The 57671-nt window shown below is 37.7% G+C and carries 50 protein-coding genes and 8 pseudogenes (2 of these 58 running past the window's edge); 7 read left to right on the top strand and 51 right to left on the bottom strand.

The features are described from left to right. The 7 genes from STRINF_RS07625 to rfbD form a co-directional block, all read right to left on the bottom strand. Positions 1 to 432, bottom strand: partial view of a YbhB/YbcL family Raf kinase inhibitor-like protein gene (locus tag STRINF_RS07625; protein WP_006532510.1) — the 5' portion only. 69 nt of this gene lie to the left of the window's left edge; only the first 432 of its 501 coding nucleotides appear in the window; its start codon is at positions 430 to 432; its stop codon lies beyond the left edge, outside the window. Between the two features lie 74 nt (positions 433 to 506). After that, a complete protein-coding gene (gene pyrE / locus STRINF_RS07620) occupies positions 507 to 1136 on the bottom strand; it encodes an orotate phosphoribosyltransferase (RefSeq protein ID WP_006532509.1) in 630 nt (209 codons plus the stop codon). Between the two features lie 53 nt (positions 1137 to 1189). Continuing rightward, on the bottom strand, positions 1190 to 1882 hold the full coding sequence (gene pyrF / locus STRINF_RS07615) for an orotidine-5'-phosphate decarboxylase (protein ID WP_006532508.1): 693 nt from the start codon (positions 1880 to 1882) through the stop codon (positions 1190 to 1192). Positions 1883 to 2099: 217 nt separating this feature from the next. Further along, positions 2100 to 3044: a dihydroorotate dehydrogenase gene (locus STRINF_RS07610; protein ID WP_006532507.1), complete on the bottom strand. Its 945-nt coding sequence runs from the start codon at positions 3042 to 3044 to the stop codon at positions 2100 to 2102. A gap of 12 nt (positions 3045 to 3056) precedes the next feature. Continuing rightward, the gene (locus STRINF_RS07605) at positions 3057 to 3863 is read right to left on the bottom strand and encodes a dihydroorotate dehydrogenase electron transfer subunit (protein WP_006532506.1); all 807 of its coding nucleotides are present in this window, start codon (positions 3861 to 3863) and stop codon (positions 3057 to 3059) included. 417 nt (positions 3864 to 4280) lie between these two features. Further along, on the bottom strand, positions 4281 to 5846 hold the full coding sequence (locus tag STRINF_RS10900; RefSeq protein WP_043878415.1) for a hypothetical protein: 1566 nt from the start codon (positions 5844 to 5846) through the stop codon (positions 4281 to 4283). Between the two features lie 187 nt (positions 5847 to 6033). Further along, positions 6034 to 6888, bottom strand: coding sequence for a dTDP-4-dehydrorhamnose reductase (gene rfbD, locus STRINF_RS07595; RefSeq protein WP_006532503.1), 855 nt, complete (start codon positions 6886 to 6888; stop codon positions 6034 to 6036). 248 nt (positions 6889 to 7136) lie between these two features. Here rfbD and STRINF_RS10020 point away from each other — a divergent pair. Continuing rightward, positions 7137 to 7574 (top strand): annotated as a pseudogene (locus STRINF_RS10020) (transposase); the annotation flags it as partial. A gap of 141 nt (positions 7575 to 7715) precedes the next feature. Here STRINF_RS10020 and STRINF_RS07590 read toward each other — a convergent pair. The 16 genes and pseudogenes from STRINF_RS07590 to cpsA form a co-directional block, all read right to left on the bottom strand. Then, positions 7716 to 9194, bottom strand: coding sequence for an oligosaccharide flippase family protein (locus STRINF_RS07590; protein WP_223903562.1), 1479 nt, complete (start codon positions 9192 to 9194; stop codon positions 7716 to 7718). Positions 9195 to 9219: 25 nt separating this feature from the next. Then, positions 9220 to 9603 (bottom strand): glycosyltransferase, encoded by a 384-nt coding sequence (locus STRINF_RS07585; protein WP_043878414.1) that lies wholly within the window; start codon positions 9601 to 9603, stop codon positions 9220 to 9222. 23 nt (positions 9604 to 9626) lie between these two features. Further along, entirely contained in the window at positions 9627 to 10559 is a 933-nt protein-coding gene (locus tag STRINF_RS07580) for a glycosyltransferase family 92 protein (RefSeq protein WP_006532500.1), read from the bottom strand. Then, complete coding sequence (locus STRINF_RS07575) at positions 10559 to 11701, bottom strand: glycosyltransferase family 4 protein (protein WP_006532499.1); 1143 nt, start codon at positions 11699 to 11701, stop codon at positions 10559 to 10561. The genes STRINF_RS07580 and STRINF_RS07575 overlap by 1 nt, the downstream gene beginning before the upstream one ends. 6 nt (positions 11702 to 11707) lie before the next feature. Further along, positions 11708 to 12988: a capsular biosynthesis protein CpsS gene (locus tag STRINF_RS07570; RefSeq protein ID WP_043878423.1), complete on the bottom strand. Its 1281-nt coding sequence runs from the start codon at positions 12986 to 12988 to the stop codon at positions 11708 to 11710. Positions 12989 to 12990: 2 nt separating this feature from the next. Then, a complete protein-coding gene (locus STRINF_RS07565; protein WP_052294210.1) occupies positions 12991 to 13830 on the bottom strand; it encodes a glycosyltransferase family 2 protein in 840 nt (279 codons plus the stop codon). Between the two features lie 96 nt (positions 13831 to 13926). Next, positions 13927 to 14769: a glycosyltransferase family 2 protein gene (locus tag STRINF_RS07560; protein ID WP_006532496.1), complete on the bottom strand. Its 843-nt coding sequence runs from the start codon at positions 14767 to 14769 to the stop codon at positions 13927 to 13929. 16 nt (positions 14770 to 14785) lie between these two features. After that, positions 14786 to 14908 (bottom strand): annotated as a pseudogene (locus STRINF_RS10830) (dTDP-4-dehydrorhamnose 3,5-epimerase); the annotation flags it as partial. A gap of 243 nt (positions 14909 to 15151) precedes the next feature. Beyond that, entirely contained in the window at positions 15152 to 16237 is a 1086-nt protein-coding gene (locus STRINF_RS07550; RefSeq protein ID WP_043878413.1) for a glycosyltransferase, read from the bottom strand. Between the two features lie 729 nt (positions 16238 to 16966). Continuing rightward, positions 16967 to 17272, bottom strand: a pseudogene (locus STRINF_RS07545) (NAD-binding protein); the annotation flags it as partial. A gap of 21 nt (positions 17273 to 17293) precedes the next feature. Continuing rightward, entirely contained in the window at positions 17294 to 18115 is an 822-nt protein-coding gene (locus STRINF_RS10895; protein WP_006532491.1) for a DUF1972 domain-containing protein, read from the bottom strand. 32 nt (positions 18116 to 18147) lie between these two features. Beyond that, complete coding sequence (locus tag STRINF_RS07535; RefSeq protein WP_006532490.1) at positions 18148 to 19524, bottom strand: sugar transferase; 1377 nt, start codon at positions 19522 to 19524, stop codon at positions 18148 to 18150. A 38-nt stretch (positions 19525 to 19562) separates the two neighbouring features. Next, positions 19563 to 20303 carry a tyrosine-protein kinase gene (locus STRINF_RS07530; protein ID WP_006532489.1) on the bottom strand — a complete coding sequence of 247 codons (741 nt, stop codon included), beginning with the start codon at positions 20301 to 20303 and terminating at the stop codon, positions 19563 to 19565. Between the two features lie 14 nt (positions 20304 to 20317). Continuing rightward, positions 20318 to 21007, bottom strand: coding sequence for a Wzz/FepE/Etk N-terminal domain-containing protein (locus STRINF_RS07525; protein ID WP_006532488.1), 690 nt, complete (start codon positions 21005 to 21007; stop codon positions 20318 to 20320). Positions 21008 to 21015: 8 nt separating this feature from the next. After that, positions 21016 to 21747: a capsular polysaccharide biosynthesis protein Cps4B gene (gene cps4B, locus STRINF_RS07520; protein WP_006532487.1), complete on the bottom strand. Its 732-nt coding sequence runs from the start codon at positions 21745 to 21747 to the stop codon at positions 21016 to 21018. A gap of 5 nt (positions 21748 to 21752) precedes the next feature. After that, positions 21753 to 23279, bottom strand: a complete 1527-nt coding sequence (gene cpsA / locus STRINF_RS07515) for an LCP family glycopolymer transferase CpsA (protein WP_043878412.1) — start codon at positions 23277 to 23279, stop codon at positions 21753 to 21755. A 449-nt stretch (positions 23280 to 23728) separates the two neighbouring features. Here cpsA and STRINF_RS07510 point away from each other — a divergent pair, with 449 nt between their 5' ends. Then, a complete protein-coding gene (locus tag STRINF_RS07510) occupies positions 23729 to 24637 on the top strand; it encodes a LysR family transcriptional regulator (protein ID WP_006532485.1) in 909 nt (302 codons plus the stop codon). Positions 24638 to 24673: 36 nt separating this feature from the next. Here the strand turns inward: STRINF_RS07510 and STRINF_RS07505 are convergent, their stop codons facing one another. The 7 genes from STRINF_RS07505 to rpiA form a co-directional block, all read right to left on the bottom strand. Then, positions 24674 to 25444: a hypothetical protein gene (locus STRINF_RS07505; protein WP_006532484.1), complete on the bottom strand. Its 771-nt coding sequence runs from the start codon at positions 25442 to 25444 to the stop codon at positions 24674 to 24676. Beyond that, positions 25444 to 26151: a purine-nucleoside phosphorylase gene (deoD, locus tag STRINF_RS07500; RefSeq protein WP_006532483.1), complete on the bottom strand. Its 708-nt coding sequence runs from the start codon at positions 26149 to 26151 to the stop codon at positions 25444 to 25446. Before deoD ends, STRINF_RS07505 begins: the two co-directional genes overlap by 1 nt. Beyond that, entirely contained in the window at positions 26108 to 27400 is a 1293-nt protein-coding gene (locus STRINF_RS07495; RefSeq protein WP_006532482.1) for a chloride channel protein, read from the bottom strand. Before STRINF_RS07495 ends, deoD begins: the two co-directional genes overlap by 44 nt. After that, entirely contained in the window at positions 27384 to 28088 is a 705-nt protein-coding gene (locus STRINF_RS07490; RefSeq protein ID WP_006532481.1) for a glutamine amidotransferase-related protein, read from the bottom strand. The genes STRINF_RS07495 and STRINF_RS07490 overlap by 17 nt, the downstream gene beginning before the upstream one ends. Before the next feature lie 37 nt (positions 28089 to 28125). Next, a complete protein-coding gene (locus STRINF_RS07485) occupies positions 28126 to 28938 on the bottom strand; it encodes a purine-nucleoside phosphorylase (RefSeq protein ID WP_006532480.1) in 813 nt (270 codons plus the stop codon). A 10-nt stretch (positions 28939 to 28948) separates the two neighbouring features. Then, positions 28949 to 30160: a phosphopentomutase gene (locus tag STRINF_RS07480; RefSeq protein WP_006532479.1), complete on the bottom strand. Its 1212-nt coding sequence runs from the start codon at positions 30158 to 30160 to the stop codon at positions 28949 to 28951. Positions 30161 to 30318: 158 nt separating this feature from the next. Further along, positions 30319 to 30999, bottom strand: a complete 681-nt coding sequence (gene rpiA, locus STRINF_RS07475; RefSeq protein WP_263421629.1) for a ribose-5-phosphate isomerase RpiA — start codon at positions 30997 to 30999, stop codon at positions 30319 to 30321. 183 nt (positions 31000 to 31182) lie between these two features. Between rpiA and STRINF_RS07470 the strand changes: the two genes are divergently transcribed. Continuing rightward, positions 31183 to 32082 carry an Abi family protein gene (locus STRINF_RS07470; RefSeq protein ID WP_006532477.1) on the top strand — a complete coding sequence of 300 codons (900 nt, stop codon included), beginning with the start codon at positions 31183 to 31185 and terminating at the stop codon, positions 32080 to 32082. Positions 32083 to 32291: 209 nt separating this feature from the next. Continuing rightward, on the top strand, positions 32292 to 33665 hold the full coding sequence (gene mnmE, locus STRINF_RS07465) for a tRNA uridine-5-carboxymethylaminomethyl(34) synthesis GTPase MnmE (RefSeq protein ID WP_006532476.1): 1374 nt from the start codon (positions 32292 to 32294) through the stop codon (positions 33663 to 33665). 36 nt (positions 33666 to 33701) lie between these two features. On the opposite strand, the gene STRINF_RS07460 is transcribed toward mnmE, so the two are convergent. The 9 genes and pseudogenes from STRINF_RS07460 to STRINF_RS07420 all read right to left on the bottom strand — a co-directional run bounded on the left by STRINF_RS07460 (position 33702) and on the right by STRINF_RS07420 (position 44302). After that, positions 33702 to 34286: a uracil-DNA glycosylase family protein gene (locus tag STRINF_RS07460; protein ID WP_006532475.1), complete on the bottom strand. Its 585-nt coding sequence runs from the start codon at positions 34284 to 34286 to the stop codon at positions 33702 to 33704. A 69-nt stretch (positions 34287 to 34355) separates the two neighbouring features. After that, on the bottom strand, positions 34356 to 35762 hold the full coding sequence (gene pepV / locus STRINF_RS07455) for a dipeptidase PepV (protein ID WP_006532474.1): 1407 nt from the start codon (positions 35760 to 35762) through the stop codon (positions 34356 to 34358). Positions 35763 to 35924: 162 nt separating this feature from the next. Next, on the bottom strand, positions 35925 to 36527 hold the full coding sequence (locus STRINF_RS07450; RefSeq protein ID WP_006532473.1) for a nitroreductase family protein: 603 nt from the start codon (positions 36525 to 36527) through the stop codon (positions 35925 to 35927). A 142-nt stretch (positions 36528 to 36669) separates the two neighbouring features. Next, complete coding sequence (locus STRINF_RS07445; protein ID WP_043878411.1) at positions 36670 to 38388, bottom strand: hypothetical protein; 1719 nt, start codon at positions 38386 to 38388, stop codon at positions 36670 to 36672. 114 nt (positions 38389 to 38502) lie between these two features. Continuing rightward, positions 38503 to 39458: pseudogene (locus STRINF_RS07440) on the bottom strand (ketopantoate reductase family protein). 24 nt (positions 39459 to 39482) lie between these two features. Beyond that, complete coding sequence (locus STRINF_RS07435; protein WP_006532470.1) at positions 39483 to 39845, bottom strand: ACT domain-containing protein; 363 nt, start codon at positions 39843 to 39845, stop codon at positions 39483 to 39485. Beyond that, entirely contained in the window at positions 39832 to 41628 is a 1797-nt protein-coding gene (uvrC, locus tag STRINF_RS07430; RefSeq protein ID WP_006532469.1) for an excinuclease ABC subunit UvrC, read from the bottom strand. Before uvrC ends, STRINF_RS07435 begins: the two co-directional genes overlap by 14 nt. A 119-nt stretch (positions 41629 to 41747) precedes the next feature. Continuing rightward, a complete protein-coding gene (locus STRINF_RS07425; RefSeq protein ID WP_043878409.1) occupies positions 41748 to 43124 on the bottom strand; it encodes an NAD-dependent succinate-semialdehyde dehydrogenase in 1377 nt (458 codons plus the stop codon). 151 nt (positions 43125 to 43275) lie between these two features. Further along, positions 43276 to 44302: pseudogene (locus STRINF_RS07420) on the bottom strand (YeiH family protein). 106 nt (positions 44303 to 44408) lie between these two features. Between STRINF_RS07420 and STRINF_RS07415 the strand changes: the two are divergent. Further along, positions 44409 to 45275 carry a LysR family transcriptional regulator gene (locus STRINF_RS07415; protein WP_006532465.1) on the top strand — a complete coding sequence of 289 codons (867 nt, stop codon included), beginning with the start codon at positions 44409 to 44411 and terminating at the stop codon, positions 45273 to 45275. Positions 45276 to 45354: 79 nt separating this feature from the next. After that, positions 45355 to 46026, top strand: coding sequence for a Crp/Fnr family transcriptional regulator (locus STRINF_RS07410; RefSeq protein ID WP_043878408.1), 672 nt, complete (start codon positions 45355 to 45357; stop codon positions 46024 to 46026). Between the two features lie 38 nt (positions 46027 to 46064). Here STRINF_RS07410 and pynA read toward each other — a convergent pair whose 3' ends face one another. The 11 genes and pseudogenes from pynA to STRINF_RS10825 form a co-directional block, all read right to left on the bottom strand. Next, the gene (gene pynA, locus STRINF_RS07405) at positions 46065 to 46751 is read right to left on the bottom strand and encodes a pyrimidine 5'-nucleotidase PynA (protein WP_043878407.1); all 687 of its coding nucleotides are present in this window, start codon (positions 46749 to 46751) and stop codon (positions 46065 to 46067) included. A 10-nt stretch (positions 46752 to 46761) separates the two neighbouring features. Beyond that, positions 46762 to 47091 carry a potassium channel family protein gene (locus STRINF_RS07400; RefSeq protein WP_003064430.1) on the bottom strand — a complete coding sequence of 110 codons (330 nt, stop codon included), beginning with the start codon at positions 47089 to 47091 and terminating at the stop codon, positions 46762 to 46764. Positions 47092 to 47173: 82 nt separating this feature from the next. Then, positions 47174 to 47857 (bottom strand): ABC transporter ATP-binding protein, encoded by a 684-nt coding sequence (locus STRINF_RS07395; protein WP_006532461.1) that lies wholly within the window; start codon positions 47855 to 47857, stop codon positions 47174 to 47176. Positions 47858 to 47866: 9 nt separating this feature from the next. After that, positions 47867 to 48919: an ABC transporter permease gene (locus STRINF_RS07390; RefSeq protein WP_006532460.1), complete on the bottom strand. Its 1053-nt coding sequence runs from the start codon at positions 48917 to 48919 to the stop codon at positions 47867 to 47869. A gap of 152 nt (positions 48920 to 49071) precedes the next feature. Further along, positions 49072 to 49572, bottom strand: coding sequence for a YkgJ family cysteine cluster protein (locus STRINF_RS07385; RefSeq protein WP_043878406.1), 501 nt, complete (start codon positions 49570 to 49572; stop codon positions 49072 to 49074). An 80-nt stretch (positions 49573 to 49652) separates the two neighbouring features. Continuing rightward, on the bottom strand, positions 49653 to 50510 hold the full coding sequence (locus tag STRINF_RS07380; RefSeq protein ID WP_043878405.1) for a hypothetical protein: 858 nt from the start codon (positions 50508 to 50510) through the stop codon (positions 49653 to 49655). A 53-nt stretch (positions 50511 to 50563) separates the two neighbouring features. Further along, positions 50564 to 50923 (bottom strand): annotated as a pseudogene (gene nmlR / locus STRINF_RS07375) (stress response transcriptional regulator NmlR). Between the two features lie 102 nt (positions 50924 to 51025). After that, positions 51026 to 52207: an Mbeg1-like protein gene (locus STRINF_RS07370; RefSeq protein ID WP_006532456.1), complete on the bottom strand. Its 1182-nt coding sequence runs from the start codon at positions 52205 to 52207 to the stop codon at positions 51026 to 51028. 77 nt (positions 52208 to 52284) lie between these two features. Continuing rightward, on the bottom strand, positions 52285 to 55074 hold the full coding sequence (locus STRINF_RS07365) for a cation-translocating P-type ATPase (RefSeq protein WP_043878404.1): 2790 nt from the start codon (positions 55072 to 55074) through the stop codon (positions 52285 to 52287). Positions 55075 to 55210: 136 nt separating this feature from the next. Then, positions 55211 to 55738 carry a hypothetical protein gene (locus STRINF_RS07360; protein WP_006532454.1) on the bottom strand — a complete coding sequence of 176 codons (528 nt, stop codon included), beginning with the start codon at positions 55736 to 55738 and terminating at the stop codon, positions 55211 to 55213. 28 nt (positions 55739 to 55766) lie between these two features. Continuing rightward, positions 55767 to 56914, bottom strand: a pseudogene (locus tag STRINF_RS10825) (MFS transporter). A 229-nt stretch (positions 56915 to 57143) separates the two neighbouring features. Here STRINF_RS10825 and STRINF_RS07340 point away from each other — a divergent pair. Next, positions 57144 to 57443, top strand: coding sequence for an ArsR/SmtB family transcription factor (locus STRINF_RS07340; RefSeq protein ID WP_006532450.1), 300 nt, complete (start codon positions 57144 to 57146; stop codon positions 57441 to 57443). Between the two features lie 103 nt (positions 57444 to 57546). Here STRINF_RS07340 and STRINF_RS07335 read toward each other — a convergent pair. Next, positions 57547 to 57671 (bottom strand): annotated as a pseudogene (locus STRINF_RS07335) (hypothetical protein); its annotated part runs 64 nt beyond the window's last position; the annotation flags it as partial.

Below are 57671 nucleotides of genomic sequence, written 5' to 3'. Positions count from 1 at the left end.
ATTCATGTAAAAACCATTTTCAAGTGGCAATTCACAATCCAAAGCATAGACCGTAAGGGTATAAACATGGTCTTTATCCGGTGGATATGGTCCCATATAACCATCATAAATATCTGAGTTATCCTCATTTAAAAACTTGCTAACCAAGCTATTTTTACCATGTGTATGTTTAACATCCAAACGAGAGAAATCTTCAGGAACAGCTGTTATATCTGCTGGCACATTAGCCACTACCCAGTGAATGTAAGCAAAGCCACAAACTGGGATAGAATCATAGTCGACAAAGGTCCAAGCAAATGTCTTTGTTCCTTTGGGAGCATCCTCAATCGTAAAAGGAAAAGAAATCACAGCGTTTCCTCTCACTTGAACACTAGCCCCTTTAGCATAGGTATCTGGTAAAACATTATCTTTAAATGGTGATGATAGTTTCATTATAACCCCTTTCCATGTTTAAACCAAGAAGGCCACCAAAGTTTTTTCACCTTAGTAGCCAAATACTAACTCAATTAGTCACGCCAAGTTTCTTGATTTTCTTTGAACTTACGTAACAATGTCAAATCATCAGCAGTGATGTAACCTTGCACTTTAGCCACTTTGATAAGCTCTGTGTAGTTAGAAAGTGTTACAAGTTTTACACCTGCTTTTTCAAAGTTTTCAGTTGCTTTTGGCAATTCATAAGTGAAGATGGCTACCACACCGATAACATCAGCACCTTCACGTTCTGCAGCCGCAACAGCTTCAAGGACTGAACCGCCAGTAGAGATAAGGTCTTCAACGACAACCATTTTTTGACCTTTTCTTACACGACCTTCGATTTGATTTCCAGCACCGTGATCTTTTGGTTTGCTACGAATGTAAGCAAATGGAAGATTCATCTTGTCAGCGATAATAGCACCATGTGGGATACCAGCTGTTGCAGTTCCGGCAATCACTTCAACTTCTGGAAATTCTTCTTTGATTTTGTCAACAAACCCATTTTCAATCAAAGTACGTGTTTCTGGGTAAGACAAAGTCACACGGTTATCTGTGTAGATTGGTGATTTGATTCCAGATGCCCATGTAAATGGATCATTTGGTTTTAAGTAAACTGCTTGAATATCAAGCAAATCTGATGCAATTTGTGATGCTAAAGTCATTTTATTCCTCTTTTCTAAACTCAAAAATCAATTTTCACTTTAGTATTAAAATACTAAGCGTTCCATTCGCCGTAAATCGCTTTGTAAGCTGCCACTGGATCTTCAGCTTTAGTAATTGGTCGTCCAACAACGATATAACTTGATCCGATAGCTGATGCTTGACTTGGCGTCATGACGCGTTTTTGGTCACCAACCGAAGCTCCTGCTGGGCGAATACCTGGTGTCAAACAAACAAAATCATCTGACGTTGCCTCTTTGATAACAGCAACCTCGCAAGCCGAGCAGACAACGCCATCAAGACCAGCTTCTTCAGCTTTTTTCGCATAATGAAGCACAGAATCAACCAAACTTGTCTGGATATTTTGATCTTCTTTCATTTGCTCTTCTGATGTTGATGTTAACTGTGTTACCGCAATTAATTTTGGACCTTGTCCAAGCCCTTCACGCGCCGCTTTCATCATCTCAACACCACCAGCTGCGTGAACATTAGTCATGTCAACACCAAGATTTGAAAGCACACGCATTGCAGATTTAACCGTATTCGGAATGTCATGCAATTTCAAATCTAGGAAGACTGAGTGTCCAAGAGATTTCACATAACGAACAATCTCTGGCCCTTCAGCATAATAAAGTTCCATACCAATCTTGACATAGAGCTTCTCATCTGCAGGAAACAAAGCAAGAAATGATTTTACATCATCAAATGATGGAAAATCAAGAGCAATAATCGGACGACTTTCGTGCATTTTTTCTCCTTTTTCTATAAAGAAAACCCCGCCCGAGGGCGAGGTTACACGAAAAGCAGGGTAGCAAACACCCCATTATCAAAGATTATATCTTCTTTTTTTCACGAACCTTTCTCGCCTCTCTGGACTCAATTAAAGGTTATTCAGTTGTTAATAGTATATCTTTTTTTACAATCAAAGTCAAAAATTTACTGACTTTTTAATCAAATAGCAGAGCTTATTTGCCACGTAATTCTTGACGAACTTCGCGACGTAAAGTCTCGAGATCTGTGATGCTATATTGGTCCATGACTTCTGGCAAACGATCGATGATATTTGGACAAGCGTAAGGATCTGCAAAGTTTGCTGTTCCAACACCGATAGCTGACGCACCAGCGATCATCATCTCAATAGCCGCTTCTGCCGAATCAACACCACCCATACCAATAATTGGCAAATCAGAACTTTGCGCTACTTGACGAATAAGCTTAAGAGCTACTGGAAAGACCGCTGGACCGCTCATGCCTCCAGTACCATTGGCAATGATTGGTTTACGTGTTTTCAAATCAAATCGCATACCAACCAAGGTATTAATCATGGTAAATCCTGTCGCACCGGCTTCTTCAACAGCCTTAGCAACTGTCGTAATGTCAGTGACGCTTGGTGTTAACTTGACATAGACTGGCACATCTGAGTTCTCTACACTGGCTTTAACAGCAGCGTAAGCCAATTCTGGTACCTGACCAATCAAAAGGCCATGATTACCGTGGTCAACATTCGGACAAGAGATGTTAAGCTCAATTGCTTTGACATTTGGTGCTTTTGAAATCTTTTCTGACACATAAGCGTATTCGTCATTTGAGAATCCTGCAACATTAGCAATGATTGGCAATTCTGGGAAATGCTCAGCTAACCAAGGAAGTTTTTCTGACAAGACCACGTCAACACCAGGATTTTGCAGACCAATGGCATTTAGCATGCCTGATGGTGTTTCTGCCACACGAGGTGTCGGATTACCAAAACGCGCATCCTTGGTCGTTGCCTTAATCATGATTGAGCCAAGTTTATCCAAATCATAGTATTTGGCATATTCTTGTCCAAAACCAAAACATCCTGACGCTGGGATAATCGGATTTTTTAAATCAAGCCCTGGAAGTTTGACCGCTAAACGATTTTCTGACATGATTTTGCCTCCTTACAAAATGATTTGACCAGTTTCAAAGACTGGACCATCTTCACACACGCGCTTGTTGGCTGCTTCTTTAGCATTTCGCAAATGTACTACGCAAGCGTAGCAAGCTCCCATGCCACAAGCCATACGTGATTCCATTGACAAATAAGCATGTGGGTGATTTTCAAATTTCTTATCCACATATTTTAGCATGCCAGGCGCACCACATGAATAAATGGCATCAAACGACTGCTTTTCAACCAAATCATCAACAACCGTTGATACATATCCTTTAGTTCCATATGATCCATCATCTGTTGTCACATAAACCTTACCGTAAGCTGACAATTCCTCTTCTAGAATTACAGCATCTTTAGTCGCAAAGCCAAGCACAGAAACGACTTCAACACCCTTAGCAGCAAGCTGCTTAGCTGTTTCAACCAAAGGCGGAACACCAATACCCCCACCAATGAGAAGAGCTGTTTGACCAGCTGAGATGACTGATAAATCAAAGCTATTACCCTGAGGTCCCATGGTATCAACGCGATCACCAGCATTTAGCTGAGATAAAATAGCTGTCCCAGCGCGTTCTACTCGGTAAACAATCGTTGCCACTTTATTGACCTTATCAATCTGACAAATCGAAATCGGACGTCGTAAAAGTTTGCTAGGGTCCGGCACACGCAAGTGCAAAAATTGACCAGGTGCCATGTCCAAGACCATCTCACCAGAAAGCTTCATCTCAAAAATGCGTGGGGCAATCTCACGTTGACTAACAATCAGTAAATCTTCTTTTAACACAGAAGTTTTGTCTTTACAACTTGAATTCATAGTGTTCCTTTCACACAAAAAAACCTCGCCAGAAGGCAAGGTTACAGCAAAATAAGCAGAGCACACCAAAGTACACTCATACCCTTTATCAGAGATAACACTCTTTTTTACAGTAACCTTGAAAGTCTCTCTGGACTTAATTAAAGGTTTTCAAATTTTTACTATTATAACGCGTTTTCATTTGCTTGTCAATTATTTTTGTAAGTTTCTGATGGACTTAGCTCGCTCTTCTATTTTCAGGCTCATGAAAAAACAGTCCACTGGACTTATTCGCTTTTCTGTTTTCAGGCTCATGAAAAAACAGTCCACTAGACTTATTCGCTTTTCTGTTTTCAGGCTCATGAAAAAACAGTCCACTGGACTTATTCGCTTTTCTGTTTTCAGGCTCATGAAAAAACAGTCCACTGGACTGTTTTTTTAATCTAGATATGCTGCATAAGAATAGATGTTTAAATCAGAGCGTCCGGTAAATGGGGCGATTTCTGACATCAAGGTTTCAAAGCGACTATCTTTTAGCAAGATATTTTGACCATAAATCAATAGATTAATTGGTTCAGTCGGTTCGCTAATCAAGTTTCCTTCTGCATCAAAGACTTCTTTTTTACGGCGGCGTAATTCATCCAAAACATTTTCAAGGATAACCAAGCAATCTGAGATATTATCTACTGCACCATAAAAACGATCAAACGCATTGTAGAAGTTAATCTCGCGCTTCAAATCATCTCCAGCATCCAAGACACATACCAAGCCTTTATGGTCGAAAAGGAAGTGACGGAACTGCTTAACAGCCTCATCACGACTGATTACTGGAAAATCAGACTCTTTGACTTCTTCTTTCTCAGATTCTTCGTCAAGAAGGACTTTCTCAACCACTTCGTTATCGCTAACTTGTTTTTCATCGCTCGTGGCAACTTCATCAGCTGGTTCTTCCAACTCAACTGTCTCAGGCTCTTCTGCCTCGACAAGGTCGTCTTCAACTTCTAGTTCTGCAGTTTCTTCAATTTCTTCATTTTCATCAGAAGCTTCCTCAAGCTCAGCTTCTTCTGAGACTTCTTGTTCAGTTTCTTCTTCAGGAGATTGAGTCACTTCTTCTTGAATTTGCTCTTCGCTGTCTTCGTCAGAATTTTCCACCTCTACCTCAACAACTGGTTCTTCATCAACTGATTCACTTACTTCTTCTGGGCTTACTTCAGTTTGAGGAGCATCTTCTTCAGCATCAGTAGTTTCAACAGTTTCTGCTTCGTCAGCAACGACAGGTTCAAGGACTTCCTCAGCGTCTCCTTTGTTATCGGCTACTTCGTCATTTCCTTTAACAACTTCTTTTAATTCACCTGGTCCAAGGACTTTTTCGGACTTAGCTGCTTTTTCTTTAGCTAATTCTTTTTCTACTAATTCTGGAATAGAGTCAACTTTTTCGTCTTCACTGTCATCATAAACTTCTTCAGATTTTCTCGGTGTCAAAGCATCAATCTTAGCCATTAGCTCTACTTTTTTGACTTCTCTTTTCTTGTATTCCACAACTTGTAACGGATCAACCAAAAGAGGGTATTCAGATTCTTCTTTGATTGATAAATTTGTTACACGAAGAGAGGTAAAGACATCAATCAAAACACCAAAAACGCGTTGACGATTATCACCCAAAATCGCATGGAAAACAGACTTAGACTCACAAATTTCCAAGACGTTATCAATCCCACGAACCCAAGTACCGACAATATCCAAAGAGTGATTCATCAATCTGAATGACGCTTCATCATACCAAAAAGTTGACTTAATCAACTTTTCTTGCTTAGAAAGCGCATCCACTGCTGCCAAAATTTCACATAACTCTGATTGCACAATATTTGGCGAAAAAGAAGCCCCCAATAAAGATGGGGTCTTCTCAACCAAAACAATTTCATCTCTGAAAAGTGTTAGGTAATGAATGCTGACAAGTAATTTTTGAATTAATAAACGATGCCCATTTGAGTTTGTATCTTTCATCGCTACCACCACACTCACCTTATAACTTATATTACATTTCTATTACAGTACGTTACTACTAATATATCACATAATAGGTAAAAGGACAATGAAAAAAGATAAGAAGACTGAAAATAAAAAAACCGAACGATATGTTTAAACAAAAAAAGAAACCGAGTCGTAATTCAGTTTCTTCTATTTATCAAGATTATTTTTTAACGTCTTGTTTGTAGAATTCTTGCAAAGCTTCTTGCCAAGTTGGAATGACAAAACCTGTAGCTTTTGCTTTTTTAAGACTCATTGTTGAGTTAAGTGGACGTTTTGCTTTTGCTGGGAATTGGCTTGAATCAACTGGTTTAACGACAACATCAGTATCTTTCAAGATTTCAACCGCGAAGTCATACCAAGTTGTATCTTCATCAGCATCATTTGACAAGTGGTAGTAACCAAATTCTTTTTGGTTTTCTGTCAAGTAAGTCATGAATTCTGCCAACGTACGAGTCCAAGTTGGACGACCGTGTTGGTCATTAACAACAGTCAATGTGTCATGAGTTTTGGCAAGGTTTTGCATTGTGAAAACAAAGTTTTTACCATAGTTACCAAATACCCAAGCTGTACGGATGATGTAGAATTTTTCAGCGTATTTTTCAACTGCTTCTTCACCCAAACGTTTTGTACGACCGTACTCAGTTTGAGGATCTGGAGTATCATCAACTTCCCATTCTTGACCAACTGGTTTTTTACCATCAAAAACATAGTCAGTTGAAATGTAAACAAGAGTTGCACCATATTTTGCTGCAGCTTTAGCTACGATTTCAGTACCTGTCACGTTGATGGCGTAGTCAAGTTCTTTACCTTCATCTTCAGCCGCATCAACCGCAGTGTATGCCGCACAGTGGTAAACAAGTGTTGGTTTTACTTGTGCAAATACTTCATCAACTTTTTCAGCATTAGTGATGTCCATTTCTGCAACGTCAACCGCTACATACTCCTCACCACGTTCATCCAAAAGATAACGTAACTCTGTTCCTAATTGCCCATTGGCACCTGTAACTAAAATCATTTTAGCACTCCTTTTATCATATCTAAAGGCCTGTAAACCTTTTAAATCATTCCCTACTATTTTACACTATTTTTACAGAAAAAGCAGTAAGGAGCAGAAATTCCTAGAAATAATTCTAAAAATTTAACAAAGATGCTTACTATTCCAAGCTTTAACAATTCTTTTTTCGACCTTATATCAAAAAGAAGCTACATCAAGCACATGTTCTAAAACATCCAAATATCCATTACAGCGTTCTAACTCATCAAAAGTATCGTCGAAAACTATCGCCTAATGCTTTTTATTCAAGGACTTTCAGAGAAACGTTAACGCCTAGAGAGTGTTTAGACAAGATTTTTAAACACGTTCCGCAACTTAAAAAATACTACAACCTTTATCAATTACTTCTTTTTCACTTACAAGAACAGCATACCGAATAATTTTTTGGATTAATTCAGGAAGTTTTACATCAACTCAATCGCTCATTAAAAACAACTCTAACAACTTTCGTTTGGTATAAGAAATACATTACCAATGCCATTGAACTTCCCTATTCTAATGCCAAACTGGAGGCAACCAACAAACTCATCAAAGACATCAAGCGTAATGCCTTTGGATTCAGGAACTTTGACAATTTTAAAAAACGTATCTTTATCGCTTTAAACATGCAAAAAGAGAAGACGCATTTCGTCTCCTCTCGTGCTTAGCTATAAGTCACCCACTACAGTTGACAAAGAGCCCTAATTTATCACCAATAAAAAGGCATCGCACAAACTAACCCAAAAGTCGGCTTGTGCGATACCTTTTTTTACGTTCGTAATCAATCCGTACCCTAAAAAGTAATACGTTTAATTGAACAGACGCTTTTTTAATGCCCAAAAATAGTTGCTTCGGCCAAACATTATGATAATCATTGCAGCGCTTACCAAAAGCATCGTGGCAACTTTTCCCATTATTGAAATTAATGAATTACCACCCAAGTACGCCTTGCCTAAATAACCAAGGAAAGTTTGAATACCGAATAGCAATCCAAACTTACACAATAGTTCTGACACACCTTGAAAATTTCCTTTCAAAGGATACTTGTAAATAACGAATGGTTCTATCCATGATACGGTCATTGCTGTGGACAGTATCGTTCCTAGCAATACCCCATTCACCCCCAGCTTAAATGGACCAACGAACAGCAACGTTAAGAAGATATTTACAAAAGACTCTATGATCGACTTCCACCTCTGAACCCATTGTAATCCAAAAGCATCAATGTATATCCAAAATGGCACACGAACTAACTGCAAAATAAGTACAATAGAAATCAAAGTTTCCGTGTGAACAGAAAATACAAATTTTTCTCCTACCCACATGCGCATAAATGGCGAAAGTACAACTAAATAAATTGCATATCCACCCGCGATTAATGTATAGAAAATAAAAATTATTTCTGTTAATACAATTCTATTTTTTTCAGAATCTCTTTCAACACCTAAATGTCCAACACTCGGGGCTAACGCGCTGGAAACTTTTTGCAGAATTGTCTGTATAGCATTCGTTATTACTGAATAATTTGAATAGATACCAACAGTGGCTAGATTAGTAAATAGCGACAAAATAATATTATCACTACCAAAAACGATCAAGCTCCCTATTTTACTTGAAAACCCACCAACCGCATTTTTAAAAATTTTGGATTTTTCTGAAGAATCAAGAAGAACTCGGTCAGTAACCTTCAAAAAAGGAAACTCATGCCGCGCAATTACAGTAATAATTACATTCGAAACAATAGTTCCCATTAGTTGTATAGACACATACAAAACCGGATTTTTAAAAATCATTAAGCTAATCAGCTGAGCCAGATTTACAACTACAAAGCTAAGCGAAGTTACTCCATTCACAATATACCCTTGCTGGTTTGCATTTAATACAGATCGATTATAACCAAGCAAATAACTTGAAACTGTATTCGCTAGAAATAAAAAGTAAATGGTATAAACATCCGGTAATTTCATGCCTGCATTCCCTATTATTTCAGGCAAAAACGCTACTAAAATTACTCCTAAAACAGTTACAATAATTGCAATCCATCTAAAGGTATTCCTGTAAAGTCGCATGACCGCTGTGATTTTTTTTGCATCTTTTTCTTTTAATGGCTGAAAAAGAGTGTACACAAAGACAGAATCCAATCCTAAATCAACTAGTGACAACATTGACAAAGTGCTTGTTAATACGCCATTTAATCCTAGGTAATCGTTACCTAACTTTTGAATGAACACCACACGTACAATCATCATAAGAAACAACTGTACAAAATAAGTTATTAACGTAACCATTACATTTAATTTTGCTCGCTTAGTTCTATTCATTTTTTAACGTATTCCTATCTACCGAAACTTTATCAATTAATCGAGTATATTCACTCAAAACTTTCGCCATTGAAAAATGACTCTGTGCGGATAGTGCTTTGCTTTTTAAATCTTTCACGTTGTTTACAGCACCCAATACATTAGCAGACAACGTAGACACATCCCCCGTATTTTCAATCAATTCACCGAAACGACCATCTTCCAAAATCTCTTCCGAACCGCCATTTTTTGTTGCCAAGAGCGGATAATCAAGCCAAATATAGACATCTGTATATTTAGCCCAAGTATTCTTCTTTAAACTTTCTATGCACCGCATAAAGTGTTGGTCTCTACAAAGCGTTGGTATTAACATCGGTGCATAAACTTTTTTCTCCATATATAAACTTTCCCTTGTATAACTCATTTTTCTAAAAATTTTGAAATTGTAAAGTCTGTACTCGTCGATGGCCTATCATGTCTTCTAAAGTGCTCTTCTCCTTTTGGATTTTGAGTGAACATAACATCACTCTTATTCACCTTACTCATATATTCATCATATGATTTGAGCACATAATGATTTATTTGAATCGGAAAGACATCTCTATCAGCTGGATTATACCAGTCTCTTGGACAAATTTTTCCACAGCAGTTTACTGGAGGCATATTAAACACCCCTCTTTTTGTCCATAACATATGGTGTAAAATTGGTTGTTTATCCGAAATTTCAAATTCAGTATTAATAAAGCACTTTCCTATGTCATCATATTTATACCAACAGGAAGTAAAGTCTTTTGTCACTGGTCTTTTTGTATCCCTGTGAATAAGACCATTTGATCCAAACATCTTCCAATATATTAAAATAGACTGCTCATAAGCATGCTCTTTGAAATATTCTTTTACACTTTTATTTTCAATCGGTACAATAAATTCATCAATATCAATAAACCCCAGCCAACTAGTTTCATTTCTGAATCGATTAAAACAATCATGATAGGCTTCCATTTGGGCTTGACTTTTCGGCCAATCAATTAAATCAATATATCTTTCCTCCAAGTATGGCTTAATGATCGTCAGATAATTATCCGTCGAGTTATTATTATAAAGATAAATATGATCTACTCCAGCCTTTTTATGGTACTCTATCCATTCTTTCAAATAGAAAGCTTCATCTTTAAAAATACCACAAATTGAAACATAATATTTTTTATCATCGCTCGCTTTTTTACGAAAAATAGTCTTCAACACTTTATATCCAATGCATTGCATAACTGTTATGCAATATTTTGTCTTGTATACAAAATTTTCATTTCTTGGTTTATCAAAAATAAAATATTTATCTTCTGTTATCAGCATTATTCATCCTCATATAACGAAAGCACATATGCCACATATTCTGCAAATGATCCGTCTATCTCTTCAATTTTATAATTCCTAGTAAGGCCTACCTTTATAGCCTCTGCAAACTGCTTACTATCAGCCGTTTCTGTTAAAAATCCATTATCTGAATCTATAATGTCCACAATTCCACCTGAATTTTTTGCCCCTATAACAGGAGTACCAAACAGTAACGCTTCTAAAATAGTTGATGGCAACGTATCAAATCGCGAACACATTAAGTATATATCAGCAAGAGAATATACCCCAGACAATTGCTCGGCATTAAGTGAACCAAGAAAAATAAAATTGGATGGATTTCCGTTTTTCTCAATTGCCTCATCGTAGTAATTTTCCTTCTTTCCAGCCCAAATAAATTCACATTCCGGTATTAATGCTGCTGTCTGAAGGAAAATGTCGAATCCCTTTCTCTCCGTTGTGTTGCCTACGCCTGCTATCACTTTTTTGCCACAGTCTAAAACGGGATAAGCTTCTGCAATCTTCTCTCTTTGTCTTTTTATCTCTTCCGATGAGGGCTTTTTCAAATACGTTCCTTGCGGCTTTATAGATATCTTCTGACTGTCACAAACTTTACAGAGACTTAAAATCTGATTTTTTGCAATTGTAGTTGAAAACAAAATTTTATCAGAGTACACCAGCATATCTCTTGTTGCATCTTCCAAATGAAGCATCTTAATAACTTGCTCTAATTCATGAATCATAGATATCACTTTAAAACCACATTTTTTTGTAATTTCCACTAGATCTCCATTTGAAGCTGTAATGATTAATGCTTTTCTATAGCCTTTTTTATAAAGATTACGGCATATTACCTCATATGATTTTGTGTTCAGTGCAATCTGAAGGGGTGCAACTTTATTATATTTTTCATTCATCACGCCAAATTGCCTTGAGACAATATAGACATCTACTCCCTGATGCTTAAGTTCCTCAGCAATATGCAATGCTAAAATACTTGCACCTAATTCTTGTGATTCATGAATAACAAGGAGCATTCCAGATTGCTTAACCTTTTTGTTCACGTTAAGATATTTAAAGTCCCCTGGGTTCTGAAATATCCGCTTAATTTTGGTCAGTTGTTTTTTGTATTTATACTTCATTCCAAATCATCTCCTTCCTATCACAAATCTATACTTTTCAGTGATACATAAATAGAGAATAAACATTGCCACAATCTTAAGCAAATCATTGTAATAATAGACATTAAGTAATGCTATCAATCCAGTTCCCAATAGTTTGCATGCTGTTTTTCTTTTATCAAAATATCTCATAATCCATATTGTAAATATTAAAGAAAGAGCCAGACCCAAAATTCCAAAGTTTGAAACAAACTCTGGATAATAAGAAGCTGGCATATGATATGTCACATCGCTTAATGAAGATGACCCCAATACTCCACGCATATAATAATCAATGTATGGTCTCGGCTTACTTATCCATATTGCTCTTGGGATAAAGAAAAACAAACTATATAACATCGATTGTCCCGGATAATCCAAAATATGAAGCTTTTCAGGATGAAGCGTTGCATATATAGAGAATCTGACATGCATTGAGCGGAAAATATACTCCTGCATCTCGTAATACCAATCACTATTAAAACTAATTTTATCTGTTATGTACATATATGCATAAAAATAAACCGCAACCATACCAAATAAAAACACATATTTTGGAGCAATCTTTTTTAGTGAACCTTCCTTAAGAAGATCAATCAAAAAGAACACCCCAATTATTATCATCAGATATGTTCGTTTTCCATTTACCACTGTAAAAAAAACTATTAAGACTATCCTAAAAATAACTCCACCAATTTTATTTTTAGAATCAAATAACTTCAAGGCGATTATCGCACCAACAAGTAAATTAAATAATGGCCCAATAACATGCTCCGAGTATCTAGCAATTGAATCTGATACCTGAATATGAACATTTCGGAATGTCAAATAGTACATTGGATTAGGTGCAACTATAACAGAAAATACACTTGCTGCAACAATAATGTAACATATTCCTACAACTATCTTACGATATTTGAAATCTTGAATAAACAGCAGAAACTCTTGTATATCGTTAGTTCTTGTTACGCTTCGATCTAATCTCTTGATTCTTCTTAATTCATATGTAAACATCAACTGAGCCAGAAGAACAAATAAGCAGTATATTAGTAATGTAGTTTGATCCTCCATAGCTCGAACAAAATTCATATATACATCCCTTGGTATATCTGGGATGCCAAAATACATCTCTAGAAAAAGTGGAACTACCATAACTAAGTCAAAAACAGCTATAACCGGATATATACTATGAAATCTTTTGTACTTTTTAATCATTAATATGAGATTAATGAACGAATATGCTACAATAAAGCCTTCTAATGCAACCATAATCATTCACCAACCTTTCCCTTAAAGCCGTCATATATTCCTCTACAGATGCACCTGCTTTTATTTAACTTGTCTTCTTCATAAAAAATTACAATGCCAATCATTTTAATTTCTTGCAATAGTCCTTTTACAACCAGCAGCGTACTTCTTCTTTTCTTGGCAGTATAAATAATATTTCTAGCTATATAATATTTGCGAAACGCTGAGTGATTTTTCACAAGAACTCTCCAAAAGAGAAAACGATGATATTCGATTCGTCCTAATTCGTGCAGAAGTATAACGCTCTGAATGCACAAAATTTTATATCCACTTTGTCTTAATCGATAACAAATATCAAAATCGACACCATCAATAAACATATTCTCATCAAAGCCACCAATGTTATTCCATGCTTCAATATTTAAAAGTGATCCAGACGTAATACATTCATCAATCTCTGTACAGCCTTCCTTGGCTTTTATTTCTTCGCCTTTATTTCTATCGTAAATAACCGGACATAGCATTCCAACATTCTGATATGCCGTGTAATTTTCAAACTCATCTATGATATTTGATGGAGAAACTGAATCTTGATCTAATGTGAGAATCCACTCATATCCATCCTTCTGCGCAGCAATTGTAAGCTGATTAAGTGCTTTTGCAATTCCTTGATTCTCTAAATTGAGAATTACAGAAAACTGCGAAGAATTAAATCCATTCAACATTTCAATCACTTCACTAATATTCTTTGACCCATTATCCACCAGATACACATGAGTACACTGAACAATAACAGCATCTATGTTCTCTTTTAATCTTTTAATGTCTGGGTTGAAAAGGACAATGCCCGCTGATATGTCCATGTGTAATATATCCTCCATTGAATTGATACGGTATTTTATCTATTTCTGATAATAACTATGTCTAAATCATAATAAAACGTCATAAAACTATTCCACTCAGTGAATACTTCTCCATAGTTTTATCCCATCTTTAGTTCCATGCATAAGTTGTTTTATGTAATCCGTCTTATTATCAAACAAGAGAAGTACCTTTCCCCATTTCACGCAGTATCGAGCTACCTCCCTTAGCGACTTATACTCCAGTGCCAACCAAACTATTGCTCTAGCTTGCATGTAATACCGCCACGGTGAAGCCACACCATATTTTACTTTAAATCCACCAAGATTAAACATGCGAGTTTCAGCTGGCAAATGATTAATTCGGGCATCCGCAAGTTCTACTACGCGATACCCATATCTATGCATTTTATAGCAATAATCTATATCCAAACCGTCTACAAAAAGTTCCTCTTTAAACCCATTAGCAGTTTCAAACACGCTGATATTATAAAAGCATCCAGATGTCATCGCCCAAGACACATCTCTTTGTCCTTCAAATTTACTCTCAAGGTTTCTATCATGAAGATGTACTGGCGCAAGGACACCTATTTTACTGCAGTTATTCTTTTGGATATAATCTTTATATACTTTCACAACATTAGTATTGAAGGTACTATCGGCATCCATAATAAGAGCCCATTCAAAGCCTTCATCTGCCGCCAGTTTCATTCCATGGTTTAATGCTTTACATAAACCAATGTTTTTATGGAAATGGATGTACTCCGCTTTTTCTTTGACATGCCCACTACGCTTCGATAAAACATCATTTACAATTGCTTCTCTGCTTTCAACTGAGTTGTCTAAAATATATACTTTATCAACGCTGTCATAATAATCCAGAATATTTTCTATTTCTTTGTTATTAGGCTCATATAGAACCACTATTGAACATATCTTCATCGATTATTCCTTATCCTTAAAATTTTAAAGTATCTTTCAGTCCCAGCCACTTCTGGTCCTTATCGCTCAAGTTCAATGCAGTACCATCTTTCAGCGTGTAGCCTTCAGCACTTGCGCTGCCCTTATACTCGCCCTTCAGTCCTCTATAATCTTCCTCAAGGAAATCCTGTGAGCAAACCAGTATATTCTCAAATTTTTCCTTATCCAAATACTTGAGAAGCATTCGGATGTAGCGATCCACGCCGCCAGCAGCTTGCGCTACATGTAAAATCCTTATCTTTTTCATCATGCCACCGCCTTTGCAGTGCCATAACTATCTGGCTCAATGCTAACAGAGTATGCAAGGGTGTACGGCCTGATAACCGCAATAAAACGAATTAAGTCATGCTGTACCCCCCCGTTCATTCAGAGCATTTTCGTACTTTTTGATGTACATTTGCGCCATTACTTTTGTGTTATACATCTTTAGAATATCCTGATATGCATGTTCTGTTAGTTTTTCAGCTTCAACCTGACATTCTTCGATAGCCTTTACGAAGTCTTCCACTTTCGTACACACAAAGCCATTCTCACCATTATGGATAACATCCCAATTACCAATTACATTACTTACCACACATGCTTTCTTCATATACATGGATTCAAGTAGAGAAATTGGAAGTCCTTCCCATCTGCTTGGTAAAAGAAAAACATCTGCATTAACTGCATATCTAATTGCAGTGCTTCGGTCAGCCCATCCTGTGATTTCGATATTCTCGCTTGTAAGTTGGTCTCGAAGTTCACCATCACCAATCCAGACAAATTTCACATCTGGAAGTGATTCGGCTATCTTATTAAACAGTGTGGGATTTTTCTGATAGCAGATTCTTCCCAGTGTGTAAACTGTGAATGAGTGCTCTACTTTTTCCGTCTTATCAATAATCTCCTGAAGTTCTGCCATGTTGATGCCATTGTTCACATAAGTAGAACGCCTAGTAAGTTTCAAAGATTCTTGATGCTCACCCACGCTGCAACTGATGGTAGTACAATTTCGCTTTGCACACACCGATTCAATCACCTTAAACATTCTACGCTTCATCGGCTTATAATTTTCCATCAGAAAACTATAACCGTGCGGGGTATAGAACATTGGGATTTTTCCATTGAACGCAACCCGACCAATTGCACCAGCTTTACTACTATGTAGATGGATTACATCAGGCTTGATTTTTGCCGCTATTTTTTTAACTTCAAAAAATGCGGCGATATCTTTCGCCGGATCAATTGCACGTCCAAAGTTTTTGACTTCAATCAAATGAATTCGCTTGTCAAAGTAATCCTTATAATTTTCCGGCGTTTGCTTTCGCACCGCGTAAGCAATGTACATATCATAGGAATTGACCAGCTCATTTGCCAAATCAACTATGTAAGTAAAAACGCCTCCGCCCATAGCTTCGACTATGTACAGTATTTTCTTTTTCTCCGCCATAGATTTCTTCCTCCACTGATCCCTCAAATTTTTATCTATGTACACATCTGTTCTTCACAGATAGTATCTCTTTTTCCTCTTGCCACTCACACGGCTAAGTGTTTTCTTATACTGTCGTATCCAATTACCCCCGCAATCATGTTTCTACTTCATAAAACATCCGTTGAGTACACTCGTCTCTATTCCTCTATAACCGAAGTGTTGATTTATACAGTCGAACCCCGTATACCCTGCAATGACGTTTTTCTAAGTGTTGGATTGTTGAATCGAACCCTGTCGGGGCATGAGTTTTGTTAAAACTGTATATATCATCCAGTCCAATTCTCACCATTCATTGTTCGTTATGAACAAATCATTCACTTTAACCACTCAAAACATGTAATTATCATCACCATTCATGCTCTACTCAACAGCTGTTTTTTGAAGTAGAAATCATCTGTTTTTCTCTATTTTTCATGACTCAACAAACCGTTATGATGTTGGTGTCATTAGCGAGTCAGATAGTGTACTCAACAGCAGTTTCAGACATTAATGATAAACTCATGGATTTTTGTTGTTTTCTCCTGTTTTTCGCCATTCCCTCATAACATCTGAAAAAGTTGTGCCTATTTTGTGCCACAGGGGTCAAAAGTTCAGCGTTTTGTATAAATATCTTGCATTTACAGTTCATATAGCTGTGAAATATAACCAATTTCAGCACCCTATATAGTGTACAAAACAGGCTCTTTTTGACGATGTAACGTCAATACGGTTTGTTGAGTAGACATTTGTCGGTGCAGCGATTACGAAAAAATCAGCATCACTGTATGCTTCCTTCGCATCCAACGTTGCAGTCAGATCCAGCTCCTTTTCTGCCAGATACTTTTCAATGTACTCATCCTGAATCGGAGACTTCTTGTTATTGATCAGCTCTACTTTCTCAGGAATGATATCTACTGCCGTCACCTTGTGATGCTGAGACAGCAACGTAGCAATAGAAAGACCAACATAACCAGTACCAGCCACAGCAATCTTTAAATCTTTAAACTCTCTCATTTCTCTATCCCTCTAATTCTTTTATTTATAAAACTCAGCGTACCACTCAGCGAAATTTCTTAATCCAGTCCGCAGACTTGTGCTCGGCTTGTATCCGAAGTCACGCTCCAGTGCGCTGGTATCTGCATAGGTCACAGGCACATCACCCGGCTGCATCGGAAAAAGTTCCTTGTGTGCCTCGAAGTCATAATCTTCCGGCAGAACTTTCGCTCTTACTAACTCCTCACTCAGAATCTGCACGAAATCTAGCAGGTTCTCAGGGTTCTGATTACCAATGTTGTAAACTGCATACGGCGGAATCGGCAAACCATCTTCACCATTTTTCTTGTCCGGTGCTTTCTTCATCACACGGACAACACTCTCAACGATGTCATCCACATAAGTAAAATCACGCTTGCAGTTGCCATAGTTGAAAATCTTGATGGTTTCGCCCTTCACCAGCTTGTTGGTGAATCCGAAGTAGGCCATGTCCGGACGACCTGCAGGACCATACACTTTATAGTGACCAATAAATGGACCAATACGACAAGCTAGAATATAAAAAATAGGTTCTTTATCACGATTTTCTTTTGCAATCTCAATTGCTTTTTTTAATGCAGCAATATCATATGCAATTGCTTTAGCTGGACCAATATTTGGAACATCTATGCTGAAACAAGTTGCACCATTATATTCAAAAAAATCTTCACTAATATTAGATTTCTTTGAATTTTCCCTTGTACAAGCCACGAAATACTTAATATTTTTATTTTTTTGATTTTCAGTTAGTTTTTCTACAAAGGTTTCAAACCCACCATAATTTGCTGGTATTCCTTTTGAACCTATAATATAGACACTTTTCATTTTTTCTCCCAATACAAGAATGAAGAGGGACCCTACCTACTTCCCTCTCTTTTTAGTACGACTCCAAATGTTTTGGCAATAATTTTAATATCTTCACTGATGCTCCAATTTTGGATATACTTCATATCAAGTGCCACGACTTCTTCAAAGTCGGTAATGTCACTACGACCGCTAACTTGCCATAAGCCAGTGATTCCTGGTTTGGTTGTTAAGCGTTTGAAATGATGTAACTCATAGTGATGATACTCATCAAGCGTTGGTGGACGCGTGCCCACAACAGACATTTCACCTTTTAGGACATTGATAAATTGTGGTAATTCATCAAGTGACCAATCACGTAACTTATGTCCAAATGGGAAGATACGAGGGTCATCTTCCATCTTAAACATTAAGTCAGTATCCAAATCATTTTGTGCTAATAATTCTTTTTTGCGTTCTTCGGCATCGGTGTACATGCTTCTAAATTTGTAAATTTCAAAAACTTTACCGTTTTTACCAACACGTTTTTGTTTAAAGATTAGAGGTCCTGGTGATTGTTTCTTGACTATCGGTGCAATAATAATAGCTACAATCCCAGTAATCACTAAGCCAACTAAAGCCATTGCAATATCCATAAGACGTTTTAAAGCAATTTGACGGAATTTTACAATATTGAATGCTGTCGTTATGAAGGTCGTATCACCTAATTTTTTTAGAACACTATTTCCAACATAGAAGTCCGAATAATTCCCAACAGCTACTGTCGTTGGAATTCCTAACAATTTTAAGCAATGAGCAAATTCTATAAAATCATCTTGGTGATTTTTGGCAACAAATATCTCGTCAACTTGGTGATTTGCCACAAAATCTCTAATTTCTTTAGTACTTTTTAAGGTAGGCTGTGAAATGTCAGGATTATCACGACGACTGATATAAGCAGCAATATGGTAATTGGAATTGTTAAGGTCTTTAGTGACCTCCTTGTCATTTTTAAAATCTGTAACAAAGAGAATCTCTTTAGTAATAGGTGTATGGCTTCTAAAAAGATTTTTTGCTATAATTCGTCCAATAAATACAAACAGCGCTACTAAAATAAAAATTTGCCCCAAGAAGAAATAAGACATCTGTGAAATGTCATGGATAAAACGAATTTTTCCAAGTATCAGTACAAAAGTAAATAAAACTAAAACTTTCATACCATAAATCACAGATGCTTTTAATTCTTTTAAATAACCACGATTTGTAATTGAAGAGTATTCATCGCTCAAAACACCAACAATCACAATTAAAATCCCAAAAACAACTGCAAAGAATTTACTATCAAAAAAATGATAAGGATAAAATTGTGCTAAGATGAGGTAACTTACCACTAAAGCTATAATATCTGACAAAAGGTAATAAACTTTCTTTTTCGAATCTTCGCTATACATATAACCCCCTGTTCCCTACTCTAAGGTAAAAGTATCAGCTATTTTTTTCGTTTACCTCTACCATTTTTTGATTTTTCGTCACTCTTTCCGTAATTGCCATAACTACCGTACCCACCGTAACTACCATATGAACCATACTTATCTAAGTGAATATCATATTTATTCAAAATAACGCCAAGGAAAACTGAACCACTTTGTTCTAGTTGTTCTTTTAGTTTCGTAATCGTACGGCGTTTATCAGCTCCCGCTTTTACTACAAGCAAGCTAGCATCTGAATGGTGTGCTAGGATAGCAGCATCAATAACCAAACCAAGCGGTGGTGTATCAATGATAACATAGTCGTAAAGTCCACGAACAGTTTCAATCATCGATTTGAAGTTATCATTTTGAATCAATGATGTTGGATTTGGTGGAACTTGCCCAGCAGGAAGAATCATCAAATTATCAATACTTGTGTCACAAATAACATCTGACAACTCTGCATTTCCAGACAAGAAACTTGTCAACCCCTGATAACGTTCATTAGATTTAAACGTTCCTGACATGACTGAATTACGTGTATCCGCATCAATCAAAAGTGTACGGAAACCTGCACGCGCAAAAGAAATTGCAAGGTTAACAGACGTTGTTGATTTTCCTTCGCCAGATTGAGCTGAAGTCAACGTAATGACTTTTAAATCACGTCCGCTAAATTGAATATTGGTACGGATAGAATTGTAATATTCCTCCATAGACTTAACCATTTGAGCTTTAGCTCTCACTAATTCTAACTGTGGCATTACAATTTTTCTCCTTATAATTTATCAATATCTGGTACAACTCCTAAAAGTGTCATACCAAGTGTTTCTTCGATATCTTCTGGACGACGTACACGATCATCAAGTACTTCTGCTACCAAGATTCCTACGATAGCTAAGAAAACTCCAGCTAAAGCACCAATAACAGCATTTTTCTTAACATTTGGTGATGATGGGTGGCTTGGTTTTGTCGCAGATTCAAGGGTTGTCACGTCATCAACTTTTGTAACAGCTTTGATCTTTTCAGCCGCAACTTCACGAACAGTATTTGCAATATCACAAGCTCTTTGTGCATCCGTATCAGTCACAGAAATTGAAATAACACGAGTATCTGTTGGGATAGTTACTGCAATCTCTTTAGAAAGTTCACCAGCAGACATTGAGAGCTTTTCTTGATCAATAACTGATGACAAAACTTCACTTGACGTAATAACTTCCTTGTAATCATTAACCAAGTAAGAACCAGCTTGAAGGTCTTGGTTCGTAAGAGTTGCATCACTACTTCGGCTAACAACGTAGATACGTGTTGTCGAAGTATATTTTGGTTTAATGAAGAAAACACTACCTAATAAAGCAATTGTCCCAACAAGAAGACCAACAAATACGATAAAGAATTTTTTACTCCATAACTTTCTTAGCAAGTAGAGAACGTCAATTTCGATACTTGCATTATCATTTGTGTTCATATATACTCCTATAAATCTTTGTTTTCTAATAAGGTTTTCGCATTTCCTTCAAAAAGGTTATAAGCTCGCTTGCTTCCAAAATCTTTCATGATGATTTCTCGTGCCTGATCCATATAAGGCGGACGAGCATTTAGATTATGCATGTCACTAGAAACGATATGAACTAAGTTCTTATCTAAGAAATAGCGTGCACGTTTTTTAAAGACACGGTATTTATCTCCAAAAAGCTTTGGTTTTAAGACATGGGCGCTGTTAATCTGAGTATAGCAGCCCATATTAATCAACTCTCGCACGCGCTCCTCGTTATTTTCAAGAGCATTGTAACGTTCGATGTGAGCGATAATTGGAGTAACTCCATGCATAAGAACTTTACTAAGTCCTGTATGGATTTCCTTCCATGGAGTTGTCATACTAAACTCTATTAAAGCAAACTGCGTATCATTCATGCGAGGAACTTTATGCCCATCTAGTTTTTCAAGCAGCGCATTATTATAGTAGAGTTCTCCACCATATAAGATTTCTAAATCCTTAAACTTAGCTTCTGCGGCCTCTTTAACCTGCTTAAAGTTTGTCCAAATCTTCTCTTCTGGTGTTTTAAACAAGTCAGGTCTTCTGTGAGAGGTTGAAACAATAGTTCTTACCCCTTGGCGATAACTTTCGCCAATCAGAGCTAAACTTTCTTCTATAGTAGATGGTCCATCGTCTACATCAAAAACAATATGCGAGTGAATATCTATCATCTAACTTACTTACCTTCCATGACATCCTTGATTGCTTGCGAAGCTTTTGCCACACTAGCATCATCTAGCTTAATCATATAAAGACTTGATGATGGCATCGCATACGAAGTCAACTCACCAGTTGAACCCGTACCTGTTACTTCTTGTGAGGTTACAGTAAATTTCTTACCTGAGTCCAATTGAGTATTGACTAACTTCATCATGGTATCTAATTTCATATCAGTCTGGATAGAATCTTGAACATTCGAAATAATCGTTGAGTAATTAGAAACTGAGTTTAATGAAGTCAATTTGTTAAGGATAGCTTGGATGACCTTCATTTGATTATTACCGCGGTCATAATCACCACCTTTAAGATCATAACGCTCACGAACAAAGGCAAGAGCTTGCTCACCAGATGTTAAATCAACATTACCAACAGGGAATGAATAAGTATTTCCTGTATCTAAATTAATTGTAAATTCTTGGTCATTATAAACCGTTACTCCTCCAAGGGAATTAATCAAATTCATAAACGAATCAAAGTTTAGGCGAGCATAGTAGTCAATGGTGATACCATAGAGATTCTCAAGAGTCTTCTCTGAGGTTTCAACACCATAGATACCAGCGTGGGTTAATTTATCATATTGATCAGCGCCACCATCTGGAATCTTAACATAAGCATCACGAGGCGTTTCCGTCATCAAAATCTTATGAGTATTCATATTGACTGTTAAGATTAGGTTGACATCTGAACGCGATACGGTTGAGATAGAACCATATGTATCAATACCACTAATGTAAATGTTAAAGACATTTGAATCATGTGCTTTGGCTTCGTCTTTGATACTTGTCTTAATCTTATAAGAATAGATAGTTTTAAGATTTGATTGGAAATTCTCGTAAGACATTTCAAGCAAGCTTGAATAAGCACTGTTAAAGACCATAGCTTGACTTGATCCGTTAACTAAGTTCTCATAAGCAGCTTGATAAGAATCAACTTTTTCTGTCGCTAAGTCTACTCCTTTTTCTGACTTAATGTGAGACAAGAGTTCATTGATATTGCTACCGTCAGCATCTGTCGGTGCTTGAACACTTGTGAGGTCAGATACATCATTAACTGAGCTATTACTTGGAACAACCACACTCATCTCAATTTCTGAGTAAGAAGCCGTTTCATTCATATTATGTGCTACATCGACCAATGACTTAAAGGCAAAGAGGGATACTGCAGCAATGATTGAAAAGACAACCAAAAGGACTGTTGTTAGAACTCTGCTCTTTTTAAGAATACTTAATGTTAAACACAAAGCAAAAACAGCTACTAATATAATAGTATAAACAACGTTAAGATGTCTAAATGCCAAGATATGATGCGCATACATCATATAAGTGGCAAGACCAGCAAGCACAGCATACAAGACTAAAAGCGCCGCATTCACAATCTTCAAATCAGCAAACCTAGAGCGCCGCCGTGAGCTCTTATGGTGCTTATGATGACTACTGTGATGGTGACCATGGTAACTATTATGATGATGTGAGTGAGTCGGCATTTTAATAAATCTCCGCTTCCTAATTAATTGTTAACGTTCTTATTTTAGCACTTTATAAGAGTTATTGCAATTTCAAAAAAATCTGAAATTTTACATGATAATTCGTATACTTTTAATAAATATTAGTTTTAACAACGTTTTACCGCCTTTAAAAATACCGTTTTATGCACTTGTTACGTTTTGGTTACATTTTCGAAAAAAAGTCATCTTTATGTAATTATTCGGTTTTAGATACTTCTTTTTGTACATTTTTAAAATTTTGTCCATTTTTAGAGAATATTTCCAAACCAAACATTATTCCCACTATTAAAACGGCAAGCGCAATCATTAGAAAAAATCATTCTATTTTTGTCTAAACTTTTAATTGAAAAGTTCGTTTTTTTATCGCTTTCACATCTACTACATTTCCACTACTTGCGGGATTTGCGATTTTGAGCTAAACTAAGGCTATGAGAATACAACAATTACACTACATCGTTAAAATCGTGGAAACGGGCAGTATGAACGAGGCTGCAAAACAACTCTTCATCACTCAGCCAAGTTTGTCAAATGCCGTTCGTGACCTGGAACACGAGATGGGGATTGAGATTTTTATTCGTAATCCTAAGGGAATCACTCTGACAAAAGACGGGGTTGAGTTTCTTTCTTATGCGCGCCAAATACTTGAGCAGACGGCGCTTTTAGAGGAACGTTACAAGAGCAAAAACACCAACCGTGAGCTCTTTAGCGTCTCTGCGCAGCACTATGCTTTTGTGGTGAATGCTTTTGTTTCACTTCTGAAAAAGACAGACATGACACGCTATGAGCTTTTTCTTCGTGAAACCCGAACATACGAAATCATTGATGACGTCAAAAATTTTCGTTCTGAAATCGGGGTGCTTTTTCTAAACAGCTACAACCGTGATGTCTTGACAAAGATGTTTGATGACAATCATTTGACTTATACCAGTCTTTTCAAAACTCGTCCGCACATTTTTGTCAGCAAAAATAATCCGCTAGCTGAAAAGACACTGGTGACTATGGAAGATTTGGAAGAATTTCCTTACCTTAGCTACGATCAAGGAATTCACAACTCTTTTTACTTCTCTGAAGAAATCTTATCACAAATTCCACATAAAAAATCAATCGTTGTCAGTGACCGTGCGACGCTTTTCAATCTCTTGATTGGTCTTGACGGCTACACTATCGCTACAGGTATCTTAAATAGCAACCTTAATGGCAATGACATCGTATCAATTCCGCTTGAGGTTGAAGATATGATTGATATTGTCTACATTCGCCACGAAAAGGCTAATTTTTCAAAAATGGGTGAACGTTTTATCGATTATCTACTTGAAGAAGTACAATTTGATAAATAAAAAGTTCTTGGACAGAGTCCAAGAACTTTTTATATTTCATTGTCTTAATTCATGCTTTATTATCTCATTGATTTTGTCAAAATAGAAGGCCTTTGTGTCATATTTAACGCCTGCATAAATGGCTAAATCAATGATTTTATCTAGAAAGGCTTGCGATGAGAAATTCGTTGTGCGATGAAGTTCTTCTTCATCAAATGATTTAATCAGATGAGCAAGAGGGTTTCGGACAGATTTCTCAAATTGACGAAGCTCTGTGATTAAGTTTTTAATATGATCTGGCAACTGACTGTATTGCAAGAGCTCTGCTAAACTACGAGACGTCACCTTTGCATCACGGCGAATCACCAAATACTTATGAAAAATAGGATAGTCGCTCTGCTTCATTTCTGTAAAAAGCCAAGTATCATACTGATCATTTTTAGCATCATGGATAAACTCTTCTAGATTAGGAATCTCACGCTTTGCTAAGCGATAAAAAAGTCTGTATAGAATAGGACTAACTGAGCGGACAAAATCAATGATATTACCATTTTTCACCTTAGCTTCCAAATCCATAATATAATTTGCTAATTGTTCTTCCTCATACGCATTGCTAATGAGTGAAACGCCATAATTGGCTAAAATTGCTTGATTTTCTGCTGGATGTGAAAAAGCAAAGTCAACGTTAAGTTCCCTACGCTCTTTTAACATTTCTAAAAGATAGTGACTTTGCGCTGGAAAATCGCTGTGCTGCTCTGCTATTTTCCAAGCGTGATTATAAGCATAGACATCCGAAAGAATGTCTATTGTTTCATATATTTCTTGCATTAATCTGCAATAAGAGTTTCAAGACCGACTTTCATCATGTCTGTGAAAGTTGTTTGGCGTTCTTGAGCTGTTGTGTCTTCGTCAGCAACCAAGCTATCAGAGATTGTCATGATACCAAGTGCTTGAACACCGTGTTTGGCAGCGAGATAGTAAAGTGCAGCTGCTTCCATCTCAACGGCTTTCACGCCAAGTTGACCAAGTTTGATGTTGTTTTCTGCGAAATCAGAGTAAAAGGCATCAACTGACAAAACACTACCAACATGTGTTGTCATACCAAGGTCTTTAGCGATGTGGTAAGCTTTATCAAGCAATGTGAAGTCTGCGATTTGTGGGAAATCGTATTGTGGCCATTCGTTTTTAATCATGCTTGATGTTGTTGCGGCTGCTTGCGCAAGGACAAGTTCACGCACGTGAACATCTTTATTAAGTGAACCTGCTGTTCCGACACGGATTAATTTTTTAACACCGTATGATTGAATCAGTTCAGTCGCATAGATTGAGATTGAAGGCATTCCCATACCTGTTCCCATAACGCTGACACGTTCACCTTTGTAAGTCCCTGTGAAACCAAGCATACCACGGACGTTGTTAAAGCAAACAGCATCTTCTAGGAAGTTTTCTGCGATAAATTTTGCACGGAGTGGGTCTCCTGGAAGTAAGATTTTATCTGCGATTTGGCCTTGTTTGGCTTCGATATGGATTGACATAAATTTTCCTTTCAATACGTTTAAAAATACTATTTATACAAACAGCTACCGCTACTGCAATGAGTAAAACTGGCAAGGCTTGTAAATTTTGTCCTGTAAATGAGACAACTAGTCCAACTGCTGTCAAAGGGGCATTCATAGTAATGGCCAAGAAGACACTTGACCCAATTAACATGGCTGAGTTCATCGAAATATCTGGAAAAGCTAACTGACAAAGCACAGCAAATAGAAATCCTAAAACTACCCCCATTGAAAACGATGGTGTTAAGGTACCTCCGTATGCGCCATTTTTTAGCGTCAATAAGACAAGACAAGCTTTGATGATAAGAATAGGAATAGCATAAGATAAAGTCATGCCATCAAAAACAGCTTGTGCCAAAGCTCCGCCATTCCCCAAAATCTCTGGAAAATAGAGGGCAACACTGGCTAAAAGTAAGAAAGTTAAAGGTAACTTCCATAAGATGGCTTCATGAGTCTCTTTGCCAACTTGAGCTTTTTGGGTTAGACGTCGAAAAACTTCTGCAAGAGGGGTAATCAACACAGCTACTAACACTGCCAGCAGACAAGTGGCAAGATTGAGCGAAATTTGACCTCCATGATAAAGTGGTGCATCTGATATAACAAGTCCTGCAATAAGGCTAGCAAAAATACTTGTCAGAGACACAGCCATAACATTCATCAATGAGAGCCCAACACCTAAAGTCTCAAAAGCAAAAAAGATGCTAGCAATTGGTACTTGATAAACTGCTGAGAGACCAGCTGAGGCCCCACAAGCAATTGCAAGGCGTCTATCAGGCAAGTTCAAATGCATATAATCAGAGATACGACCTGCTCCAAGAGCCCCAAGCTCTCGTGGCGCTCCTTCTTTTCCAATCGGAGATCCCGCACCAACCGAAGCTACCTGTAAGAAAATATTCATCAAGTGAATCCCTAAAGCTGGGCGTTCAGAGCAAGGATTATCAGCCTTCATCTGAGATTCAACTGAGATAAGACGACGATTTTTTCGTTGAAGCACATACCAGATAAGCGCAGAGACCATCCCTGCAATCACAATCATCAAGAATTGTCTTTGGGAAATAGCTAGCACTTTTGTCTCTTCACTATGTCCTAAAACAATCTTCTCGACCATTTCTAAAAATTCATGAAGTAAGATACCACCTAAACCAGCCACCACACTAGTTGCCAGTAAAACTACTCCAAAACGTAAACAATAGCTGAAATTTTGAAATCGATTATTTTGTATAAGCATCTAAAAATTGTTCTAACAAATGATTCATCTGAGAATAATCATAAGTTAAAATTTCTTGTTTTGTCTGGATATAAGGGTGTGTGGCAACTTGTTCATCATAATCAACTTCTTGAGCCAGTAAATCCTGAACCATGTCTTTTGAAAATTCCAAATGACATTGAAAAGCGTAATGCTTGTCACTATACTTGGTGATTTGTCGTGGGCAAGCTTGACTAGCGGCAAGAATTTGCGCCCCTTCTGTCATGCCTGGCATATCACCGTGCCAATGACCAACAGTCACCGTCTTACCAAAATATGTCAAACGTTTATCAGTTTTACCAGCCTGAGTCAAGGAAATTGGAAAATTTCCGATCTCCTTCTCAGGACTATGTTCAACTGGTGCGCCATAAGCTTCACCCAGTAACTGTGCGCCAAGACAAACACCAATGATGCGTTTATCATGTGCGATAGCATCTTTAATCAAAGCTATTTCAGCTTGAGCATCAAAATGCGGGCATTCTTCTACTGTCGTACGAGGGCTCTGCGGTCCCCCCATGACTATGAGTAAATCAATTTTAGAGCTGTCAACTGGTAACTTCTCTCCTTGATAAAGCTTTGTTAGGCTAACCTCATGACCTCGCTTAATCGCCCAATCGTAATAAGCTCCAGGTGCTTCAAAAGCTTCGTGAATAACAAAATGAACTCGCACAGCACACTCCTTTTATCCAAAGACTAAAGATTGTAAATTAAAGTTCTGCCAAAACAGCTTTAACAAGTGTTTTGAAATCTTCTTTAATTTGTTGTGTTACAGCAACCACTTCTTCGTGGTTAAGTGAACTTTGGAAACCAGCTGCATGGTTTGTAATAGCAGAAATTCCCAAGACTTTCAAACCTGAGTGAGCGGCAACGATAACTTCAGGAACTGTTGACATACCAACAGCGTCTGCACCAAGTGTTTGGAAAGCGCGGATTTCTGCAGGTGTTTCATAACAAGGACCTGACACACCAAGGTAAACCCCTTCGTCAAGTTTGATACCGATTTTTTCAGCAACTTTGTGAGCAATGGCACGGTAGTCTGCTGTATAAGCATCTGACATATCTGGGAAACGTGGTCCGAAGTCATCAAGGTTAGCCCCAATCAATGGGTTTTGACCTGTCATGTTGATATGATCTGAAATAGCCATCAAAGTACCGGGACCAAAGCCGATACCACCCGCAGCGTTTGTTACGATAAGACCTTTACAACCAAGGGCTTTCATCACGCGTACTGGGAAAGTTACCAATTCCATTGGGTTCCCTTCGTAGAAGTGGAAACGGCCTTGAAGAGCAAGGACTTTGTGACCACCAAGATCACCGTAAACCAATTGACCTGCGTGACCTGCTACTGTTGATTTACCCCAATTTGGGATTTTTTCGTAAGGGATGACAACTGCATTATCGATTTCTTCGGCAAGTTCACCAAGACCTGAACCTAGGATAAGTCCGATTTCTGGAGCATCACAAGCTTGTGAGACTAAAAACTGACGTGCTTCTTCAATTTTTTCAATAATTGTAGACATGTATTACCTCTTATACTAATTTATCTAAGAATGATTGACCAATCATCGCTTTTTCAACGCCAAAGTTTTCGGCGATTGTTGCTGAGATATCAGCGAAGTGTCCGACTGGCAAGATACCATTGCCTTTGAAGGCTGGACTGTAAGCTAACAATGGGACATATTCACGTGTGTGGTCTGTACCTGTGTAAGTTGGGTCATTACCGTGGTCTGCCGTAATCAAAAGAAGGTCATCTTCTTTCATGTTTTCCAAGATTTCAGGCATGCGTTTGTCGAAATCTTCAAGACAGTCACGGTAACCAGCAGCGTTACGACGGTGACCATACATCGCGTCGAAGTCCACTAGGTTTGTAAATGACAAACCTTTTGTGAATTCAGGCAACTGCATTGTTTTAAGAAGAGTATCAACACCGTGCATGTTTGATTTGTTATGTCCCATATCGTTTGTGATACCTGAGCCATTAAAGATATCATTGATTTTACCAACACCGTAAGTTGAAATACCAGCATCAGCTAACTTGTTAAGAACAGTTGGTGCAAATGGTGACAATGCATAGTCACGACGGTTAGCTGTACGTGTGAAGTTTCCAGGTTCTCCAACGTATGGACGTGCAATGATACGACCTAAAAGTGCTGGACGTTCTAGTGTGATTGAACGAGCAAATTCACAGATTTTGTAAAGTTCTTCAACTGGAATAACATCTTCATGCGCAGCAATTTGAAGAACAGGGTCAGCTGATGTATAGATGATTAACTCACCTGTTTCCATTTGACGTGGACCGAAATCATCGATAACCGCTGTTCCTGAGTATGGTTTGTTAGCTTCACGAATGACTTTACATCCTGAAAATTCTTCGATTTTTGTCAAGATTTCTTCAGGGAAGCCATCAAGGAATGTATCAAATGGTTCTGTAATGTTAAGACCCATGATTTCCCAGTGGCCTGTCATTGTGTCTTTACCAAGAGAAACTTCTTCTAGTTTAGTCGCATAACCAGTTGGTTGAACTTCAGCTGGAACAGTTTTTAGAGGAGTTTCACGAGGAATATTTCCAAGACCGATTTTAGCCATGTTTGGAACATTAAGTCCGACTGTTTTTGAAATGTGACCAAGTGTGTCTGACGCACCATCAGGAACACCAGCATTGACAAAGTTATTGGCATCTGGTGCTGCACCAATTCCAACTGAATCAAGCACAACAAGGTGAATACGATTAAAAGTTGACATAGTTTTCCTAATCTAGGGTGGTTACGGTTGGCACCCAAAACCTCCTAATCAACTGCAAGGTATGCAGGATTAGAAATAATAATTTGATTTTTTGCGATAACATAGTAAACAGGAGACTATCGGCTATTCTTAGTCAAACCATCTCCTGTAAACTTTCTTTATTTAGCTTCTAAAATTTTAACGCCGTCTTTACCAGCAACGATAACTTTGTTAACCATACCATTGAAGAGACCGTCTTCAACAACACCGACCATGGCTTTCAATTCTTTACCAAGTTCAACTGGATTTTTAATAGCACCAAGGTCAAGGTCGATGATATAGTTTTTCATATCAGTGACAAAGCGTTCGCCGTTTGCCATGCGGTATGATGGTTTGTAACCTTTTTTCTCGAATTCACGGAAAATGCGGTCAGCACCATATTGCACAACTTCAACTGGCAATTTGAAAGCACCGAGTGTGTCGACCATTTTAGATTCGTCAACAACCCAGATGTATTCTTTACTTGGTGTAGCAACGATTTTTTCCATAAGAAGAGCACCGCCGCCACCTTTGATACCGTTGAAGTTTTTATCTACTTCATCAGCACCGTCGACAGTTACATCGATAACATCGATATCATCAACAGCTTTCAAAGGAATACCAAGGCCTTCTGCTTGAGCTGTTGTTTGGCTTGAAGTTGTCACACCGACAACTTTAAGGCCTTCTTCTTTCATACGACGACCGATTTCTTCAACGAAGAAATATGCTGTTGAACCAGTTCCAAGTCCAACGACCATGCCGTCTTTCACATACTGAGCAGCTGTAACACCAGCCATTTTTTTTAAGTTTTTCCATAACAACCTCACCTAAATTTATATGTAAAACAAAAATTACCTATTTCTAACTAACTATTATATCATGATTTAGGGTGTTTTCGCTACAATGGATTACTAAAGAAATTACCTGATGATTTTATATTGCATTTTTCTTGTTTTTTAAGTAGAATATCATTAAATTATCAGTAAATTAAACAAGGAGACAGTTTGGATAAGAAACCTAAATTAAGTATTAATAATCTTATTAAACACTTATCTGATAAGGGGATATCTTTTAAGTATCACTCCAAAGAAGAAATCATTGATGTTCTCGAAAATAAGACTTACTATTATAAACTATCTAGCTATCGAAAAAATTTCCCGAAAACCCCTGATAAAAAATATATAAATCTTGATTTTAAAGCTTTAGTTGACTTAGCATCAATTGATACCTACTTCAGAGAAATCATACTAGATATGTCTCTTGATATCGAACACATGGTTAAAACTAAAGTAATGACCGATATAACCTATAATGATAATGAAGATGGTTATCATATTGTCAACGATTTTAAGTACCATTACCCCCAAAAATATAATAAAATGTATCAACAATTCAGCTACACTGAATACAAAAAAGACATGTTTGAAAAACGACAAGTTTTACCTATTTGGGTTTTAATGGAAATAACAGATTTTGGTACCTTCACAATGATTAGTGAGTTATACGCCAACACTAACTCAGATATTCAAAAAATCATCTTTTCAAAACAATTGAAATACATTAAAAATTTAAGAAATGCTTCTGCTCATAATAATGTCTTTATTATTAATTTATTTGATCGCAATTCACATATTAAGCATCCAGATAGCCAAACAAAATCATATGCTCAAGTTATGAAAATTCCAAAGGGATTGGTCTATTATTACAAAACTCACGACCTCATTAATCTTTTTTTTTACAATAAAAAACTATGCTCTAAAGAATTAAATAAGCATCGGTACAATGAATGTTTAGTTTTACTTAATCGAATGAAAAAAGAAGATTACCTTTATTCTTCTGCACCTAAGCTTCAAAAATTCTTTCGTTTCATGACCTTTTGTGTTGACTTTTTAGATAGTAAATAATAGAATTATTGTTAAGGAAACAAGGTTTGCCCTTGGCTCGTTTGAGTTTATAAAAAGCCGGCACATGGTGCCGGTTTTTTCTGTGTTATTCTATAATAAAAATCGCTTTTATGCTCCTTTACTTCCAGCCCTCTTCTATTGCTTGAAAAAATTTTTTGCGTTACAATTAAATATGATATTTTTTGAAAAACTAGATTGGAATGACATAAATGATTACAAAAGAATTCGACACAATTGCTGCGATTTCAACACCTTTAGGGGAAGGGGCTATCGGAATTGTCCGACTTTCTGGGACTGACGCGCTAGCTATTGCCCAAAAAGTTTATCGTGGTAAAGATTTGTCAAAAGTTGCCTCACATACGATTAATTACGGGCACATTGTTGATCCTGATAATGATGAAATTCTTGATGAGGTTATGGTCTCTGTCATGTTGGCACCAAAAACGTTCACACGTGAAAATGTCATTGAGATTAATACGCACGGTGGAGTTGCTGTTACTAACGAAATCTTGCAACTCCTTCTTCGTCAAGGCGCTCGTCTGGCTGAACCTGGTGAATTTACCAAACGTGCTTTCTTGAATGGTCGTGTGGACTTGACTCAAGCGGAAGCCATTATGGATATTATCCGTGCTAAGACTGACAAAGCTATGAATATTGCTGTCAAACAGCTAGATGGTTCGCTTTCAAAGCTCATCAACGATACGCGTCAAGAAATCCTTAATACATTAGCTCAAGTTGAAGTAAACATTGATTACCCTGAGTACGACGACGTAGAAGAAATGACAACAGCTCTTATTCGTGAAAAAACACAAGAATTCCAAACTCTTTTGGAAAATCTCTTGGCTACTGCAAAACGTGGTAAAATCCTTCGCGAAGGTTTGTCAACTGCTATCATCGGTCGTCCAAACGTTGGGAAATCAAGTCTTTTGAACAATCTGCTTCGTGAAGACAAAGCTATCGTTACTGACATCGAAGGAACAACTCGTGACGTGATTGAAGAATACGTCAACATCAAAGGTGTGCCTTTGAAATTGGTTGATACCGCTGGTATTCGCGAAACAGATGACGTAGTTGAAAAAATCGGTGTGGAACGTTCTAAAAAAGCTCTTGAGGAGGCTGATTTGGTCCTTCTTGTCCTTAACAGCTCTGAACCACTAACCGACCAAGACCGTGCTCTTCTTGAACTTAGCAAGGATAGCAACCGCATTATCTTGCTTAATAAAACTGATTTACCAGAAAAAATTGAAGCTGATGAATTGCCTGATGATGTGATTCGCATTTCAGTTCTTAAAAATCAAAACATTGATTTGATTGAAGAACGTATCAACCAACTCTTCTTTGACAACGCTGGTATCGTTGAAAAAGATGCAACATACCTTTCAAATGCTCGCCACATCGGTTTGATTGAAAAAGCTGTACAAAGCTTGCAATCAGTCAACGAAGGACTTAAAGCTGGTATGCCAGTTGACCTTCTACAAATTGACTTGACACGTTGTTGGGAAATTCTTGGAGAAATCACTGGTGAAGCCGCACCAGACGAGCTCATCACAAAACTCTTCACACAATTCTGTCTTGGAAAATAAGAAAAACTCGCCAGACGATGGCGAGTTTTTTAATACCTATTTTTCTAAAATAGCTTTGACACGCTTTTGAAGGTCTGGGATAACTTCTTCTTCAAACCATGGATTCTTGCGCTGCCAAATGTTATTTCGTGGCGATGGGTGCACCAATGGGAAAAATTCTGGCAAATAGTCTTTATAGTGTTTGACGGTATCCGTAAGCTTAGCTGAGGATTTTTGCTTCAAATAATAGCGTTGCGCATAAGAACCAACTAAAATATGCAACTCAATATTGGGTGCTAAAGCTAGGGTACGCTTGTGCCATTTATCTGCAAAACCTTTTCGCGGCGCTAAATCACCTGATTTTCCCTTACCTGGGAAATAATAATCCATTGGTACCACCGCAAAAAGTCCTGAATTATAGAAAGTCTCACGGTCAACGCCTAACCATTTTCGTAAATTATCCCCACTCGGGTCATTCCAATAAAGTCCCGATTCTTGCGCTCGAATACCAGGAGCTTGCCCAACAATATTGATACGAGCGGTTTTTGGAACAGTAAAAAGTGGCTTAATACCTTGCTCGGTGTATGAGGCATTTTGCTCATCAGCCATAATATCAGCCACTAATTGTTCAAGTCTATCCATACAATCACTTCTTTCTAAAAATAAAGAAGAGTCTTTTGCTAACGCAAAAACCCTCTTCTTTTTTCTGTATTATTTGATCAATTCGTAAAGTGCTTCAGCGTAGATAGCAGCTGCACGATAAAGATCTTCAACATCTGCGAATTCGTTTGCTTGGTGCATTGTGTTCACGTAGTCTGGGAACATAGCACCGAAGGCAACACCGCGTTTAAGAAGACGACCAAAAGTACCACCACCGATAACTTGTTCGTAACCTTTCAAGCCAGTTTGTTTTTCGTAAACTGAAAGAAGTGTTGAAACCAATGGATCATCAGCTGGAACATAGTGTGGAGTGTGTTCGTGCTCTGACAATGTCACTGCTGTCACACCATCAAGTTTTTCAAGCTCAGCTTTGATTGTTTGAGCATCAGTACCTTGTGGGTAACGGAAGTTAAGTGTGATTGTGTTGTCATCTGAGTTGCGGTCAAATTTGAAGATACCAGCGTTCATGCTAAGGGCACCCATTTTAGCGTCTGTGTAAGCAACACCAAGGTTTTCACCAGCAAAGTCTTGGTGAAGCACGTTAGCTGTTGTGTCAAGGTAAACTTTAGCAGCACCGTTAAAGGCAAACTGATCCAAGAATTTAGCAAGGTAAGTTGCTGCGTTAAGACCAAGTTCTGGAGTTGAACCGTGAGCTGATTTACCGATTACTGTAACGCGGAAAGCGTCACCTTCTTGAACAAGCTCAGCTTTAAGATTTTCAGCAGCCGTAAAAGCAGCAAGTTTTTCTTGAAGTTCAGCTAAAGTGCTGTCTGCTGTAAATACTGCTGTTGCTGATTCTGGAACCATGTTGTCACGAAGACCAGCTTCAAAAGTATTCAAAGTGAAAGCACCGTTGTTTTCACCTGCGAAGTGAAGGTATTCAGTAATGTTACCTTTTTCACCGTTGATGATTGGGAATTCAGCATCTGGAGAGAATCCAAAATCAGGATCTTTCAAACCGTTATGTGCGAAATAGTATTCCATATCGCCCCAACCTGATTCTTCGTCAGTACCAACGATGAAACGAACACGTTTAGATACTGGAAGACCAAGATCTTTGATGATTTTTAGGGCATAGTAACATGCCATTGTAGGACCTTTATCATCTGATGATCCACGCGCATAAAGACGTCCGTCTTTGATAACTGGTTCGTAGGGATCTGTATCCCAACCGCTACCTGCTGGCACAACGTCTAAGTGAGCAAAGATACCAAGTACTTCGTCACCTTCACCAAATTCAAAGTCACCAGCGTAGTTGTCGATATTACGAGTTTTGTAACCATCGCGTTCAGCCATTGCAAGGAAGTGTTCCAAAGCTTTTGCTGGACCAGGTCCGAATGGGTGCTCTTTATCAGCTTTGCTGTCATCACGTTCAGAGTTGATGCGCAAAAGTGCAAAGAGGTCTTCCATCATGGCATCTTTACGTTTTTCAACTTCTGCTTTAAAGTCTACTGTCATTTCTTATAACTCCTCCATAAATGTAGCTTCTCTTTCACAGAAAATCTACGTCATTTTATCTTTTGAGCCAACTTACCAATAGTAACTCATATTTTAAGATTTGTAAACCTAGTTTGGTAAATTCTTCACTAAGTTTTATGCATAAAGCTTAAAAAGTTCTGCTTATCGACGTTCGATGATTTCATCCACTGGCAAACGATAACTTGATTCTGGTTTATCATCGCTGTAACCAACTGTTATCAAAAGTTCTGGACGGAAACGTTTGTCAATTTCTAGAATATCATTTGGCAGAGATTTATCAAAACCAAGAATAATATTTGATGAGATATCTTGGTCAGTCAATGCTAGAACCAGATTCATCGCAACAATACCAGCATTGAGTGCTAGGTATTCGCCTTTACGTTTGTCATCATATTCTGCATAACGTGCTGGCAAAGTTTCCATATAATATTCTAGCTTGGCATTGTCCAATGATTTGACACCAATGCGAGCAATCTTGCGAGAGCGTTGCACTAAATCAGTATCTGTAAAGAGTGCCACAACATATTGAGCTTCTTTAACTTGTTTTTTGTTAATATCTGGGAGATGTTCAGCCAGTTCTGCTTTTTTCTCTTCAACAATCACAAATTTCCATGGTTGAATGTTATTAGCACTAGGTGCTAAGGTGGCAATTTCAATAGCAGTACGCAAATCTTTATAGTCTACGGGTTTGTCATTGAAAGTTTTGATGGCATGGCGCTTTTTATTCAATTCTAGAAATTTCATAAGCGACCCTCCTTTTTTAATTATATGCTCTTTTATTTTATCATTTTTTGGAAGAGTTTACAGCTATTTTGCACGGCTGCTGATCCAAAAATTAAGTCGACTTAAAAAGAAAGACCAGAACTTGCGTTCTGGTTATCAGTTATTATTTCATCGTTTTTTTCTTAATGAGGTAAGCTAGGGTTGCTAGCCATGAGAGGATGTTCACGACAATCAATGCCTTAAACCAAGTGCTGATGTGGTAGGTAATGGTTAGCGTGTTTTTTCCTGCTTTTTGCATCACGGTTGGTGTGCCAATACCAGACAAAGAATAATCCTTATCGTTCAGTTTTTTGCCGTTAAGTGTCAACTCAGTATCCTTATACTTAACAGCTGGGATAATCGCCCAATCGCTGGTATCTGCATACCAAGTGAAGGTTAGCTCATTATCTCCTTGTGTTTTTTTGAATAAATCGGTATGCCCTAAGACAAATTCTTCATACAAGACATACTTGTTTTCTTTGTTTGATTTGTCAGCCGGCAAGTAATCTGGCGTTGATTTTGACACAATATCCAGCAGTTTAAATTTATCTGAGTCGTAAAAGCTTGCTCGCACATCGGCAGGATTTCCCCAGATAAAGGTGTGCTTCTTACGTTGAATTGGGTATTTAGTATTGTAATACTCATCAATCTTTTCGCTCTGCAATTGTGATAACTGTGCTAGGCTTAAAACATTGATGACAATTAATCCGACAGTAACGATTTTTGACCATTTTTTATCAAAATAACGATCCAAAACCATAGCCGCTGCTAAAAGCAACAAGACAGTGGCTGGCACAAAGAAACGAAATGGAAATTGAATCAGATTAACCAGCGGAAGATTCAATTGGTTGACCGTATACCAAGGGAAAATACTGCTTGATAGCACCAAAAAAAGGAAAAAGGCCCCTGTCACCACGCGCAGCAATTGATCAAAATGACGCCAGTGTCTAAATGAAAAGTACAGTTGATACAAAAGTACCAAAACAAGCGCCTTAGGCGTTAACAACCACTCGATACTGCGTTGGTTGACGGTCATAATGTACAATTTTGAATTGATGAATGGCTCAACCAAATTGTTGCTACGTCCAACATCAATCAAAGCTGCCCAGACATTTGCCGTTAGTAAAAGGCTAAGCAAAACAGCTTGAACGCCCTTAATAAAGACTTCTTTTTTCTTGTCAGATTTGAAAAATCCGTACAAGTAAAATGGCAAGTAAGCCAAGATTAACAAGAAACAGCTAAGCATGTGGACTTGCATCATAACTGCCACTGCTACTGCCAAGCGCAGCACACCTACTTTTTTCGTTCTGATAAAGTCAACAGCTGGGATTAAACACCATGGCATAAAAGCTGCGCCCCAACTTGAGAAACCTTGTCTAAAGGTCCAGTACTGAACCGAAAACGTCATCATGTAAAAGGCTGCTACTCCAAGGGCTATTTTGGGTTTGACAGAAGCTCTGCGATTCAAACGATACATCGAAAAGCCAGTAATCACACTCAACAAGAAACGTGACAAAAGCTGATAGGTATACCAGTTTTTGCTGATGAGTACCAAAATCCCTTGAAAATAAGCAAAATACGGGCCATATAAAGCATTAACAATTCGACCTGAACTGTAAAAGCCATACAGTGACATAAAATAACTAAAGTTACCTGTCTTAATTTGCATAGCCGTCTCATAAAAACGATTGTAGTGAAAGAGAAAATCACTACCCGCAATAACACCACGAGACGTTAATTGGGGAAGCAAGAGTAACACGGCGACCAAAACAATCACAATGCTTGGAAGCCAAGTGCTCTTTTGACTTAACTGAGAGAGGCCTTGCTTCATTTTTTTAAACATGCGTATCTCCTTAAAAATCCCTATCCATGTTAGCACAGTTTAAAATAGATTACAATCAGAAAAAGAAAGTTTCATGAAAGTTTTCAGTTCATGCATTTGCGATTTAATTACTAATTAATCTATTTTTGGTAACAATATATTATAACAGTCGTAGAATATAGGAGCTTCTACATGACTTATTTGTCCACAATCATAAACAGATTTACAGACAAATAATAAATCCTCTGTATTTCCATGTAGTGTCATTATTTTGCGTGTTAAAACATTCTTGGCAAACATTTTTTCATTAAAGGAACAGAGATAAAGGTCGGAAACCAATAGGCTAATAATTCATTTCGATAGTATTTTAAAGCAACTCCACGTGCAGCAATAATGCCTGAAGTTTCACGAATAGCCACCACTGCTTGTTTCAAAATAGTAGATGAATTCATTAAATTTTCCGCAGAAGCACTTGGCTGATTAATATTTCCATATTTTCCTGCAACAGAAACTACAGCTGCCTTAATTGCCATGTGAAGCCAAATCCATTCCAACATATCATATGGCTTTTCTAATGAAATCTGACAATCTGAAAATAATGTTTCAATATCTGAATAATTCGGAATTTCAGTTTTTTCCTCTTTTTCAATCATAAAATGGTCAAAAACACAAGCTTCTAAATGTGTCGAAGAACACTTACCACCAGCAACAGGATAACCTAACAGGTAATCATGTCCGCTCATAAGAGTGTCAAGTGATTCTCTATTTTCCCAAACACCACAGGCAAGAATAATTGTCCCTCTAATCTGTGAATTATCAAGGCTTTCAATAATATCCTCTATCCTACCAGATGGTACACTAACAAAAATAAAATCATAAACCTTTTGAGAACAATGCTTGACATCATAAGTATCTCTAACTTGATTTCCGTACTTATCCGTTCGTCCGTCAAGTAAGTCAACCTCTAACATTTCAATACTATTCTTATCACTATCTTCTCGGATAAAATGTTCTACTTCATGGCCAGCTTTCTCAAAAAGATAAGCATACGTTGTCCCAATCACTCCCAAACCGACAACTAAAATTTTTATTTTTTCTCTCCTTAAATTCCCTATTTATAACTCTAAAATCGTGTATGTTGCCTCTTTTAACACTTGCAACGCTCTTTGAAAATCCGCTGTTTTCGTTAAAATGTAGTCTGTGTCATAAGTTGAAATAGCGAAAATACCAATATTATTTTCTGCTAAAAGGCTTGAAATTTTTGATAAAATGCCAATCAAAGAAAAGTCTAAAACACCCTCGATTCGAAAAACTGACCAAGTCTTATCAACAGTCAAAGCATTTTCAGGGACAAGTGCAATCGGACAAACAAGTGATTTTTCGTCATCTGTTGCCCCAGGATTTTCCAGATTGACTTGTGAATAATCCTCAACTTGGCAAACAGCAAATTCTTCAGTAATCGGTTTAATGGTTAACATCCGCTTTCTCTTCAGCCAATTTTTCCTTAACAACTACGGCAACATTTCGTGGAATGCCACAATTGATGATATCCTCAACATCGGCTTTTTGGACATTTGGCAAGCTCTTAAAGTGTTTCATGAGTAATTGCTTGCGTTTTGGTCCCAAGCCAGCAATACCATCGAGTTTTGATGAGAATGAATTTTTGGAACGTAGTTGACGGTGGAAGGTAATGGCAAATCGGTGAACCTCATCTTGGATACGTTGAAGCAAGAAGAATTCTTCAGAATTTCGTGGCAATTCGACAACTTCTAATGGGTCACCAAAGAGTAATTCATGCGTTTGGTGCTTGTCATTTTTTTGCAGACCAGCGATTGGAATATCGAGTCCAAGTTTATTTTCAATGACATCACGTGCAACATTAACCTGACCTTGACCACCATCGATGATAATCAAATCTGGTGGTGTCAGCCCGTCTTTCATGACACGACTGTATCTACGATAAATGACCTCGCGCATGCTGGCATAGTCATCTGGTCCAACCACAGTTTTAATCTTAAATTTGCGGTAATTTTTCTTACTTGGTTTTCCATTAACAAAAACAACCATCCCAGCAACTGGGCTTGTTCCTTGAATATTTGAGTTATCAAAAGCTTCAATGCGCACAGGTTTTGGAATATTGAGCAATTCACCGATATTTTCAATAGCGCCATGTGTTTTGCGGATATCTTTCTCTAGCAAGTCAAATTTTTGTTGCAGGCTGACACGCGCATTTTTTATGGCTAGATTGACCAGCTGTTTCTTCTCACCGCGTTGCGGTTTAATGACCTTAGTATCTACCACTGCTTTAACTAATTCTTCGTCAATGTCCTGAGGAATAAAGATTTCTTTTGGAATAAAATGCTTGCTGTCGCGGTAAAATTGTCCGACATAGGTTAAGAAATCTTCCTCTGGGTCATTGTAGTAAGGAAACATGTTGACATCACGTTGAATGAGTTTTCCTTGGCGAACAAAGAAAACCTGAACACACATCCAACCTTTGTCGACATAATAACCAAAAATATCACGGTCCATCATATCTTGGTTCATGACACGTTGTTTAGTACGAAGAGTTGAGATGGCTTGCAGCAAATCACGGTATTCAGCTGCGCGTTCAAATTCCATCATGTCTGACGCTTTTTGCATTTTGTCTTTCAAGCCATCGACGATTTTATTGTCTTTGCCATCAAGAAAATTCTTGACGTCTTGCGCCATTTCAACAAAATAATCATGGTCCACATGACAGATGGTATGAGCTTTACATTGACCTAAATGGTAATAAAAACAAACCTTGTTAGCAGGATTGGTACATTTTTTAAAGGGAAAAATGCGATCCAAAAGTCGTTTAATCTCTGTCGCTGCCCCTGAATCAGGGTAAGGGCCAAAGTACATGGCACCATCTTTTTTGATTTGACGGGTAATCATCAAGCGTGGGTACTGCTCATTCACCGTAATTTTGATAAATGGATAAGATTTATCATCTTTAAGCTTGATGTTATACTTTGGCATGTTTTCTTGAATCAGATTGATTTCAAGAAGAAGGGCTTCTGTATTTGACCCTGTGACAATGTATTCAAAATCTTCAATTTCAGAAACCAAGAGTTCAGTCTTGGTATTGTGGCTACCATGAAAATAGCTGCGCACACGATTTTTCAGATTCTTAGCTTTTCCAACATAGATAATCTTGCCGTTTTTATCTTTATGGATATAACAACCAGGGCTATCTGGCAGTAATTCCAATTTATGTTTAATCAGTTCATTCATGGTTTTATTATAGCAAAAAGGCTGCGGCATTGCTTGTTAGGACATTTAGGAAAAGAAAAACCACTCCCGAGGCTCAGGAAGTAGTTTTCGTGTATGGGATTTAATAAAAGGAGAGCTGGTTAATCATTTGGGACAAAAACCAGGTGTTCGTTGACAAAAGCATCAAAGCCAAGTTCGCTTAATTCGCGACCGTAGCCTGAGTTTTTAATGCCACCAAATGGGATTTCTGGGTGTGATGTCCATCCTGAATTGATGAAGGACATACCAGTTTCAATCTTGGCTGCCACTTCTTTAGCATGGTCAAGATTTTTAGAAAAGACAGTACCACCAAGACCATAACTTGAATCATTAGCCAATTCAATAGCTTCTGTTTCAGTATCAACTTTGTAAATAGAAGCTACTGGACCAAAGATTTCTTGATTGAAAATTGGATTTTCTTTGGTAATGTTTGTCAAAACTGTTGGCATGACAAAGTTTCCTGGATGATCAATAGGTTCATCACCATAAACCACTGTCGCACCGTTTTCTTTAGCTAGCTTGATTTGATCAAGAACTTCTTCTTTGGCAGCTGCTGATGACAATGGGGCTAAAGTTGTCGCTGGGTCCATTGGGTCACCCCATTTCGCTGACTTAAAGTGTTTAACCACCATATCAACGAACCTATCATAATTTTCTTGCCCAACAACGATAAAGCGTTTTGATGACGTACAAACTTGACCAGCATTGTAAAGACGAGCAAAGAAGACTGTCTTATCAAGCAAGTCAAAGTCAGCATCTTCTAGGATAATAAAGGCATCATTACCACCAAGTTCCATTGATGATTTTTTGAGATTAGCCCCTGCTTCTGCCGCAATTGAGGCACCTCCACGTTCAGAACCTGTCAAGCAAACGCCAACCACACGTGAGTCTGCAATAGCTTTTGAAACTTGGTCGTAAGACAAGAAAAGATTCTTGAAAGCCCCAACTGGAGCTCCTACTTCCAAGACTAAATCATCAAAAGCTTGAGCTGACGCTGGACAAATAGAAGCATGTTTCAAGATCATTGGATTTCCAATCATGAAATTTGGAGCAAAGACTCGCATGATTTGATAGAATGGGAAATTCCATGGCTCAACAGCTACCAATACACCCGTGGCTTGCTTGATATAATAAGCTTCACCATTGATATTTTCTAGCGGACGTGGTTTGAGGAATTCCTCTGCTTTATCAGCGTAGTAATCCGCAATTTCTGCACAAAGTTCTACTTCACCTTTTGCTTCCGTGAAAAGTTTTCCCATATCTTTTGTCATCACTTCAGCGTATTTATCAACGTCACGACGTAAAAGCTCCGCAATTTTATGTAATTGAACTTTTCTGTCGTCCAATCCACCTTCAGCACGCCATTTTTTATAAAGCGCATGACCATTTGCCAAAGCAGCTTCTAAATCCACATCTGTCGCGTTATCAAAAGTTTTTAGAACTTCATTTGTGTAAGGGTAAGTTGTTTTGTATGCCATAATATCTCCTTTTCCTCTTGCTTGAATCAATAGCTTACGCTAAAAGCAAGTCCATATGTGTCCATTATAGCACTATAGGAAACGTTTTCAAGAATTAAGCATGGTTTCTAACAAAAAAGAAGTCGAGCACCTCTGCTCAACTTCTTCTCTGTTACCAAATACCTAAAATATGCTGCATCAAAAGACTGACACAAGTAATGGCAATCCAACAAGCAGCACCTACACCGATAGCTTGACCACCTGTTTTTACTAATTTGACTGGATTTGTATTAAGTCCAATAGCCCCCATAGCCATGACGATAAAGAATTTTGATAGCACTTTAAGATTATCAAAAAGACATTGTATCAAAGCCAAGTGCACTCGCAAGTGTTGTCACAATTGAAGCTAGTAAGAAATACAAGACAAACATCGGAAAAGCCTTTTTAAAACTAAAAGTCTTCTCAGAAGCTCCACCATTTTTAGATTCTTTATAAGCCTTATAAAATGACAAGCCAAGTGTAATAGGAATAATAGCCAAAGTACGAGTTAACTTAACGATAGTTGCACCGTCCAGAGTACTTGACTGGTGAATAGCATCCCAAGCTGCTGCTGTCGCTGTAACAGATGATGTGTCATTAACAGCCGTTCCTGCAAATAGGGCAAAGCCATGATTTGACAAACCAATCAAATCTCCTAAAGTTGGAAAAATCAACGCTGCGAGAATGTTAAAGAGAAAAATAACTGAAATACTCTTAGCCACCTCTTCATCTTTTGCCTTGATAACTGGTGCTGTCGCTGCAATAGCTGAACCACCACAGATAGATGACCCAACGCCGACCAAAGTCGCTGTATTAACGTCCAGCTTCAACCATTTTTGTAAGAGAAACGCCACGATTAAAGACGTTGCGATGGTTGAAATAATGATTGGTAGCGACTGAGCACCAACTTTTAAGACTTGACCTAAATTAAGACCAAAACCTAATAAAACCACAGCTGTCTGTAAAATGTATTTTGAGGTAAAACCAATGCCTTGGGCGGTTTGTTTGCGATTATGATAAAAAGTTCCCACAAACATGCCAAGCAAAATCGCAAAGACTGGAGCACCGACCAAAGGAAAGACTTGCCCTAAGAACCAAGCTGGCACAGCTAAAATCGCGCAAAGAATCACTCCTGGCGCTTTTTTCTGAATTGTTAACATAATGAACTCCTTTTCACGTCACTCATTATAGCGCGTCTAATCTATAATGTAAAATTATGATTTATTATGATACAATAACAAATAATAATTGCAAAGGAGATTTGTCATGCTTGATTATCGTGTGTTTACTTTTATAAAAGTCTGCGAAACGCTTAATTTCACCCAAGCCGCAGAAGAACTGCATATCACTCAGCCTGCTGTCACTAAGCATATCAAAGCTTTGGAAACAGAATATCAAACCAAACTCTTCACGTTTTCTGGCAAATATTGTCAACTGACTCAAATTGGTAAAGAATTGCTTGATTTGCTGACGACTATGGATACAGATATTAAGCATTTCAAGACACAGCTCAAGCAAGATTTGCAACCACTAAATTTTGGGGCGACTTTGACCATTGGCGAGTATGTTTTGACCGATTCTTTAGTGGATATTTTGGCAAATCACCCGAATTTCCAAGTCAAAATGCTGGTGGATAATACCGAAACACTATTAAAAGCCATTGATAAGGGCGAGATTGATTTTGCCTTGATTGAAGGTTTCTTTTCAAAAGAAAAATACGATTTTCTCCCTTATCGAACAGAACCTTTCATCGCTGTTACCTCACCCGACTCTCCTCTAGCAAGCGGTAGCAATTCTCTGGAAGAACTCCTCAATTATCCAATTATCGTTCGCGAACAAGGCTCTGGTACACGTGAAATGCTTGAAATCACATTAAAGGAAGCTAATCTCACCATTTCTGATTTCAGTAAAATTACCGAAATTGGGAGTCTTAATACCATCTGTGAGTTGGTTAGAAAAAATCTTGGGATTACTTTTGTCTACCAAAGCGTGGTTCAAAAAGAAATTTCTGCTGGAAATCTTAAAAAAATTAATCTCACTATTCCTGCCATGAGTCACGATTTTACCTTTATTTGGCGGAAAAACAGCCACTTCAAAAATCACTATCAAGATATTTTCCAACTCTTTTTCTAAAATTTTAACTTGATAAAAACGCTTTTTTAACGTAAACTATATAGTTATATAGCCTATGTTAATTTTAGAAAGGGCAATTATGCAATCTAAACTGGATATTACAGAACTTTATCAATACGGCGAACGTGTGTCTTTTAAAAAAGGAGAAAACCTTGCACAGTCCGTCTCTGGAGAAACAAGCGGTGATATTTATATCCTATCCTCAGGCATCTGTGCTCTTTCATCTATTTCTTGCGATGGCAAAGAAACTACTTACCTTTATTTTAAAAAGCAACAATTTGTTGGTTTTGTGCCACTTATGAATACTGTTCACTTGAACTACTATGGGAAAAAATCATTTTCAATTGTTGCCAAAACGCCTTGCGTGGCTTACCGCATTTCTAGTCGTCAATTTCAAGAATTGCTTGTTTTTCCATCCGTGGTTAGCTTGATGCTAAACACACTAACTGAAAATCATATCTATCTTATGGAACATTTTCACAGCAGTAAAAATGAACCTGCTTTGGTCCAATTCTGCCGCTTCTTACTTGACCAAGCTGAGCCATGTGAATCAGGTCATTTAGCTTTAAATACCTTCTTTACCTATCAAGAAATCTCCTGCTACCTAGGCATGCACTCAGTGACTATTACACGAATGGTAAAAGCACTTCGCGCTGAAGAAATGATTGAAAAAACTGGCCATCAGATTCAAATTATTAACCCCGAACAAATGGCTAAACTTATCACAGAAGAACGTAAAATTGATTATTAAAAATAAAAGCTAGAAGTTAAAACTTCTAGCTTTGGTTTTTATCGTAATAATTTTAGCAATTCTTGATAGTTATGGACGGTGTAGCTTGGGTTAGCAGCGGTGTGATTGATTTTTTTATCTGGGTTATACCAGACAGTATCGATGCCAGCATTATTGCCACCTTGAATATCCGCCAGCAAATTATCACCAATCATCAAAGCTTTTTCCTGATTAAATCGTGAAATGGCTCCAGAAATCGCATCATAAAAACCTTTATCTGGCTTTTGAAAACCAACTTCATCAGAGATAAAGACGTGTTCAAAATAATCTTTAATTCCTGAATTGGCCATACGACCAGTTTGAATCTTGGTAATGCCATTTGTTGCACCAAAAATGCGGTAACCTTCCTGATTTAGCTGATCTAAAAGCTTATCTGCACCTGGAAGAATCTGACCTTGTTGGCTAAGAAAATCTTGATAGCGCATAGCAAAGGCATGTCCATCAACCTCATGTCCAAAATGCGCAAATAAACGAGAAAAACGGGTGTCAACCAATTCTTTTTTGGTAATCTTTTTCAAACTTAAATCATTCCAAAGTTTACGATTCATGGGAATATAAACTTCTTTGTAAGTTTCAACATCATCCACGTGCGCCTCTGTCAAAAGTTCTGTCAGAGCAACATCTTCTGCCGCGTTAAAATCAAGTAAAGTATGGTCCAAATCAAACAATAAATCACGATAAATCACAAGTCTTCTCTCACTTTTTTTTATCCAATTGACCCAATTTTTTAACCACAACAGCTAGAAAGCTCCCCATAACCCCTAATCCGACAACTGAATACATCATGGTAAAAATCTTTCCAGCTGCTGTAACGGGATAAATATCCCCGTAGCCAATCGTTGTTAAAGTTGTAAATGAAAAATAAAGGGCATCCAAATAAGTAAAATGTTCTACATTTGCATAAAAAAGTGTCCCACTGAGCAATAAAACAGCAGTGACACCTGCAATTCCTCTGGTTTCATCATCCTTAAAGATTGACCACAAGACACGCAATGTCCGACGCATTTGTAAGAAAAAAGTAATCATGACGTCTCCTTTACTAACGACCCTTTTTAAGTCAGTAAAATTTGACTTCATTATATCACATATCGCATCTCAAGACAAATTACTACTGATAAGCAGCAATCTCTTCTTCTCGTAAAACGCCGTCTTCCATGACCAACAATCGGTCACAATAAGTAACCAAGCGTCTGTCGTGTGTAACCATTAAGACTGCTTTATTCTTTTCTTTGGCTTCATTGGCTAATATTTTGACAACTTCCATAGCTTTTTCGGTGTCTAAACTCGCTGTTGGTTCGTCAGCCAAAATAATAGTCGGATCATTGTACAAAGCTCTGGCAATAGCCACTCGTTGCCTTTGCCCGCCTGAAATTTCCTCAGGGTACTTGTTTGCGATATCAGTGATGCCAAGCTGAGCAAAAAGACTATCAATCGACTCACGTTGCTTTTCCTTATCCACCTTATCAACCAAACGTAGCTGGTCTTTGATTTTTAAAAAGGGTACTAGGTTGGAAGCTTGCAGAATAAATCCAATCTGGTCAAAACGCATCTTAGCACGCGCTTTTTCCTTTTTCTGGCTAAAAGCTTGGCCGTTCAATCTCACTTCACCTTGTGACGGTGATTGCAGCCCACCGATAATGGTCAAAAAAGTACTTTTTCCAGAACCTGATGGGCCAATCACTGCGACAAATTCACCTTTGTTAATCGTCAAATTTGTCTCTTTCAGAGCTTCAATCTTATCTGGGCCATCTTTGAAATATTTTTTGATATTGATTAATTCAATTGCTGTCATAATTATCTCCTAACCGATTGCCTTTAAAGGGTCAACTTTGACAATGCTTACCACTGAGAAAAGGGCACCAAACACAGCGATAAGAATCATCAGCACGCTGATGCCTGCAAAGAAAAGAGGATTAATCTGGAAAGGCACACTAGTTGGCAACACTAAAGCGCTAGCCATTGTCACCAAAAGCCCTAACCCAACTGCCAAAAGTGCCAGAATGAAAGTCTGTGCGAAAACCATTCGTGACAGGTAGCCGTTAGAAATGCCTTGAGCTTTTAAGACACCAAAAATTTCTTTCTTCTGAAGGGTCAAAATGTAGATAAAAATTCCAATCACGATAGCAGCGATGACGATTAAAAAGCCAATCATGAAAGAAAAGGTCAGATTTTGAGCTTTATAACCTGGAAGATTCTCGATGAAGCTTGCTGTGGTCATGCTTTCAAGCCCTTTTGGAACTTGATTAACCTTGCCACGAACCACAAGGGCACTGATGGTAGCAGCTTGGCTATTATCACCGAGAATGCTTGTCAGTGTTTCTTTTGTCATGTAAAGGACTGGCTGAACATTAAAGCTAGCATTATCTGTAAAACCAGTAACAGTTAGCTTTTTAGTACTATCTCCAAGAGTAATTTTGTCACCAATTTTTAATTGATATGATTTTTTTAAGCTACTATCAGCGACGACTTCTCCTGTTTTTGAGAAATGCCTTCCTTCACTCAACTTCGGACGTAGAAATTCATCCTGCTTAATCGCGAATAAATTGACATTAATTTTATTTTTTTCCTTGTCTTTAATTGTCGTAGAAGCTTGTGTCAATTCTGCCATTTTATCAGCGTTAACATCATTTTTTAAGTCGACTGAAAAGCGTGACATGCGCAGATTTTTATTAGCTTGCTCATTTAAAATGACAGAATCAGATTTCCAAGAATCAACCGCTGAGCGATTGGTCTGGGCTAAACCATTAGCCAAACCCGTCAGGAAAAAGACCAAGTAAGCAATCAAGAAAATCACTCCAACCACTAATCCATAACGCAGCTTCGAGTGTTTCATTTCATTCCATGCTAAAAACATAACTTTCCTCCTCTATTTCGAATACTGTAAGCTTACTTTGATTTTCAGGTAAAGTACATTAATTTGATTACAAATTTTACCGTTTTCATGAAAACCCAGACACAGCAAGGGTTTGGAAAAAAGCACCTCAAAATGAGATGTTTTCTAAATCTTTATTTCCCTTCCAATCGTTCTTTGAGTTTTTCGACAAAGAGGTAGGCTGCGGGGCAGAAAAGGGTGTTTTTAATGGTTAGATTATTGATTTGGTAGATTTTTTTGCGGTCTGTGTGTGGGAATTCACGGCATGCTTTTGGTCGGACGTCGTAAATGGTGCAAAGGTTGTCATTGCCTAAAAATGGACAAGGCATTGATTGAAAGACTTTGTCGCCGTCTTCATCGACACGAAGGTACATCTCTTCAAATACGCCAAGCTTCATGCGAAAGACTTTTGAAATGCGTGTGATATCTGCTTCTGTAAACAGAGGACCTAAGCTTTTACAGCAGTTAGCACATTTTGTGCAATCAATCTCATTGAAAACTTCTGTGTGAATTTCTTGAGTGATTTTATCAAGGTTTTTAGGTGCTTTTTTCTTAAGGGTTGCCAAAAATTTACGATGTTCTTTTTGTTTTTGTTGTGCTAATTCGTGATAACGTTCAATATCAATATCTGTCATTTTCATACTTTCTAATATTGTTTTCAGTCAGAAAATATTATAGCACAAATAAAAAGCGGACTCAAAAACCTCTTTGATTGTCAGCGCAGCTTTAGCAAAGCCACGCGCTCTTGTTCTTTTATCTCTTGAATAAATCTGTCAAATTCTGCTTTTACTGCTCTGCTATTTTTCAAATCACAATCAAATGAAAGATTCTCTAAAAAGACGGGGTCAGTTCCTTTTTCTTGATAAATATTTCCTTGAAAAAAATAACGGCGAGTCTTTCGGTCAATCGCCACAACCGACGAGCGCCAACGTGCATTGATCTGATTGTCGGGTTTCCAGCTGATTTTGAGCTGCTGCCCAAGAAAATACCAGCCCATCAATTGCAGAGCTATTTGCTTGTTTTTTATCGGGTCTTGGTAAAAGCACAGCAGAGCAACGGATTGATTATCTAAAAGAGAAAAAGGATGGAAATCCTGAATACCCTGATAATCATCGTAAGAGATGGCATTGTCAGAATCATCTGAGTGAAAAAGCGCCGAATGCGCATCACGAAAGGGATCATAAACATCATCTAGGTTGTCTTTCTTGCTAAAGCACAACCAATCAATGCTTGCCTTATCGTAATAGGTCACGTAAGCCTTCAGCAACTTTTTATCACTTGGTACCTGCAAAATCTGAATCGTCTCACGCGCCTTAATCGGAATAGACATCATGGCATTATAAAGCATCGATGTCGTAAACACCTTGATACGTTTTAATTCCTTGCTATAACCTTTTTCCGAGCGATTAAGGACATAAAAATCATCATCTTCTAGCTTGAAGACAATAACAAATTGTAAATTTTTTCGTTTCTGGTCTATTCTAAAAATCGGTGTGGCGTATTGAGTATCTTTTTTAAAGAGTTTTAAAAACTTGCCAGCCCGAACCAATCTCGTGTGTTTCATTTGTATCATGATTTCTAGTTTAACATGGTCAAAAGAAATTGTCACGATGGGTATAATACTGACTACTTTTTAAGGATCAACTTTTTATAATTCTCAATTTTATAATCTAGTTGTTCTTTGGCAGCTTGCAGTTCAGCAATACGAGAAATTAATTTTTCGCGTTGTTCTTCTAAAATTTTCATTCGTGCTTTTTCCGTGCCTTCACCTTCTTCAACCAAACTCATGTATTCAATCAAAGATTCCACGCTTATGCCAGCACTTCTAAAACAACGAATAAACTCAAGAGCAGCAATATCTTGTTCAGAAAAATCCCTGATACCAGATTTATTTCGACGCACTCGAGGCAATAATCCAATACGCTCATATTAGTGGATAGTATCTGCTGAAATGCCCGTTTGCTCATTGACTTTTTTGATATTCATAACTCATCTCCTCTCAGCTTTCTAACACAGTATATACCTTAGAGTGAACTCCAAATCAAGTAAATCGCACAAAAAACTTGAGAAAGCCCAAGTTTTTTACTCTTATTTCTTCTTATCTAAACGTGACAAAAGACTATTGAAATCAGGTAACGATAAATTTATCTTATCTCTACTAAAGTTGCCCAAGCGACTGTGTCCAACAAAAGCTTGCAAAAATAATTTAGCTGATTTTGCTAGCAAGAGCTTTTTCTCCGTTCCGATAGAATAAAAGGAAGCAATGCTTGTAGCTAATCTGGCACCAAATTCTCGGTCGATTGTGACGTCATTGATGCTATGAATGCCGCTTGACATCAAGGTATCAAAGAGAATGTCAAAAAGTATTTTCAATTCTTGACTAGACAATTCCTTCATCCATTGCTTGAAAGTCTTCTCAAGATTTTGGCTTAAATCAGTTTGGCGCTCAGCTAAGATTAGCTCACCTGTTTCTTCATTAAATTGCCACGACGTAACGGCATGCTGCATGATGCCTGAAGCATTACTCTTAACCACAATCGGCTCAATGTCGTTGTAAAGCATAATGCCAACGATAGATTCTTCTGGTCGAATCACCGTCACGCGCTCGCGAATCGCCTTATAGCCATCACTTTCAAGACCTTTTTCTTGCAAACCTGGCGCATCAAGCATATAGATTTTTTCGATTTGTTCACGAAGCAGGTCATTAACATGGGCTACTGCATAAAGGGCCAAATTTCCACCTTTAGAATGCCCGCTAACGGTCACCTTACCAGAGTATTTTTCAAGATAAGCTTCAAGATAAGCCACAGCTGCACGATGAGCAGGAATTTCTTGAACATAGGTCAGTTTAAAATCCTCTTTCCAGCCAATCATGGTATCATCTGTCCCACGAAAAACCAGCTGATGATGATTAATTTCAGGTAAAGTAAAGACCATAGCTGAAAACTGTCTTTCATATTCCGCATCAACGTCATTGACATAATCAGACAAATTCAAATTCACAAAACGTTTTGAAGCCACAACTTTTTGCAAAAGCTTAACGCGCTCTTCAGTCACTAAAAAACTATGATTAAAGGGTTTTTCACCTGTTACGTAAGGCATTAAGACCTCGTGAAGATTCACTTCTTTTGAAAAATCAATCGATGCATCTAACTCCTCAAAACAGAAATAACCAAGCTCATTTAAGCATAGAATATCTGCTTCATTAAAGGCAAAATCTTTGAAAGAACGATTTTTGTTGTAATCTAAATAGCCATTAATTGTCGCCATTATTCTCCCCTAACTCTCTTGAATTTTACAGAGATTTTCAGAAAGTGTCACGGAAAAGACAGACACCCCAAATAAGCTTACTTTCGCATAAGTCTCTTACGCCATTCTTCAAGTCCTACGATGACGAATGGGCAGAGCATAAGGTAAAGCCAGTGCCATACACCAAGACTTGCTGTGTTGAACAAATCATGAAAAACAGGCAAATATACCAGAGTCACAAAAATAATCAATTCAACAACTAAACCGATATTAATCAAAGGATTACCAAATAATTGCAACTTGCGAATGGATTGGTCAGAGGTTCTGCTGTTCATGACCATACCGATTTGACAAAAGATAATAGCACCCAAGGTCATGGTTGTCGCTTCTTGGTACAATTGACCTGAACCTGCAAGCACCGCTAAGTTTCCATTATGAAGTAGATAAGTGATGAAGAATGCACCCATGGCAAGAACTGATTCGATCAAACCATACCATAAAAAAGCTTTTATCAGCAATTTCTTATCCAGCAAACGGTCAGTCAATTTACGAGGTGGTTGGTTCATCACACCTGGTTCTGGAGGTTCAACTCCCAACCCAAGTGCTGGAATCATATCAGTTCCCAAATCGACAGCTAGAATTTGCATAATCGTCAACGGAAGTGGGACAAAACCTCTTGATAAAAGGAAGAATGCTGACGGTACGGCTTCTGGAGTATTTGAGTTAAAGATATAAGTCAAGAATTTCTTGATATTATGATAAACTGCACGACCTTCTTCAACCGCTTTAACGATGGATGCAAAATGGTCATCCGTCAAAATCATATCTGCTGATTCCTTGGCGACATCAGTACCCGTGAGTCCCATTGCCACACCGATATTAGCTTTTTTAAGAGCTGGCGCATCATTGACACCATCACCAGTGACAGCAACGACTTCACCCAATTCTTGAAGAGCTGATACAACTCGATATTTTTGCTCAGGTGCCACACGCGCAAAGACAATTTCGCCCTTGAGCGCTTCTTTTAAGGCTTCATCAGACATCTTTTCCAACTCTAAGCCAGTCACGACACGCGCATTGTCGCCACGGACAATACCGATTTTCTTAGCAATACTGAGCGCTGTCAAACCATAGTCACCTGTCACCATGATAATACGAATACTTGCGCGATGACATTTTTCAACTGCCTCACGCACCCCTTCACGAGGAGGGTCACTCATAGCAAGTAAGCCAAGAAAGACCATATTGTGTTCTAGAGTTTCTTGCGTCCATTGTTCTTCTTGAGTCAATCGGTCGCTTTCCAAAGTTCGATAGGCAAGTGCCAAAACCCGCAAACCATCCTTAGCAAATACATCATTGGCAGCTAAGATTCTCGCTTGAACGTCTGCCGTCATTTCATGAATACCTTTTTGATCTTTGTAAAAATGGCAGAGCTCTACCATTTCTTTTGGTGCACCTTTAGTGATTGACACCAAAGAGCTGCCGTCAACTAGACTATCTACTCGATTGATAGTTGTCATGCGCTTGCGCACAGAATCAAAAGGCAATTCTTTCAAACGTGGTCCCCAAGATTTATTTTTCTCAAGGGTTAGACCTGCTTTTTCAGCTAAGACATTCAAGCAAGCTTCGGTTGGGTCACCAAGAACTGTGTAGGAAGCATTTTCCTCACTCGGTGGCAAGACTTGAGCATTACTGCAGAGGTGAGCAAAGCGGACAAGGTGTTCAAGCGGTTGGCTTTCGATAAGCGCAGCTTTCTTGCCATTGCTGTTGCTGATATCACCTTCAGCTGCATAACCAAGACCAGTCACCTCATATTGACCAGACACTTGCCAAAGGTGATTGACTGTCATAGCATTTTGAGTCAATGTCCCGGTTTTATCCGAGCAAATGACTGAGGTTGCTCCCAAGGTTTCAACGGATGATAATTTTTTAACCAAAGCATTGGACTTAGCCATGCGTTGCACCGCCATTGCCAAAGAAAGGGTAACTGTCGGAAGCAATCCTTCTGGGATAAAAGCGACGATCATACCAAGTGCGAAAATAAAGGCTTTTGCAAATGGTTGATGAACAAAAAGTGTCGCTGCGATGAAGAAAATAACACCAACCGTAATGGCAATAACTGAAATTTGTTTGGTCAAGTGGTCCAATTCTTTTTGAAGTGGGCTCTTATCATCAGCCATATTTTCTGTCAAGTGAGCGATTTGTCCAAATTGGGTTGCCATACCAGTTGCTGAGACAATCATCTTAGCCGAACCTGAGGAAACGGTCGTTCCTGCAAAGACCATATTGTCGTATTCAAGAGCTGTTTTTTGAGCATCTGTGTCAGCATCACTATTTTTGCAGACAGGATTTGATTCACCTGTTAGGGCGGATTGATTGACCTGCAAATCTGTTGCAAAAATAACACGACCATCTGCAGAGATACGGTCACCTTCTTCAATCAAAACAAGATCGCCAGGCACCAACTCTTCAGCAGGTACCTTTTCTTCTTGTCCATCACGAATAACACGTGCATAAGAAGGAAGCATCTTTTTAAGAGCTTCGGTTGCTTGGCTAGCACGGTATTCTTGAACAAAACTAAAAACACCATTGACAATATTGACAAACCAAATGGCAAGACCGAGTTCCACGCTGTGAGACAAAATCGCCACAGCACCACCAACCCAAAGTAAAATCGCCATGAGACTGGTGAAATTCTTGATAAAAGTCACAATTACGGGTTCTTTTTCTGCCTCTTTTAGCCGATTGGAACCATATTGTTTTTGACGTTCTTTGACTTGTTCGTGCCTGAGCCCAGATTGTTGCGTAGCAGCGGCTTGATAAACATCCTTTGCTGCGTAAGTTTCAAGGTCAAGTTGAACAGTTTTTTCATTTGTTCTATCACTCATAACTTGTTCCTCGATTTCTAAAAACGGTTTCACTTCCTTAAAGCCATTATACTACTTTTTAAAAATAAAGAGATAAATGAAGTCAGCTTTTCAAAGCATTTTCAACAGACATTTCATATGTGTACAAAAACATACTCTAAATTATTAACGTATCATTCAAAAGATCAAGTAAATTTTCTTCTAAATATAACTCAATGATATGAAAATAAACTTCACCATCATGTATAATTTGGTACTCTTTTACTGGATACTCTGTAGTTGTTAGATTAAAAAAGTTACAGTATTTGCTTATATAAGCCGGTTTTTTTAGGCCAGAAAAAATTATTACTCTCCTGTTATCAATTTTTTCTAAAATTTTACCAATCGGTATTGAACAATTCTGAACATGAAAATCATCCAATTGATTTACTTTATCAGCATCATAAATAACAATATTATTTGAAATAACAATACCACCAGCTTTTAATGTTGTAGCTTGCAAAATCAAAGAATCTCCCCAATTATACCGAATAGAATAGTCTCTATCACAAATAATACGTTCTTGAATTATTTCTACTTCAACCTTTTTATTCTTTTTATTTGTTATTGCTTCTAAAATTGAAGTAGTCGAGCCAGTATTTTGAAATAAAATATCACTAAGAACCTTTTTCAAATTTCTTTTCATTTGCCCACCTTGTTACAACAAAGAACCATTAATTATCAACCTTCTTAAAAGCTCCTGCTTGATAATACAATAGCAACGAAAGAGCAATCATTACTGCTGCAAAAACAGCAATTCCTGAAAATCCTGTAAATTGTTCAAATAAGATACCACCAACAATCCCTGCAATGGTTTCACCCAAATACATCACGGCATTTGATAATGACGAAATAGTACTTCGAGCATTTTCAACAGTACTTTGCAATATCGTCATAAATAATGAGAAAATAAATCCATTGTTCACGTAAATAATAGTCAATAATACTTCTACCATCCAAAAATGATGAACAAATAACAGCGCCACGTAAAGAATAACAAGTATCATCAGTTCTGTTTTAAATGTCTTTTGTAAGCCAAAACGTTTAACAATATAACTACCCAAAAGTGATCCAGCAAGATTACCAGCACCAATAGCAATAATTGCTGTACTAATATTAGCTAAAGACAAACCAAAGCTATGATTAAACTAAGTCGCAATAAAAGTGATTGCTGTAAATGAGCCCGTCTGAAACACAAAATAAGCTAGAAGATAAGACACGGATTTTTTATTCGTTAAAACATTTTTATAAGCTACTGTAAAGGAAATTCTATGTCACGTTCCAATTTCCAATTTTGGCATACAAAAATTGATAAGAAGTAATAAGACCAAAGAAGCCGCTGAAATGGTAATGAATGGTGCACGCCATGAAATTCCCGCCAGATAACCACCGATTGGAACACCCGTCATTTGAAAAACAGATAAACCAGCAGTTGCATAACCCATAACCTGAACAATGTGTTTTTTATCAACCACCACTGGAATCAATGCCCAAACTTGAGGTGTCACAAAAGAGGCACTAATCCCAGCCAAAAAACGAAACAAAAGTATCAAAGTAAATGAATTGGCAAAGCCACACAAAAAAGTTGAAATCGTAAAGGCTAATAGACCATCACTTTTTTTCGATCTCTTCCATCTGAAATTGGGCCTGAAACCAAAGCAAATAGAGCATAACCAATAGCATACGCACTAACCATCCAGCCAGAAATTGACGTATCAATATGATAAAGACTAGATAAAGTCGTTAACAATGGAGAAATCAAAAACGTATCTGTTCCAATGATGAACATTGTTAAAAAGAACATGGAAGCATATTTTTTCATTTTTTAAATCACACTTTCTATTAATTGAAAAACAAGCTGATATTATCAGCATCACCCAGCAATCAAAAATTTGCAATCTCCTCTCGCTATAATTCAATAGTTCAAAGACTTTTGAAATATTATGTAATATATTACTACTCAAAGGAAATACTGTCAAGATTTATTTTCAGAAAATTAAAAAAACACTTAATAAATTGACAAATAAAACTTCCGATAGTACAATTTTCGTATGACTATTGAACAATATTCTAACTATAATGATGAAGATTTAATCAAAATTTTTAAAGCCTTAGCTGATCCAGTCAGATTAAATATTCTTCGTATCTTATCGAAGAGAGAAAGTGAGCTTGGGTGTGGAGAAGTTGGTGAATTGCTTGGTATGAGCAAGTCTGCTGTCTCTTATCACTTTAAAACTCTTCGCGAAGCTGGACTTACTATCACTCGAAAAGCTGGACAAAATAAATTTGTTCGTTTAAATCATGAAACCCTTGAGAAATATTCGTTAACAAATTTGATTAATAACTTATAATTCAAAAAAAGCTGGAAGATACCTTCCAGCTTTTACTTTATTCTTTTACTTCGACAGGCACTTCTGCTAAAATTCCTTGTTTTTGAATTTCTCCGAGAAAGAAACGCGCAATTGGACCAACGATTAAAGTATCTAAAATGAAAGCAACGATAAACCCTGGAATGAATCCCAAAAAGACATGTTTCCAAGAAAAAGCTCCTGCAACGAACAAGTTCCACATACTCATTC

Origin of the sequence: Streptococcus infantarius subsp. infantarius ATCC BAA-102, from assembly GCF_000154985.1 — a bacterium.
GTDB lineage: Bacteria > Bacillota > Bacilli > Lactobacillales > Streptococcaceae > Streptococcus > Streptococcus infantarius.
This window is presented reverse-complemented; position numbering and strand designations above follow the sequence as displayed.

Excerpts from the sequence above, each read along its gene's own strand:
- pyrE (WP_006532509.1), bottom strand. The coding sequence starts at position 1,136 with ATGACTTTAGCATCACAAATTGCATCAGATTTGCTTGATATTCAAGCA.
- pyrF (WP_006532508.1), bottom strand. The coding sequence starts at position 1,882 with ATGCACGAAAGTCGTCCGATTATTGCTCTTGATTTTCCATCATTTGAT.
- STRINF_RS07610 (WP_006532507.1), bottom strand. The coding sequence starts at position 3,044 with ATGTCAGAAAATCGTTTAGCGGTCAAACTTCCAGGGCTTGATTTAAAA.
- STRINF_RS07605 (WP_006532506.1), bottom strand. The coding sequence starts at position 3,863 with ATGAATTCAAGTTGTAAAGACAAAACTTCTGTGTTAAAAGAAGATTTA.
- STRINF_RS10900 (WP_043878415.1), bottom strand. The coding sequence starts at position 5,846 with ATGAAAGATACAAACTCAAATGGGCATCGTTTATTAATTCAAAAATTA.
- rfbD (WP_006532503.1), bottom strand. The coding sequence starts at position 6,888 with ATGATTTTAGTTACAGGTGCCAATGGGCAATTAGGAACAGAGTTACGT.
- STRINF_RS07590 (WP_223903562.1), bottom strand. The coding sequence starts at position 9,194 with ATGGTTACGTTAATAACTTATTTTGTACAGTTGTTTCTTATGATGATT.
- STRINF_RS07585 (WP_043878414.1), bottom strand. The coding sequence starts at position 9,603 with ATGGAGAAAAAAGTTTATGCACCGATGTTAATACCAACGCTTTGTAGA.
- STRINF_RS07580 (WP_006532500.1), bottom strand. The coding sequence starts at position 10,559 with ATGCTGATAACAGAAGATAAATATTTTATTTTTGATAAACCAAGAAAT.
- STRINF_RS07575 (WP_006532499.1), bottom strand. The coding sequence starts at position 11,701 with ATGAAGTATAAATACAAAAAACAACTGACCAAAATTAAGCGGATATTT.
- STRINF_RS07570 (WP_043878423.1), bottom strand. The coding sequence starts at position 12,988 with ATGGTTGCATTAGAAGGCTTTATTGTAGCATATTCGTTCATTAATCTC.
- STRINF_RS07565 (WP_052294210.1), bottom strand. The coding sequence starts at position 13,830 with ATGGACATATCAGCGGGCATTGTCCTTTTCAACCCAGACATTAAAAGA.
- STRINF_RS07560 (WP_006532496.1), bottom strand. The coding sequence starts at position 14,769 with ATGAAGATATGTTCAATAGTGGTTCTATATGAGCCTAATAACAAAGAA.
- STRINF_RS07550 (WP_043878413.1), bottom strand. The coding sequence starts at position 16,237 with ATGGCGGAGAAAAAGAAAATACTGTACATAGTCGAAGCTATGGGCGGA.
- STRINF_RS10895 (WP_006532491.1), bottom strand. The coding sequence starts at position 18,115 with ATGAAAAGTGTCTATATTATAGGTTCAAAAGGAATACCAGCAAATTAT.
- STRINF_RS07535 (WP_006532490.1), bottom strand. The coding sequence starts at position 19,524 with ATGTATAGCGAAGATTCGAAAAAGAAAGTTTATTACCTTTTGTCAGAT.
- STRINF_RS07530 (WP_006532489.1), bottom strand. The coding sequence starts at position 20,303 with ATGCCACAGTTAGAATTAGTGAGAGCTAAAGCTCAAATGGTTAAGTCT.
- STRINF_RS07525 (WP_006532488.1), bottom strand. The coding sequence starts at position 21,007 with ATGAACACAAATGATAATGCAAGTATCGAAATTGACGTTCTCTACTTG.
- cps4B (WP_006532487.1), bottom strand. The coding sequence starts at position 21,747 with ATGATAGATATTCACTCGCATATTGTTTTTGATGTAGACGATGGACCA.
- cpsA (WP_043878412.1), bottom strand. The coding sequence starts at position 23,279 with ATGCCGACTCACTCACATCATCATAATAGTTACCATGGTCACCATCAC.
- STRINF_RS07510 (WP_006532485.1), top strand. The coding sequence starts at position 23,729 with ATGAGAATACAACAATTACACTACATCGTTAAAATCGTGGAAACGGGC.
- STRINF_RS07505 (WP_006532484.1), bottom strand. The coding sequence starts at position 25,444 with ATGCAAGAAATATATGAAACAATAGACATTCTTTCGGATGTCTATGCT.
- deoD (WP_006532483.1), bottom strand. The coding sequence starts at position 26,151 with ATGTCAATCCATATCGAAGCCAAACAAGGCCAAATCGCAGATAAAATC.
- STRINF_RS07495 (WP_006532482.1), bottom strand. The coding sequence starts at position 27,400 with ATGCTTATACAAAATAATCGATTTCAAAATTTCAGCTATTGTTTACGT.
- STRINF_RS07485 (WP_006532480.1), bottom strand. The coding sequence starts at position 28,938 with ATGTCTACAATTATTGAAAAAATTGAAGAAGCACGTCAGTTTTTAGTC.
- STRINF_RS07480 (WP_006532479.1), bottom strand. The coding sequence starts at position 30,160 with ATGTCAACTTTTAATCGTATTCACCTTGTTGTGCTTGATTCAGTTGGA.
- mnmE (WP_006532476.1), top strand. The coding sequence starts at position 32,292 with ATGATTACAAAAGAATTCGACACAATTGCTGCGATTTCAACACCTTTA.
- STRINF_RS07460 (WP_006532475.1), bottom strand. The coding sequence starts at position 34,286 with ATGGATAGACTTGAACAATTAGTGGCTGATATTATGGCTGATGAGCAA.
- pepV (WP_006532474.1), bottom strand. The coding sequence starts at position 35,762 with ATGACAGTAGACTTTAAAGCAGAAGTTGAAAAACGTAAAGATGCCATG.
- STRINF_RS07450 (WP_006532473.1), bottom strand. The coding sequence starts at position 36,527 with ATGAAATTTCTAGAATTGAATAAAAAGCGCCATGCCATCAAAACTTTC.
- STRINF_RS07445 (WP_043878411.1), bottom strand. The coding sequence starts at position 38,388 with ATGTTTAAAAAAATGAAGCAAGGCCTCTCTCAGTTAAGTCAAAAGAGC.
- STRINF_RS07435 (WP_006532470.1), bottom strand. The coding sequence starts at position 39,845 with ATGTTAACCATTAAACCGATTACTGAAGAATTTGCTGTTTGCCAAGTT.
- uvrC (WP_006532469.1), bottom strand. The coding sequence starts at position 41,628 with ATGAATGAACTGATTAAACATAAATTGGAATTACTGCCAGATAGCCCT.
- STRINF_RS07425 (WP_043878409.1), bottom strand. The coding sequence starts at position 43,124 with ATGGCATACAAAACAACTTACCCTTACACAAATGAAGTTCTAAAAACT.
- STRINF_RS07415 (WP_006532465.1), top strand. The coding sequence starts at position 44,409 with ATGCTTGATTATCGTGTGTTTACTTTTATAAAAGTCTGCGAAACGCTT.
- STRINF_RS07410 (WP_043878408.1), top strand. The coding sequence starts at position 45,355 with ATGCAATCTAAACTGGATATTACAGAACTTTATCAATACGGCGAACGT.
- STRINF_RS07400 (WP_003064430.1), bottom strand. The coding sequence starts at position 47,091 with ATGATTACTTTTTTCTTACAAATGCGTCGGACATTGCGTGTCTTGTGG.
- STRINF_RS07395 (WP_006532461.1), bottom strand. The coding sequence starts at position 47,857 with ATGACAGCAATTGAATTAATCAATATCAAAAAATATTTCAAAGATGGC.
- STRINF_RS07390 (WP_006532460.1), bottom strand. The coding sequence starts at position 48,919 with ATGTTTTTAGCATGGAATGAAATGAAACACTCGAAGCTGCGTTATGGA.
- STRINF_RS07385 (WP_043878406.1), bottom strand. The coding sequence starts at position 49,572 with ATGACAGATATTGATATTGAACGTTATCACGAATTAGCACAACAAAAA.
- STRINF_RS07380 (WP_043878405.1), bottom strand. The coding sequence starts at position 50,510 with ATGATACAAATGAAACACACGAGATTGGTTCGGGCTGGCAAGTTTTTA.
- STRINF_RS07370 (WP_006532456.1), bottom strand. The coding sequence starts at position 52,207 with ATGGCGACAATTAATGGCTATTTAGATTACAACAAAAATCGTTCTTTC.
- STRINF_RS07365 (WP_043878404.1), bottom strand. The coding sequence starts at position 55,074 with ATGAGTGATAGAACAAATGAAAAAACTGTTCAACTTGACCTTGAAACT.
- STRINF_RS07360 (WP_006532454.1), bottom strand. The coding sequence starts at position 55,738 with ATGAAAAGAAATTTGAAAAAGGTTCTTAGTGATATTTTATTTCAAAAT.
- STRINF_RS07340 (WP_006532450.1), top strand. The coding sequence starts at position 57,144 with ATGACTATTGAACAATATTCTAACTATAATGATGAAGATTTAATCAAA.